Genomic DNA, 57671 nt, shown 5'->3' with positions numbered 1-57671 from the left:
CCCCCCTTCGCAGTAACACCGAGTACAGGAATATTAACCTGTTTCCCATCGACTACGCTTTTCAGCCTCGCCTTAGGGGTCGACTCACCCTGCCCCGATTAACGTTGGACAGGAACCCTTGGTCTTCCGGCGTGCGGGTTTTTCACCCGCATTATCGTTACTTATGTCAGCATTCGCACTTCTGATACCTCCAGCAACCCTCACAGGCCACCTTCAACGGCTTACAGAACGCTCCCCTACCCAACAACACCTAAGTGTCGCTGCCGCAGCTTCGGTGCATGGTTTAGCCCCGTTACATCTTCCGCGCAGGCCGACTCGACCAGTGAGCTATTACGCTTTCTTTAAATGATGGCTGCTTCTAAGCCAACATCCTGGCTGTCTGTGCCTTCCCACATCGTTTCCCACTTAACCATGACTTTGGGACCTTAGCTGGCGGTCTGGGTTGTTTCCCTCTTCACGACGAACGTTAGCACCCGCCGTGTGTCTCCCGTGATAACATTCTTCGGTATTCGTAGTTTGCATCGGGTTGGTAAGTCGGGATGACCCCCTAGCCGAAACAGTGCTCTACCCCCGAAGATGAGTTCACGAGGCGCTACCTAAATAGCTTTCGGGGAGAACCAGCTATCTCCCGGTTTGATTGGCCTTTCACCCCCAGCCACAAGTCATCCGCTAATTTTTCAACATTAGTCGGTTCGGTCCTCCAGTTAGTGTTACCCAACCTTCAACCTGCCCATGGCTAGATCACCGGGTTTCGGGTCTATACCCTGCAACTTAACGCCCAGTTAAGACTCGGTTTCCCTGCGGCTCCCCTATACGGTTAACCTTGCTACAGAATATAAGTCGCTGACCCATTATACAAAAGGTACGCAGTCACCCAACTAGTAGGCTCCCACTGCTTGTACGTACACGGTTTCAGGTTCTATTTCACTCCCCTCGCCGGGGTTCTTTTCGCCTTTCCCTCACGGTACTGGTTCACTATCGGTCAGTCAGGAGTATTTAGCCTTGGAGGATGGTCCCCCCATATTCAGACAGGATGTCACGTGTCCCGCCCTACTCATCGAACTCACAACTTGTGCATTTTTGTGTACGGGACTATCACCCTTTACTGTGCGACTTTCCAGACGCTTCCACTAACACACAAACTGATTCAGGTTCTGGGCTCCTCCCCGTTCGCTCGCCGCTACTAGGGGAATCTCGGTTGATTTCTTTTCCTCGGGGTACTGAGATGTTTCAGTTCCCCCGGTTCGCCTCATGACACTATGTATTCATGTCATGATAATGTGTCGAAACACATTGGGTTTCCCCATTCGGGTATCGTCGGGTATAACGCTTCATATCAGCTTACCGACGCTTATCGCAGATTAGCACGCCCTTCATCGCCTCTGACTGCCTAGGCATCCACCGTGTACGCTTAGTCGCTTAACCTCACAACCCGAAGATGTTTCTTTCGATTCATCATCGCGCTGCGATTATTTGAGAGACTCATTGACAGACTGACTCATCACGACCTACCCGAAGGCAGTCCTGTATGTTCAGCTGTCATGTTTCAATTTTCAGCTTGTTCCAGATTGTTAAAGAGCAATATCGTAAACATGACTCCAAAGAATCATCTTTAAGATATTTGGTGATAATGTCTTTCACTCATTATCGGATTGGCGTCCCCAAGGGGATTCGAACCCCTGTTACAGCCGTGAAAGGGCAGTGTCCTAGGCCTCTAGACGATGGGGACACGAAAAATCCGTACCGAATTAAAAATCCGGCACTATCGCGTCAGCATGAGTCTACACTCATGACATCAACAGGTGCGCTTGCTCAGTATTTTCATCAGACAATCTGTGTGAGCACTTCACGTAACACACATCTTTTTTTGGTAAGGAGGTGATCCAACCGCAGGTTCCCCTACGGTTACCTTGTTACGACTTCACCCCAGTCATGAATCACAAAGTGGTAAGCGCCCTCCCGAAGGTTAAGCTACCTACTTCTTTTGCAACCCACTCCCATGGTGTGACGGGCGGTGTGTACAAGGCCCGGGAACGTATTCACCGTAGCATTCTGATCTACGATTACTAGCGATTCCGACTTCATGGAGTCGAGTTGCAGACTCCAATCCGGACTACGACGTACTTTATGAGGTCCGCTTGCTCTCGCGAGGTCGCTTCTCTTTGTATACGCCATTGTAGCACGTGTGTAGCCCTACTCGTAAGGGCCATGATGACTTGACGTCATCCCCACCTTCCTCCGGTTTATCACCGGCAGTCTCCTTTGAGTTCCCGCCATTACGCGCTGGCAACAAAGGATAAGGGTTGCGCTCGTTGCGGGACTTAACCCAACATTTCACAACACGAGCTGACGACAGCCATGCAGCACCTGTCTCAGAGTTCCCGAAGGCACTAAGCTATCTCTAGCAAATTCTCTGGATGTCAAGAGTAGGTAAGGTTCTTCGCGTTGCATCGAATTAAACCACATGCTCCACCGCTTGTGCGGGCCCCCGTCAATTCATTTGAGTTTTAACCTTGCGGCCGTACTCCCCAGGCGGTCGACTTAACGCGTTAGCTCCGGAAGCCACGCCTCAAGGGCACAACCTCCAAGTCGACATCGTTTACAGCGTGGACTACCAGGGTATCTAATCCTGTTTGCTCCCCACGCTTTCGCACCTGAGCGTCAGTCTTTGTCCAGGGGGCCGCCTTCGCCACCGGTATTCCTCCAGATCTCTACGCATTTCACCGCTACACCTGGAATTCTACCCCCCTCTACAAGACTCTAGCCTGTCAGTTTTGAATGCAGTTCCCAGGTTAAGCCCGGGGATTTCACATCCAACTTAACAGACCGCCTGCGTGCGCTTTACGCCCAGTCATTCCGATTAACGCTTGCACCCTCCGTATTACCGCGGCTGCTGGCACGGAGTTAGCCGGTGCTTCTTCTGCGGGTAACGTCAATCAGCAAGGTTATTAACCTTACTGCCTTCCTCCCCGCTGAAAGTGCTTTACAACCCGAAGGCCTTCTTCACACACGCGGCATGGCTGCATCAGGCTTGCGCCCATTGTGCAATATTCCCCACTGCTGCCTCCCGTAGGAGTCTGGACCGTGTCTCAGTTCCAGTGTGGCTGGTCATCCTCTCAGACCAGCTAGGGATCGTCGCCTAGGTGGGCCATTACCCCGCCTACTAGCTAATCCCATCTGGGCACATCTGATGGCAAGAGGCCCGAAGGTCCCCCTCTTTGGTCCGAAGACGTTATGCGGTATTAGCTACCGTTTCCAGTAGTTATCCCCCTCCATCAGGCAGTTTCCCAGACATTACTCACCCGTCCGCCGCTCGTCACCCGAAGAGCAAGCTCTTCTGTGCTACCGCTCGACTTGCATGTGTTAGGCCTGCCGCCAGCGTTCAATCTGAGCCATGATCAAACTCTTCAATTTAAGATTTGTTTGATTTGCTGAACTCGTCAGCGATGCTCAAAGAATTAAAACTGTTTATTCGTAATGAATTTCACTGTTGTTCACTCTTCAAGACTTTTTATATCGTTAAGATACGGTCTTGTGAGTGCCCACACAGATTGTCTGATTATATTGTTAAAGAGCAGTGCGTTGCGGTCTTATCCGCTTCGCGAGGTGACGCATGTTACGCTTATCACCTTCAGAGTCAACGTTTATTTTAAAGCGTTTTCTCTTTCTTTATCAACCCGGTTGTGTGTTCACATCGCCGTGTTGATGGAGGCGCATTATAGGGAGCCGATTCAGAAGCGCAAGCAAATCTAGTAAACTTTTTTCCGTTTGCGCATCTTTCATTCGTTCCGCTTGTTAACTGCGCATTTTTATCCATTTTGGCAGCTCTGCGAGGCTTTCCAGCACATCATCAGCCAATGCTTCGCCCTGCTCGGTCACGAGTTTACCAGTGCGAACCAGTAATTTATTTCCCACACCAGCGCCAATTGCAGCCTGCATATCCTCTAACTTATCTCCCACCATATAAGAAGCCGCCATATCAATGTGCAACTCGCTCTGTGCGGAAAGCAGCATACCAGGCTCAGGCTTACGACAATCACAAGTCTGGCGGTATTCATCTTCACCAGCTTCAGGATGATGTGGACAAAAGTAGATGCCATCCAGATCAACACCGCGATCTGCCAGCGACCAGTCCATCCATTCCGTCAGTTGCATAAACTGATCTTCTGTAAATTTACCGCGGGCGATGCCGGACTGATTAGTCACAACAACCAGCGCGAACCCCATGCCCTTCAACTCTCGCATGGCGTCGATGACACCATCAATAAATTGAAAGTTGTCAATCTCATGAACATAACCGTGATCAACATTAATCGTGCCGTCACGATCAAGAAAAATTGCTGGAATGCTTTGTGCCACTGACTTTGCTCCTGAATGGCGTAAATTACGCGGCAGTATCGCATGTTTTCGCCCACGGAGAGAATGCAGGACAGTGACAATCCCGATTGACTTAGACGTCTAGACGCCCTAACATCCATTTCATCTTCTGTTAATACAGAAACTGATTTATCCAGCCATAGGCACTTACGATAAAAACATATGATTGAACTTTCTAATATTACTAAGGTTTTCCAGCAGAACGGGCGGAGCATTACCGCACTTGCTGATGTCAACCTTCATGTTCCTGCCGGGCAAATCTATGGCGTTATCGGCGCATCGGGCGCAGGTAAAAGTACATTGATCCGCTGCGTCAATTTATTGGAACGCCCAACAGAAGGGAAAGTGCTGGTTGGTGGACAAGAGCTAACTCAACTGTCAGATAGCCAACTGACGCGCGCACGCCGGCAAATCGGCATGATTTTCCAACATTTCAACCTGCTCTCTTCGCGCACCGTTTTTGGCAACATTTCGCTTCCGCTGGAATTGGATAACACACCAAAAGCTGACATTACCAAGCGCGTAAACGAATTATTGGAGTTGGTTGGGCTAGCAGATAAACACGATGTCTACCCAGCCAACTTGTCCGGCGGACAAAAACAGCGTGTCGCCATTGCGCGTGCGTTGGCGAGCAATCCTAAAGTGCTGCTGTGTGATGAGGCAACCAGCGCGTTAGATCCCGCAACGACTCGCTCGATTCTTGAATTACTGAAAGACATTAATCGCCGTCTTGGCCTAACCATTCTTCTTATTACACATGAAATGGATGTGGTGAAACGCATTTGCGATCAGGTTGCGGTTATCAGTGACGGACGACTCATCGAGAAAGACACAGTAAGTGAAGTCTTCTCGCATCCGAAAACACCGCTGGCGCAGAAATTCATTCAATCAACATTACACCTGGATATTCCAGACGATTACCTCACCCGTCTGTCCCCTGACAATCGCCCAGATACCACACCGTTATTACGCATGGAATTTACGGGCAAATCGGTGGATGCTCCGCTGCTGTCCGAGGTAGCTCGACGCTTTAACGTCAACAACAATATTATTAGCGCCCAGATGGATTATGCCGGTGGTGTCAAATTCGGCATCATGCTGGCAGAAATGCATGGCAACGATGTGGATATCAAAGCCGCAATCCAATTCCTGCAGGAAAGTCACGTTACTATTGAGGTTCTGGGTTATGTCTGAAGCAATGATGTGGTTAATGGCTAAGGGAGTATGGGAAACCGTCGCGATGACGTTTGTTTCTGGCTTCTTTGGTTTTGTGCTTGGCTTACCCGTGGGCGTTTTATTGTATACCACGCGTCCGGGACAAATTATCGCCAATCCGAAGATCTACAGGACCGTTTCTGCACTGGTAAACATTTTCCGCTCGATTCCGTTCATTATTTTGCTGGTATGGATGATTCCTTTTACCCGCATCATTGTCGGAACCTCTATTGGCCTGCAAGCGGCCATCGTTCCTCTCACCGTCGGTGCGGCACCGTTTATTGCCCGTATGGTGGAAAACGCGCTGCTTGAAATTCCGACTGGCCTGATCGAAGCCGCCCGTGCGATGGGTGCGACGCCAATGCAGATCGTCAAAAAAATATTACTGCCAGAAGCGTTACCGGGGCTAATTAATGCCGCAACCATCACGTTAATCACGCTCGTAGGCTATTCTGCTATGGGTGGAGCCGTGGGCGCAGGCGGCTTAGGTCAAATTGGTTATCAGTATGGTTATATTGGTTATAACGCGACGGTCATGAATACGGTATTAATATTACTCGTTGTTTTGGTTTACCTGATTCAATTCTGCGGCGACAGGGCAGTAAAAGCTGTCACACACAAGTAGTCTCATCACAATACGCATTTGCCTAAAGGCATCTGCCAAGAAAATAGATAATTAGGGGTAAGGATATGGCGATTAAACTGAAATCTATTGCGACCATTGGCGCACTCATTGGTGCTCTGGCGCTAGCGGGATGTGGTCAGGAAGAGAAGAATCCTAATCATATTAAAGTCGGCGTTATTGTTGGCGCAGAACAACAGGTTGCAGAAATTGCACAGAAAGTGGCAAAAGACAAATACGGTCTGGACGTTGAGTTAGTCACATTTAACGACTACGTGTTGCCAAATGAAGCCCTGAGCAAAGGTGACATCGATCTGAACGCCTTCCAGCACAAACCTTATCTGGATCAGCAGATCAAGGATCGTGGTTATAAACTGGTTTCTGTCGGCAACAGTTTTGTTTACCCGATTGCGGGTTACTCCAAAAAAATCAAATCGCTGAATGAGCTGCAAGATGGCGCTCAAGTTGCGCTGCCAAACGACCCAACCAATCTGGGTCGTTCTCTGCTGCTGCTGCAGAAAGTCGGTTTGATTAAACTGAAAGACAACGTTGGTCTGCTGCCAACCGTACTGGATGTGACCGAAAACCCGAAAAATATCAAACTGGTTGAACTGGAAGCGCCACAACTGCCACGTTCTTTAGATGATGCGCAAATTGCTCTGGCCGTCATCAACACCACTTACGCTAGCCAGATTAACCTGACGCCAACGAAAGATGGCCTGTTTGTTGAAGAAAAAGACTCTCCGTATGTAAACCTGCTGGTTTCACGCGAAGACAACAAAGACGCTGAAAACGTGAAAAAATTCGTTCAGGCTTACCAGTCTGATGAAGTGAACGATGCAGCAAATAAAATCTTTAATGGCGGCGCGGTGAAAGGCTGGTAATCCAATAATTATACGCTAAATAATTCAAGTTTCAGGAAGGCGGCAAGCGAGAGAGTCCCGATGAGCTTACTCAAGTAAGTGATTCGGGTGACTGACAAATCTGCCAAAGGCAGATTTGAACGCTGCTTGCAGCGGCCCCTACGGGGCGAGGCCCACACACGTTGGCCGAGTAGCGCCGCCAACGTACATGTAACTTGAAGTATGACGTGTATACACGTTTAATTAAAAGATATCTGCAAGACGGGCTACGGCCCGTCTTGTTATTTGTGCAATTGCTTGCTTCAATACTCGCTCTTTGAGAAAAAGCAGAGGAATCCTTAATGCGTGCTGTTCCCTTTATATTGTTGGCAATGTCGCTGACAGGCTGTTCTTTATTTCAGAAGCCACCGGCACCGGCTCCTCAACCCGTTATTGAAACTAAACCTGCAGAACCTGCGCCGAAACCGAAGCCTGCGGCTCGCCCAACGCCAGCGGTGTTGTATAAAAGTGCAGAAGAATTAGTCGGTAAACCTTTCCGTGATATGGGCGAAGTTTCCGGTTCTTCATGTCAGGTTAGCGCTCAGGATTCTCCCCCAAACGCGGCAAGTGCGCGTAAAAGAATGCAGAACCGCGCAACGGCAATGAAGGCGAATGCGGTTTTACTGCATGAATGCCAAACTGTCAGCGGTGTCGCGGGTTGCTACAGCCAGGTTGTTTGTCAGGGCACAGCGCTGAAAGTCTCTGCACAATGAGTCAATTTGTTTTCAATCAGATCGGGGTTATCCGCTCACCGTATAAAGAAAAATTTGCCATTCCGCGGCAGCCGGGTCTGATTGAAGATGGAGGCGGAGAGCTTCAGCTATTACCGCCGTATAATCAGGCGGAGTGTGTCCGCAGGCTGGAGGATTTCAGCCATATTTGGATATTGTTCATTTTTCATCAAACGATGGAAGGCGGCTGGCGTCCGACTGTGCGGCCACCGCGCCTGGGAGGAAACACACGCACGGGCGTTTTCGCGACGCGTTCTACCTTCCGTCCCAACCCTATTGGCATGTCATTGGTTGAATTAAAAGGGATCCGAGCAAAAGGCGATGCGATTACACTTGAATTAGGCAGCCTTGATCTGGTCGACGGCACACCGATAGTCGATATAAAACCTTATCTACCCTTTGCAGAAAGTCATCCTCAGGCGCGAGCGGGTTTTGCCCAAATGGCACCCGATGCCGCGATGCCAGTACTTTTTTCTCCGCTTGCGGAAAACCAGATCGCAGAACATCAAAAGAAATATCCCCAGCTAAAACGCTTTATCTCACAGGTATTGGCACAGGATCCGCGCCCTGCCTACCGCAAAGGAGAAAGTACCACACGGGAATACGCCGTTTTGCTACTGGAATTCAATGTGCGCTGGCGCGTATGCGGGGAACAAACTGAAGTGTTAAGCCTCGACCCGTCTCACACGAGTTAATACGCGAACCACAGCAATATATTCTAAAATTGTCCCTGCTCTCTTTTGACACGCCGCCCACGCTGGTAAACTAAGCCACTTTTTATGTGCCTTCGGCTGCGCGGCAGCCCTATGCTATTTCTCGTTCTAACGGAACTAAAACCCCATGCGTACTAGCCAATACATGCTCTCCACTCTCAAGGAGACACCAGCCGATGCCGAAGTCATCAGCCATCAGTTGATGCTCCGAGCAGGAATGATTCGTAAACTGGCCTCCGGCCTTTACACCTGGTTGCCGACCGGTTTACGTGTTTTGAGAAAAGTTGAAAATATCGTACGCGAAGAGATGAACAACGCGGGCGCTATTGAAGTATCCATGCCGGTTGTTCAGCCTGCCGATTTATGGGTGGAAAGTGGCCGTTGGGATCAGTATGGCCCTGAACTACTGCGCTTTGTCGATCGTGGTGAACGCCCATTCGTACTCGGCCCAACACACGAAGAAGTCATTACTGACCTGATTCGTAATGAAGTCAGCTCTTATAAGCAGCTGCCGCTGAATTTCTTCCAGATTCAAACCAAATTCCGCGATGAAGTTCGCCCACGTTTTGGCGTAATGCGCTCACGTGAATTCCTGATGAAAGACGCCTATTCTTTCCACACTTCACAGGAATCGCTGCAGGTTACCTACGACGCCATGTACGCTGCTTACAGCAAGATTTTCAGCCGCATGGATCTGGATTTCAGAGCCGTTCAGGCAGATACCGGTTCTATCGGTGGTAATGCGTCCCACGAGTTCCAGGTACTGGCGAGTAGCGGTGAAGACGATATCGTTTTCTCAACGGAATCCGACTACGCAGCAAATATTGAACTGGCAGAAGCTGTCGCGCCGAAGTTAGGCCGTGCGGAAGCGAAGGAAGAGATGCGTTTGATTGATACGCCAAACGCCAAGACCATCGCCGACCTGGTTGAGCAGTTTACGCTGCCAGTAGAAAAAACGGTGAAAACGCTGCTGGTTAAAGCAACGGAAGAAAGCGGCCATAAACTGGTTGCGTTGCTGGTTCGTGGCGATCATGAACTGAACGAAATCAAAGCAGAGAAAATTGCTCAGGTAGCTAGCCCACTGACTTTCGCAACGGAAGACGAGATCCGCGAAATCATCGGCGCAGGTCCTGGTTCACTCGGCCCAGTCAAGTTGTCGATTCCTGTCGTTGTTGACCGCACCGTTGCGGCTATGAGCGACTTCAGCGCTGGCGCGAATATTGATGGCAAACACTATTTTGGCATCAACTGGGAGCGTGACGTCGCACTGCCACAGGTTGCGGATATCCGTAATGTAATTGAAGGCGACATCAGTCCAGACGGTAAAGGCACACTGCAAATTAAACGCGGTATCGAAGTGGGTCATATTTTCCAACTGGGCAGCAAGTATTCTGAAGCACTGAAAGCGACCGTTCAAGGTGAAGACGGACGCAACCAGACGCTGACGATGGGCTGTTACGGTATTGGTGTGACGCGCGTTGTCGCGGCAGCGATTGAGCAAAACCATGACGAACGCGGCATCATCTGGCCAGACGCGATTGCGCCTTTCCACGTTGCCATTCTGCCAATGAATATGCACAAATCTTTCCGCGTGAAAGAAGTGGCCGAGGATATCTACCAGCAACTTCGCGCTAAAGGCATTGAAGTGCTGCTCGATGATCGTAAAGAGCGCCCGGGCGTGATGTTCGCCGATATGGAATTGATTGGCGTACCGCACACCATCGTTATTGGCGATCGCAATCTGGATAGCGAAGAGATTGAATACAAGAATCGCCGCGTCGGTGAAAAGCAGATGATTAAAACCAGCGAAATCATCGATTTCCTGCTGGCGAATATCGTACGCTAATCGCCGTCAAACCGCTTTTTCATACGAAAAGGCAAACGCGAGCATAAAAAAATGGTGGGTTTCCCCACCATTTTTTATTTCAAGATATCAGTAACCCGTCACGAATTATTCACGAAACAGTTCTTCAATGCTTAAACCCTGAACCTGCAAAATTTCACGCAGGCGGCGTAAGCCTTCAACCTGAATCTGACGAACACGTTCACGCGTTAAGCCGATTTCACGACCCACATCTTCCAGCGTAGCCGCTTCATACCCTAACAGGCCGAAACGACGCGCCAACACCTCACGCTGTTTGGCGTTAAGCTCAAACAGCCATTTAACGATATTCTGTTTCATATCGTTATCCTGCGTGGTGTCTTCAGGTCCGTTGTCTTTTTCGTCTGCCAGAATATCCAGCAGCGCTTTTTCCGAATCACCACCCAGCGGGGTATCGACGGAAGTAATACGCTCATTCAGGCGCAGCATGCGGTTGACGTCATCAACTGGCTTATCAAGCTGTTCGGCAATTTCTTCCGCACTCGGCTCGTGGTCCAGTTTATGAGACAACTCGCGCGCGGTGCGCAAGTAAACGTTGAGTTCTTTGACAATGTGAATAGGCAAACGGATGGTGCGGGTTTGATTCATGATCGCCCGCTCTATCGTCTGTCGAATCCACCAGGTAGCGTAGGTTGAAAAACGGAATCCTCTTTCAGGATCGAATTTTTCAACCGCACGGATCAGGCCGAGGTTCCCCTCTTCAATCAGGTCTAGCAGCGCCAGACCGCGATTGTTGTAACGGCGGGCGATTTTCACCACCAGCCGCAGGTTACTCTCGATCATCCGGCGGCGCGATGGGATATCGCCACGCAACGCGCGTCGGGCAAAATAGACTTCTTCTTCTGCGGTTAAAAGCGGCGAATAGCCGATCTCTCCCAAATAGAGCTGTGTTGCGTCTAGGACACGCTGTGGGACCCCTTGTGATAATAGCTCGTCTTCCGCCGAGTCATTATCATTGGTATCTTCCTCTGCCAGCGCTTTATCGTCAAAAACGTCAAGTCCATTTTCTTCGAAATCGGTATCTTCATGTAACTCGTTAACTTTCAGCGTACTTTGGCTCATAAGTGGCTCCTACCCGTGATCCCTTGGCAGAATACCGAAATACTCTGCCCGATTTATCGCTGCGGCAGAAAACGCAGCGGGTTTACGGATTTCCCCTTGTAACGAATTTCAAAGTGCAAGCGAACTGAGCTTGTGCCCGTACTGCCCATCGTAGCGATTTTTTGTCCTGCCGTGACGTCTTGCTGCTCACGGACTAGCATCGTATCGTTATGGGCATAAGCACTGAGGTAGTCATCATTATGTTTGATGATTATCAGATTTCCGTAACCACGTAGCGCATTACCCGCATACACCACGCGCCCACTGGCGGTTGCGGTGATCGGTTGCCCACGTGAGCCGGCGATATCAATCCCTTTATTTCCCCCCTCAGAAGCGGAGAAACTATCTATGACTTTCCCATCGGTAGGCCAACGCCAACTGCCGACAGCAGCCGTATTGCTGCTGGCAACAGCCGCTGGAGCGGAAACAGGAGCGGTTGTTGTTGCCCCTGCCGTAGGTAACATCTTACCTACATTCTGTTTACCCTGATTACCAGAATACGCATTAGTTGACTGAGAATCAACCGATGTAGATTGTATTTGAGCACTTGATGGCGGCGTCGGGACTCCACCTCGGGTGGCATCCGTTGTTGCCAACATTCCACCACCGCTCATCATGCCGCCGCCAGAAGCGTTGTTGCCAGAGCCACTACCTAAGCTCAGTGATTGCCCGACATTCAGGCTATACGGCTCAGGGATATTATTGCGCTGCGCCAGATCCCGGTAATCATTGCCAGTAATCCAGGCGATATAAAACAGGGTATCTCCCCGTTTAACGGTATAGTCATTGCCGCCGCTGTAACTGCCTTTCGGAATATTACCGTAGCTGCGATTGTAAACAATTCGGCCTTCGGACGTTGCTGCCACACTTTCACCCGCCGTTGAAATGCGTGATGGTGGCGCAGATAACATTCCCCCTCGGCTGCCCGTATTTCCGTCAACGCTGCTGATCGGTGCGGATTTTGAATTATTATTGGTGCATCCAGCCAACCCTAAGACAATCACCGTACACGCAGCAATGTGACGCAAATTCATCATTCGGCTTCCCATGCGCCTTACTCCCCTATACCTATAGCGTTCAAAAAAATAACTATACCCATCATACTTCAAGCCGCATGTACGTTGGCTTTCCTTAGTCATCCCAATCACATACTCATGTAAACTCCTGGGGACTCCTGCGGTTACCGCCTGCCTGCAACTCGAATTATTTAGGGTATATAACATTCAAAAAACAGTCGTACCCAGAACTCAATTCGGACATGTGTGCCTCGCATCCGCTGCCGCTTCACTAATCGTAGCCTAACTGACCGTAGCGTAAATGATTGTAGCGTAAACGATATCCGGCGTTTTATTCGTTAGTTGGAACGAGAAAGATCGCTACTTCACCATCGCTGGCGCATAAGCAAAACGGGAGAGGCACCACGATGGTTAGATGCTAACAATATCAACAAGTTCGCACCATAAAACAGTTGTATTGAAATTTTAAAGACTTAACAACACATGCATATCGTCGCCAACGGTATCAGGCTAATTCCCCTTTGACCAGCGGAACAAACCGAACTGCTTCAACCGTTTTAATAATAAATTCACCAGCATGGCGCTGAACAACCTGCAATATTTGCGACTGTTCCCCGACGGGCAACACCATCACACCACCTTCATCAAGCTGTTCCAGCAGCGCTCGAGGAATTTCCGGCGGTGCCGCGGTAACGATAATGGCATCAAACGGTCCGCGTGACGCCCAGCCCTGCCACCCATCGCCATGGCGAGTAGATACGTTGTGCAAATCAAGCTGCTTTAAGCGACGTTTAGCCTGCCATTGCAGCCCTTTGATGCGCTCAACCGAACAAACATGCTGAACCAAATGCGCTAAAATCGCCGTTTGATAACCTGAACCGGTGCCAATTTCCAGCACACGGGATACGGGCGTCAGGTTAAGCAGCTCCGTCATCTTCGCGACCATATAAGGCTGCGAAATAGTCTGGCCGGAACCGATAGGCAGAGCGGTATTTTCATACGCTTTATGTTCGAAAGCTTCGTCAACAAAACGTTCTCTGGGTACGGCTTCTATCGCCATCAGCAGACGTTCGTCCTCAATGCCCTGTTGGCGCAACTGCGCCAACAACGTTTCTATACGTTTGTTTACCATTCCCCGCCGACCTCAGCTCTGGTTAACCTCATCGCCAATACAGCAATATTCCCGCACAGGGGTAAGCCAGCCGCCGCAATTGCACGATTACCGACCTTGATTCTCTTCAACTATTTTCGGCAAAAAAGCGTTGCCGCACATCAGGCACCGATATCGGTATCCTGTTGAGAATGCAACACTTCACGCACCACGCTGGTCGCAAAACTGCCAGCAGGTAGCCAGAATTTCACGGCTACGGTCACGTCATCTTGCCATTCCCATTGCATCTGCTGCGGATACAGCAGCACAGCACGCCGGGCAGGTTCAACCCGCTCACGCTTGACCAAAGACCATAGCGTTTCTTGCCCGGTCAATGCCTGTTCTTCAAATGCCAGTGCATCATCCTGCGTGCCCAGTTCACCGTCTCCAGGCAGCGGCGCAGTAATCTGAAGTTCACCAGCATCAAGGCGCACCTGCAAGGTTTCCAGTTCATCCGCTTTAGCCACAAACCAACTGCCGCGCCCCGTTAGCTGCAATGCATCACCACACAAAACGGTTTTCGCTTGCGGTCCCGCCAGTCGTGCGCTGGCCACCTGATTAAACATCGCACTACGGCTAGCAGAAAGATAAAAGCTACGCTTACTGCGTTCTTTTACCCGAATATCGTTATTGGCCCAAAGACGCGCCTGCTCAAGATTATTTCCGTTTCGTCCGAAACGCTGGCTACCAAAATAATTAGGAACGCCGCTCGCAGCGATCTGCGCTAAACGGGCGTCAACCTCGTTCCGATCACTCACCTGACGCAGTACCAGAGCAAAATGGTTACCCCGCAGTGTACCGATCCGCAGTTTGCGACGGTGGCGGATAACCTCAAGCACGTCACAGCCTTCCAGTTCCAGCAAAGAAAAATCTGGCGTCTCTTTTCCCGGCATATGCAGGCAAAACCACTGTTCGGTGACAGCATGGCGATCTTTCAGACCCGCATAGCTGACGGCACGTAGCGGTAGACGAGCAAATTTCGCCAGCATCTCGGCCACAAATTGCGTATTGCAGCCGCGTTTACGTACGCGAACCAAGACCTGTTCACCATCACCATCTGGTTGAAACCCCAGATCTTCCACCACCAGAAAGTCTTCCGCAGTGGATTTCAATGAGCCGGTAGCCTGTGGTTCACCGTGCAGCCAGACGAGTTGTTCGCTATTTTCCATCGTTATCCTACAAGGTACATGACCCGATGACACACGGTCATGACATTGTTTCTTATACTGTTAATTTCTATTATTGATAAGGTATTGTTGATAAGACATTACTTATAAAAAGCGGCTTACCACGCGACAATTTCGCCCGTTTCTTTTTTTACAAGCAGGGCAACCGCTTCGCAGGCAATGCCTTCGCCACGACCGGTAAAGCCCAACTGTTCTGTCGTGGTCGCTTTCACATTGACGTCGTCCATATGGCACTGCAAATCCTCCGCCAGATTCACACGCATTTGCGGGATATGCGGTGCCATTTTCGGCGCCTGAGCAATAATCGTGACGTCCAGATTACCTAGCTGATAGCCTTTGTCATTGATACGGCGCCAGGCTTCACGCAACAGGCCACGGCTGTCCGCACCTTTAAAGGCCGGATCGGTATCAGGGAACAGCTTGCCAATATCACCCAACGCAGCGGCCCCCAACAGAGCATCGGTCACCGCATGCAGCACCACATCCCCATCGGAATGCGCCAGCAGACCTTGAGTATAAGGAATTCGCACGCCACCAATCACCAGTGGACCTTCTCCACCGAACTTATGGACATCAAAACCGTGACCGATACGCATCGCGCGTTCTCCTTATGTATTTAGCAAATAAATTTAGCGAGCAAATTTAGCGAATAAAATGAGGTTACTGCAAACTGGTTAAATAGAATTCAGCTAATGCCAAATCCTCTGGACGCGTGACTTTTATATTATCCGAACGTCCGCTGATAATTTGCGGACGATAGCCACAATATTCCAGTGCGGAGGCTTCATCTGTGACGGCAACGCCATCCTGAAGTGCACGTTGCAGACACTGTTTCAGCAGTGCCGCTGGAAAAAGCTGCGGCGTCAGCGCATGCCACAAATCGTTACGCTCTACTGTGCGATCGATAAACCCGTTTGTGCTGCGCTTCATAGTATCACGAACCGGCGCGGCCAAAATTCCACCGACATCACTCTGCTCGACAATCGCCAGCAAGCGCGTCAGATCGTCCTGATGCAGGCACGGGCGCGCCGCATCATGCACCAGCGCCCACGCGTTATCATCAACGGCAGCGAGCCCAGCTAGCACGGAATCCGCACGCTGTAGCCCACCCGTTACAGCACAAATACGGGGATCGTTGGCAATCGCCAGAGTATGAAAGAATGCGTCATCTGGGCTGATAACGACGACGACACGCTGTATTTGTGAATGGCGTAACAGCGCATCGAGGGTATGTTCAAGAATGGTTTTATGGCCGGTAGCATCATTGCCGATCATCAGATACTGCTTAGGACGATCGTTTTGCATCCGGCTGCCGTTACCCGCGGCGGGTAAAACGGCAACAATTTCAGGCGGGGAAAGGCTCGATATCTGCATGCGTCAACGTTGTGTATTGTTGGATGAAGTATTAGTAGATGAAGGCGTATTCGCGTTGCGATGGTTAGATTCTGGCACCAAACGATAGAAACTTTCACCGGGTTTAATCATGCCCAGTTCATTGCGTGCGCGCTCTTCAATCGCTTCCTGTCCGCCATTGAGGTCGTCAATTTCGGCAAACAGTTGTTCATTACGGTCTTTTAATTTGGCATTGTTTCCCTGCTGGACAACAACATCATCCTTCACCCGAACATAATCATGAATGCCATTCTTGCCCAGCCACAGTGAGTACTGAAGCCAGCCAAGCAATATCAATAATAACAGCGTAAGCTTTCCCATCCCGCCCCCTGAAAAACCGCCTAATCATCCCATAACTTTTGTTTCGACTCCACTGTGTCCGGCAGTGGGAGGCAATATTCACCCTAACGCGTGCCCAAATGAGGATATTTCGGGCAGAAAATCACGCCAAACGCACTCCCAAGCAGCGCTCGTGTCATCTATTCATCCCTTTTGCTTTCTACAACTTCCGCCGTTCCAAGAGGACGTAAGCGTGCTAGAGCCCGCCGGGTAAAACCGCCATAGGAAAAACGTCAGTTGAACCATTAATGCTATCTGTGTATTTTTATGCATACAAAGTGCATAAAAAAAGAAAATTTTACATTTAAACCAGGAGAAAACCATGTTCAAAAAACTGTTATTCGTAGGTGCAATCTTCGCAACCGCGCTATCCACTAGCGCTTTCGCCGCTGAACCCACTTACGTTGTCGGCTCTGGCGGGACCTATCGTCCGTTTGAGTTTGAAAATGCACAGAAACAGTTGGAAGGCTTTGATATTGATATTATTAAAGCGATCGCCAAGGCGGAAAATTTTAATATCAAGCTGATCAATACACCATGGGAAGGCATCTTCGCGACCCTGAACTCCGGTGACCGCGACATTATTATCTCGGGTATCACGATTACCGACAAACGTAAGCAAATGGTTGATTTCTCCACGCCTTACTTCCCTGCCGAACAGTCCATCGTTGTTCCTAAAGGGTCGACGATCGACTCAATCGCTGCGCTGAAAGATCACAAAGTGGGTGTTGTGAACTCCAGTACAGCCGATATCGTGGTTTCCGACGTATTAGGCAAAAACAGTACATCGATTAAGCGCTTTGATAACACCCCGTTAATGTTACAAGAGCTGTATGAAGATGGTGTGGGTGCCGCGGTTGGCGATGTGGGCGTGGTGAAGTTTTACATTAAGACGCACCCTGAAAAACAGTTCAACCTGGTTTCTGATGCCAAATTCGAACGTCAGTATTTCGGGATCGCCGTCGCGAAAGGCAACGATAAACTGCGCGAGAAGATTAACGCCGGACTGAAAAAAATCGTTGCTGACGGTACCTATGCCAAGATTTATCAAACCTGGTTTGATAACAACGTGCCGACCTTACCCGCAGAGTAATGCCAGCACGTCTTCTGGCCTCAATCGCCTCATGTAAGGCATCGCACCAACCGGACAGCTAGCCTGTCCGGTTTATTTTAGAATAATCATTACGTTAGCCTATTCAAAAAAGGAAACGATCTTGACGGGATTTCGTTGGGAGATCATTCAGGAGTATGCCCCGCTATTTATGGAAGGCACCTGGATGACCATCAAATGCACCATTATTTGTGTCATTCTTGGCACCTGCTGGGGATTAACGCTCGGATTAGGCCGCTTAGCACAGGCGCCGCACGGGCCGTGGAAATATATATTGCACTACGGCGTTCAATGGCCGGTGCGGATCTATATCAGCGCCTTCCGGGGTACACCGCTGTTTGTGCAAATCATGGTGGTGCACTTCGCTCTGGTGCCGCTGTTCATCAACCCGCGCGACGGGCTGCTGGTGACCAGCAATATTATGTCGGTCGATTTTGCCCGTACGTTACGCTCAGATTACGGCGCGTTCCTCTCTTGCGTCGTGGCGATTACGCTGAATGCGGGAGCCTATGTCTCCGAGATATTCCGCGCTGGTATTCAATCTATCGATCGCGGCCAGATGGAGGCTTCACGCTCTCTCGGCATGAGCTATGGTCGCACCATGCGGAAAGTGATCCTACCACAGGCTTTTCGCCGTATGCTGCCGCCGCTGGGTAATAACGCCATCGCCATTGTGAAAGATTCCTCGCTGGCTTCGGCAATCGGTTTGGCGGATCTCGCCTATGCCGCGCGCACGGTATCAGGGGCTTACGCCACCTACTGGGAACCCTACCTGGCGATCTCTATCGTCTATTGGGTTATTACTTTCCTGCTCTCGCTGCTGGTGCGGCACATGGAAATGAGGTTTGGCAAAAGTGATTCACGTTAATAACCTGCAAAAACAGTTTGGCGATACCCATGTTCTGCGTGGTATTTCCTGTGATATCGCGCCTCAGGAAGTACTCTGTCTGATTGGTCCATCTGGCTCAGGAAAAAGTACCTTTCTGCGCTGCATCAATGCACTGGAGACGCTGTCGGCGGGCGAGATTACGGTCAACGGTTTTGCCATTCACGATCAGAAAACCGATATCAATCGTATGCGTGAAAGTGTCGGTATGGTATTTCAGCGCTTTAATCTGTTCCCACACATGACGGTGTTGGAAAATGTGATTATGGCACCGATGGGGGTGAAGAAATTACCCCGTGCACAGGCCGTTGAACGCGCTAAAGCGTTGCTCAGTAAGGTCGGGTTGCTGGATAAAATCGATGCCTGGCCGAACAGCCTGTCCGGTGGTCAGCAGCAGCGTGTTGCCATTGCCCGCGCGTTAGCGATGGAACCGGCGATCATGCTGTTTGATGAACCCACATCTGCGCTAGATCCAGAACTGGTTGGCGAAGTACTGGCCGTCATGAAAACGCTGGCGAACGAAGGCATGACGATGGTCATCGTGACCCATGAAATGGCATTTGCCAGAGAAGTGGCTGATAGAGTGATCTTTATCGATCAGGGAATTATTCAGGAACAGGGAACGCCAGAGGCGATCTTCTCTCATCCGAGTAACCCGCGCACGCAGGCTTTCTTGAGCAAGATCTTGTAAATACGTTGAATGCTGTAAAATAACAGGCTGTCAGCGTCCACGCTGGCAGCCTTCTCCCTTACCACCTTTCTTTTACCACCCGGTCAGAAAAGAAAAGACCAGCCAGAACAGACAGACCACCGTCAATCCCGTCGCAAAAAGCGTATAAAAAAGATAGCCTCTCAGCAGAAAGCTAAACCCGACACCAACCAGCACCGAAAACGGCATCAGCGCCAGAAAGAACGGCCAGGTGTAAAGCATGAAGAAAAACGTGGTATTAGAGCCGTATACCAGAAAGGGGATGCTAAAGGCCAACCAATAAAAGGAGAACCCCGTTACCGCCCCCATAAACAGGTAGGAAACGCCGTCATCCTCTTCTTGCGCTGGCCGAGTCTTGCTAATCGTTAACTGCGTGGCATTTTGCATAATCTTTCCCATTCTTCCCCTGCATCACCCAACAGCGCGGTGAAAAAAGCGGGGACATCAGAGCTTGATAATAGCTCGCTTGCCAAGCAGATCTAACAATTGGTCGGTCAAATTTGTTACGAATTGTTCGCCATCCAGATGACTATCCGGTGCTTCCGGCGCTTCATACACCGAGTCGATTCCCGTGAAATTACGCAGTTCCCCCGCACGGGCTTTCTTGTACAACCCTTTAGGGTCGCGCGCTTCACAGGTGGCTAACGGCGTATCCACGAAGACCTCGATGAACTGCCCTTCGCCCAGTAAATCCTGCACCATTTTACGCTCGGCGCGATGCGGCGAGATAAACGCCGTCAGAACCACCAGACCCGCATCGACCATCAGTTTAGCGACTTCACCCACGCGGCGGATGTTCTCGCGCCGATCGCCGTCGGTGAAGCCCAAGTCCCGGCACAGCCCGTGCCGGACATTGTCGCCATCCAGCAGGTAGGTGCTAACACCACGCTGGTGCAGCGCTTGCTCCAGCGCCCCCGCCAGAGTGGATTTACCGGACCCAGACAGCCCGGTAAACCAGATAACTACGCCCTGATGACCATGCAGTTTCTCGCGAGACTCACGGGTAACATTGTGCGCATGCCAGACGACGTTATCGTCAGTTGGCGAGTGGCGTAAAGACACGTTATTTGCCCCCCAGCAGATCGCGCGCACCCCAATGCGGGAAGTGGCGACGTACCAGTGCATTCAGCTCTAGCTCAAACGCGCCATATGCGCCGGGCTCTTGATACACCTGTTCGATAGGTTCCCGCACCAGACCCGCACCGACCGTAACGTTGCTCAGACGATCGATAAAGATCATCCCGCCCGTCACCGCATTATGCTGGTAATTGTCTAGCACCAGCGGCTCATCAAACACCAGCTCAATCGAACCGATGCCATTCAGCGGTAGGTTTTCCGCTACGCGCTGCGTCAGCGTATTGATCTCAACCTGATACTGAATATTCTCGACCCGAGCGCGCGTTTTCTTACCGCCAATCTTGATGTCGTAGCTTTGTCCCGGCACCAGTGGCTGCTCCGCCATCCAGACGACATCCACCAGCGCATGTTGAACCGCTTTCAGCGATTCACCGCTGTCGACCAGCAGATCGCCGCGACTGATATCAACCTCGTCCGCCAGCACCAGCGTAATCGCTTCACCCGCCTGCGCCTGCAGTAAATCACCGTCAAAGGTCACAATACGGCTGATGGTAGATTCGACGCCGGACGGCAGCACTTTAACCCGCTGTCCGACGCGGATAATGCCAGAGGCCAGCGTACCCGCGTAGCCACGGAAATCCAGATTTGGACGGTTGACGTATTGCACAGGGAAGCGCATCGGTTGTTCCAGCGTGCGCTGCGCCACATTGACCGTTTCCAGCACATCCAGCAACGTTGGTCCGGTATACCAGCCCATCGTCGTGCTTGGCGTCGCGACATTATCGCCATCCAATGCGGAAATCGGCACAAAGGTAATATTCAGGTCAGCAGGCAGTTGCTGGGCAAAATCCAGATAATCCTGCTTAAACTGTTCAAATACCGTTTGCTGATAATCCACTAAATCCATTTTGTTCACCGCCACCACCAGATCGCGAATACCCAGCAGGGTCGCGATAAAGCTGTGACGACGGGTTTGATCCAATACGCCTTTGCGCGCATCAATCAGCAGGATCGCCAGCTCGCAGGTCGATGCACCGGTTGCCATGTTGCGGGTGTATTGCTCGTGTCCCGGCGTATCGGCGATGATAAATTTGCGCTTTTCCGTCGAAAAGTAGCGGTAAGCGACGTCAATCGTGATGCCCTGCTCACGTTCGGCCTGAAGCCCATCGACCAGCAGCGCCAGATCCAGTTTTTCGCCCTGCGTCCCGATGCGCTTGCTGTCATTGTGCAGCGTACTGAGCTGATCTTCATAAATCTGGCGCGTATCGTGTAGCAAACGACCAATCAGTGTACTTTTTCCGTCGTCGACGCTGCCACAGGTCAGGAAGCGCAGCAGCGTTTTATCCTGCTGTGCGTGTAAATACGCTTCTACACCGCCTTGCTCGGCGATCTGTCGTGCAATCGCATCGTTGATGACGACGGCATCTTTCTCAGCCGCATTCTCTGCCGCTGTGTCTTTTAAAGAAATTTGGCTCATTCGACGATTCCTCAGAAATACCCTTGACGCTTTTTCAGCTCCATTGAACCGGCCTGATCGCGGTCAATTACCCTTCCCTGACGCTCACTGGTCGTGGAAACCAGCATCTCTTCGATGATTTCCGGTAGCGTCTGCGCATGCGATGCCACCGCACCAGTCAGCGGCCAACAGCCTAGCGTACGGAAGCGCACCATACGTTGTTCGATCACTTCGCCCGGTTGCAGATCGATGCGATCGTCATCCACCATCAGCAGCATGCCATCACGCTCCACAACCGGACGCGGGGCGGCCAGATACAGCGGGACAATATCGATGTTTTCCAGGTAGATATATTGCCAGATGTCCAGTTCGGTCCAGTTGGAGAGCGGGAAAACGCGAATGCTCTCGCCTTTGTTAATCTGACCGTTGTAGTTGTGCCACAGTTCCGGGCGTTGATTCTTTGGATCCCAACGATGGAAACGGTCACGGAAGGAGTAAATTCGCTCTTTGGCACGCGATTTCTCTTCATCACGACGCGCTCCGCCAAACGCAGCATCAAAACCGTATTTATCTAGCGCTTGCTTCAGCCCTTCGGTTTTCATGATGTCGGTATGCTTGGCGCTGCCGTGCACGAAGGGATTAATCCCCAACGCTTCACCCTGCGGGTTACGATGCACCAGCAGTTCACAGCCGTAGGCTTTCGCCGTACGGTCGCGGAATTCGTACATTTCACGAAATTTCCAGCCGGTATCAACATGCAGCAGCGGGAAAGGCAGCGATCCTGGATAGAACGCCTTGCGCGCCAGATGCAGCATCACCGAAGAGTCTTTACCGATGGAATACATCATCACCGGATTACCGAACTCGGCCGCCACTTCGCGGATGATGTGAATGCTTTCGGCTTCAAGCTGCCGTAAATGCGTGAGTCGTTTCTCGTCCATACCCTTTCCTTAAGCCAAGTTTACTACCGCTGGGCGGCTGTCTTGCGGCACCGTCGGCGTTGTCTGACCAAACCAGGCAATCTGATGATGCAAATCCACCACCTCGCCAATCACCAGCAGCGCCGGTGTCGGCGCTTGCCGTGCCAAATGTTCTAACTCTTGCAGCGTACCAATTTGTACCAGCTGATCGTGTCGAGTACCGCGACTGATCACCGCGACAGGCGTCTGCGATGATCGGCCATGTGCGATAAGCTGCTGTGAAATCTCCGCAGCCTTCATCGTTCCCATATAAATCGCCAGCGTCTGACGCCCACGCGCCAGCGTTGACCAGTCCAGCGCATCGCCATCGGGGCGACAGTGTCCGGTAATAAAAATCACGCTCTGTGCATAGTCACGGTGCGTCAACGGAATCCCCGCATACGCCGTGACGCCCGCTGCGGCCGTCACGCCGGGCACCACCTGAAATGTGATTCCTGCCTGCGCTACCGCTTGCAGTTCTTCGCCGCCGCGGCCAAAGATGAAGGGATCGCCGCCTTTCAGACGCACGACCCGCTTGCCTTCCTGCGCCAGCTTCACCAGTAGCTGATTAATTTCATCCTGCGGCAGCGAGTGCGTGCTGGCGCGTTTCCCAACGCAAATGCGCTCCGCATCACGGCGCACCAAATCCAGCACGTCGGCGCTGACCAGATGGTCATACAGCACCACATCCGCCTGCTGCATCACTTGCAATCCACGCAGCGTAAGCAACCCAGCATCACCGGGACCCGCACCAACCAGAGCCACTTCACCTCGTGCTGAGGCGGGCAGTTGCTGCTCGTCTTGCTGATGAACCAACTGCTGTTGTAGTTCGTCTTCGGCCTGCTCCAACTGTCCGGCAGAAACCAGCGACGCAAAGCGCCCGACAAACAGCCGCTCCCAAAAGCGACGGCGTGCGGGCATCGAATGCAATCGGGTTTTAATCCTGTCGCGCCAGCTTCCGGCGATTTCCGCCATCGTCCCCAAGCTGGCAGGCAGTAATGATTCCAGTTTTTCACGCAGCAACCGCGCCAGTACCGGTGCCTGTCCCCCTGAGGAAACCGCCACTACCAGCGGAGAGCGATCCACAATCGAGGGGAAAATAAACGTGCACTTCGGCTGATCGTCCACCACGTTGACTAGCAAATGGCGCTGATTCGCCGCCTCAAACACCGCCGCATTCAGCTCGGCGTCATCCGTTGCGGCAATCACCAGAAAAACTCCAGATAACAGTTCCGGCGTAAAAGATTTCGCCAGCCATTCAACCTGCCCGGCCTGATGCTGTGCAGCCAACGGTTCCGCCAGCGCTAACGCGACAATTTTCACCTCCGCACCCGCGCGTTGCAGCAGATCGATTTTGCGCGTAGCAACTTCCCCACCGCCAACAACCAGTACCGGGCGCTGACGAAGATCGGCAAATATAGGGAGATAGTTCACAATCGCCTTAACTAAGCAAAAAAGTAGATAATGCGACTATACGGTGTGGACAGAACACTTATGAAATGCCGAATTGGAATGACAAGTTCCGTAATGGAATAACACCACGTTTACAAATGCGATTGGGGCGATGACTGCGGTAAAAATGACGGTGATAAAAGGCAAGACAACTCCCTAATTCAGAGTGATGGCAAGCCTATTTACGGGACGAGAACGGTGATAATGGGATAGAAGAGTAAAGCGTCCGCGCCAAGGACAAAAGCGTCAGGAACGCTTTTGAACGTCGCTTGCGACGGCCCTGAAAGGGTGAATCTCATGGATGAGATTCATATCCGCGCGGCTCGAGCTTACAGGGAGGTACTTGCAGCGTCTTTACGATCTACCCATTATCATCGCTCAACACACTTTGTGTATTATGGTTTTCTCTTTTACCCTTCGTGCAACCCGCACTCGCGCTTTAAGCCGAAGAAGCGGGTTTCTTCTTCGCTCATGCCCGGTTCCCATTTGCGGGTGGTATGCGTATCGCCGACGGACAAATAGCCCTGATCCCACAGCGGATGGTAGCTCAGGCCGTTTTCTTTCAGATATTGATACACCGTCCGGTTATCCCAATCGATAATCGGCAGGAATTTAAAGACGCCGCGCTGAATCGCCAACACGGGCAATTCGCCCCGACTGCCAGACTGCTCACGGCGCAGGCCAGCAAACCAGGTTCCCACGTTTAACTCGCTCAGCGCCCGGTTCATCGGCTCAACTTTATTCAGCAGGTTGTAGCGCTCAATACCTTCCACACCCTGCTCCCACAGCTTACCGTAGCGCGCCTCTTGCCATGCTGGAGACTCTGCGGCGCGATACACGTGCAGATTCAGATTCAGCTGTTTCGTCAGTGCATCAATAAACTGATAGGTTTCAGGAAACAGATAGCCGGTATCCGTAAGGATGACCGGAATATCTGGCCGCTGTTGCGTCACCAGATGCAGCGATATCGCAGCCTGAATGCCGAAACTGGACGACAAAACAAAGTCGCCCGGCAGATTCTCCAGCGCCCAGCTCACTCTTTCCTGCGCAGACAGCTGTTCAAGCTGACCATTCACCGCAGACAGCGCAGCCACCTGTTCCTCTTTCGGTAACGCGTTGAGCGCCTCGAGGTTAAATTCGGCCATCAGGATCTCCTGTTAGTCATAAAAATCGCGAGCGGGATCTAGCACCGGTCTAATGATGTTGGTACGAATAACGAAATCGCCGAAGCCTTCATTCTGCTGACGATCTTGCGCCCACAGCCCGACAAGTCTGTCGATTTCGGCAAGGATCTCGGTTTCATTAATGTTTTCGCGATACATACGAGGAATGCGTGTTCCCTCGCGATTCCCACCAAGGTGCACGTTATAGCGTCCCATCGCTTTGCCCACCAGACCGATTTCCGCCAGCATCGCACGGCCACAGCCGTTCGGGCAGCCCGTAACACGTAGAACGATGTGCTCATCGCCCACGCCGTGCTGCTGCATAATGCCTTCTACTTTCGTGACAAATTCCGGCAGGAAACGCTCGGCCTCTGCCATCGCCAACGGACAGGTCGGGAACGACACGCAGGCCATCGAGTTCTTGCGCTGCTCGCTAACACTGTCATCAATCAGACCATGTTCACGCGCCAGCGCATCGATCTTCGCTTTGCTACGCGTCGGAACGCCCGCAACGATCAAATTCTGATTCGCCGTTAAGCGGAAATCCCCTTTATGGATCTTGGCGATTTCCGCCAGACCGGTTTTCAGCGGACGACCCGGATAATCCAGAATACGACCGTTTTCGATAAACAGCGTCAGGTGCCATTTATTGTCGATGCCTTTTACCCAGCCGATGCGATCGCCACGTTCAGTGAATTCATACGGACGCACTGCTTCAAATTTAACACCGGAACGCGCTTCCACTTCTTGCTTGAAGTTGTCTACACCCACACGTTCTAGCGTGTATTTGGTTTTGGCATTTTTACGGTTGGTACGGTTGCCCCAATCGCGCTGCGTAGTCACTACCGCTTCCGCGATGGCAAGCGTATGCTCAATGGAAATATAGCCCAGCTCACTGGCAGTACGTGGGTAGGTTTCTTTGTCACCGTGCGCAATAGAAAGCCCACCGCCCACCAGCACGTTAAAGCCGACAAGACGGCCATTATCGGCAATCGCAATAAAATTGAGATCGTTCGCATGCAGATCCACATCATTCTGCGGCGGAACCACGACGGTGGTTTTGAACTTACGTGGCAGATACGTTGAACCCAGAATCGGCTCTTCATCCGTCGTCGCCACTTTTTCCTGATCCATCCAGATCTCGGCATAAGCACGCGTGCGCGGCAGCAGATGCTCAGAGATCGTCTTCGCCCACTCATACGCCTGCTGATGCAGTTCGGACTCTATTGGGTTAGACGTACACAGCACGTTACGGTTCATGTCGTTCGCCGTCGCCAGCGCATCCAGCCCGATGCTATTCAGCATCTGGTGTACCGGTTTCACGTTCGATTTGAGAATACCGTGATACTGGAATGTCTGACGGTTGGTGATGCGAATGCTGCCATAAATGGTGTTTTCGCCCGCAAACTTGTCGATCTGTAACCACTGCTCCGGCGTCATCACGCCACCGGGCAAACGGCAGCGCAGCAACATCGCATGGCGCGGTTCCAGCTTCTGCTCGGCACGCTCGGCGCGAATATCGCGGTCATCCTGCTGATACATGCCGTGGAAACGGATCAGCAGAAAGTTATCGCCCTTAAAGCCGCCAGTCAGACCATCGTTCAGGTCTTCAGCAATTGTGCCGCGCAGAAAGTTACTTTCTGTCTTCATGCGCTCTGCATCAGTGAGTTTCCCTTCTACCACCAAGGGGCCAGGGTGTTTTTCACTGAAAACGTATTTTTCGCTCATTAGTACACATCTCGCTGATAACGGCGCTCAAGGCGCAGATCGCTTAAAAACTCATCGGCTTGTTCACTGTCCATGCCGCCATGCTCAACTATCACATCCAGCAGTGCCTTTTCGACGTCTTTCGCCATACGGTTAGCATCGCCACACACGTACAGGTGCGCACCGTCCTGGATCCAGCGCCACACTTCCGCACCTTTCTCCCTCAGTTTGTCCTGTACATAGATTTTGTGTGCTTGATCGCGCGACCACGCGAGATCGATGTGCGTCAACAGCCCTTCTTTCACATAGCGCTGCCATTCAACCTGATACAGAAAATCTTCCGTAAAGTGTGGGTTACCAAAGAATAGCCAGTTTTTCCCTTCTGCCCCATCGGCATCACGCTGTTGCATAAAAGCGCGGAATGGCGCAATTCCGGTTCCGGGCCCAATCATAATGACCGGAGTTTCCGAATTAGCAGGTAGGCGGAAGTTATCGTTATGCTCGATAAAGACGCGGATTTCATCGTCTTCACTCAGCCTGTCAGCCAGATAGCTGGAAGCACCGCCTGCACGCTCGCGGCCTTCATATTCGTAGCGCACCACGCCAACGGTGATATGCACTTCGCTTTCGGCTTCCGCCTGCGAGGAAGCGATAGAATAAAGACGCGGCGTCAGCGGACGCAGCAGGCCAAGCAGCTGTTCCGCCGTCAGTTCTGCTGGCGCTTGTCGTACCATATCAACCAGCGGCGTCCGCTGCGCAAACTGCTGAAGCGCAGGCTTATCGGCCAGCAGCGACAACAGCGTCTCATTACGCGACAACGCCGCATATTTCTCGACGATCGGCGCAGTATTTTGCGTCAGCTCAAAGTGACTTTTCAGCGCTTGCGACAATGGCAGCGTATTGCCGTCAACGCTGACGGACTCATCGCCTTTCAGCCAGAGCAGTTCCAGCAACTCCTGCACCAGAGCAGGATCGTTATCAAACCAGACACCCAGTGCATCACCCGGCTGATAACGTAAGCCGGAATCCCCCAGATCGATCTCGATATGGCGCACGTCTTTTTCTGAACCACGTCCGGTTACTTTCTGATTCACCGCAAACGTGGCCTGCAGCGGCGAGGATTTGCCGTACGGGCTGCTGGTAATTTCATCCAGTGCCCCCTGAGCGGCAAGCTGGGCCACCGCATTGCCCTGAACCGGCACTCGCGCCAGCAAAATATCAACCAACTGACGCCGCCATTGTTCGGCAAGCGCTTTATAATCCACATCAGCATCGACGCGTTCCAGCAAGCGTTCCGCGCCTAACTCCGCCAGACGGCCATCGAAATCCTTACCCGCCTTGCTAAAGAATTCATAAGAAGTATCACCCAAGCCAAACACGGCAAACGCGGTGTCTTTCAGTTCCGGCGCTTTTTTGGAAAGCAGGAACTTATGCAGCGCAACCGCCTCTTCCGGCGGCTCCCCTTCACCCTGTGTGGACGCCACGATCAGCAGCAGCTTTTCCTGCCCGATTTGCTTGAACTTGTAATCACCCGCATTGACCAAATTGACGGACAGCTTGGCCGCCAACAGGTCGTCACGTAATTGTTCCGCGACCCGACGCGCGTTGCCAGTCTGCGAGGCAGAGATCAGCGTGATGGTTTGTACCGGCACCGTTACTGCAGAAGCAGTGGCCGCGGCGATCGTTGCACCAGGCTGCACGTTTCCAGGCTGTTGTACCAGCCCCCAGAAATAGCCGGATAGCCAGGCCAGCTGCGTCGATGAAAAATCACCGGTTGCCGCCTGTAAACGCGTTAATTGCTCCGCGCTCAGCGGAAGCAACGAAGTGGGGGAAACCGGAGTAGTCATTGTGATTTCTGTTTCCTTGTGCCTGTGCAGTTAGCCAACGGCGCTAATACAAAAACATGCAATAAAAAGATGGATGGAGGATAAGGGTAACGATCTGCATCTTAACAATTAAAGAAATGATGGAAATATTAAATAACCAAAATGACTAAATGGTTTTTCTGATAGTCCTTACTGCTTAAAGTGTTATAGCCGATGGGGTGCGCGTTTCATGGCGATATGGGCAGGAAATCATGAGGAAAGAGGGGCTGCCGCGCAGCCCCATACAAACAGGATGTGGGCTAAATTTTTAGGACTTTCATGCCGAAATCGTCAGGATGAACGATATTTTCGAGCTTACCGACCTGTAATAAGTCGCCATTAGAAACGACACTGCTGATATTGGTATCAGGAAAGCGGAGATTCTTGATGAGATGCACCACGATAGGCTTACCCTTTTTATCAATATCCATCACCCACCCAAGAAAGCCTCCCGAGTATTTCGCCAGACTCCCTATTGGGTAAAGGCCGTAAATTTGCACGTACCTGACCAGAATAGCCTTATCATAGGCACCGTTCGCCTCATAGATTTTACGGTAAGCAGCCAATGGCGTACGGGGAGAAATGCCATTGCGCGTATGCCTTAGCTTATTAATCGCTTTAATTACAGAGACTAATCGGACTAACTCCGATAGTTGATCCACCTGTTTACCGTGCGGATAGCCGCTGCCGTCCAAACGCTCGTTAGCATTCTCAATCACATCCCGACACGTGGGAGTTATCACCCAGCCTAGCTCACGTAATTTCGCGCATAGCACGCCGACATGGCCGCTAAGGATCGCTTTCTGCGCCGGATTCATATTCACTTTCAGCGACGGAAGATGGGCGTTTACCAGTAGAGGCTTGCCCATCGTGTGGAGTAACGCGCCTAACACCGCCTCACGCACCTGAGGATTATGCGGATCGGAAATTAACAGCATGTCGGCCAGCTTCCCCGCGACCTGAACAGCATGCCTGACCCAATCTGCTTCATCGCGCAGGAAAGACAGCGCATACAGAAAGGCTTTTCTCTCTTTTTTGACCATATAGAGCAGGGTGTCGACGCAGTCGTAAAAGATATCAATAGGCAGTTGATTGCGAGTTTTCATGTACATCAGCCCAATCTGAAGCCGGTGAGCAACCTCCATCACTCCTCGTTCCATCGGCGTCTGGCGAGTACGTTTCTCTCGCTCCTGACTTTCTCGCAGCAACAGACTTTTCTCCTTGGTGCCCGGAATGAATAGCGGGGACGAATACACCATGCTGCCAGTAACGCCAGTTCGATATGCCGCTTCTCTTTCCGACTCATTCGTGTAGTGAAGCAAGGCTTCCGACTGGGATGAAGACAAATTGATAAATTGGATACCGACGGCGGCATAGCCATTATTCCCAAATGGCCGTATATGGCGAATTTTCCCCTCGGCATAAAAACTTTCTCCGTTAGGGAATTCAAGCGTGATTCCGGGAATATCTTGACCGACTTCAATCGCAATACTCTCAACCAGATCGATTTCGACCAGACATCCACCGGTTGATAAATTACGCAGCGTTCCGGGTACGTTAAGTGTATGCATATACACTTCAATACGAGCACGGGCCTGCATGCCAAGAATAAAAGGAATACGAATCGCACCTCTGTTTTCCATGACGAAAACAGACTCAGGCAAACGGCACTCCAGCCGATAAAACATACTGTCCATCTTGAATAATTGTGTAGGAATATTACAAAGACTGTAGGTTTCGCGTTCGATGCTCTCCGTACCTTTGAGTGCTTCCAGATCAAAATTCAAACCACCATCGGCAAGATATCTGTCGATATCCGAGCCAGAATATTCCACATCCAACACGATTCGGCTTTTATCCAGATTCAGTTCCGCAACGTCTGCCTTCAATGCATATAGCATATCTTTAGCATAGATAGACATAACATAGGTATGTTGCAGCAATGTGCTAATCACTTTAGCGGGAGGGGGAGAAAATTTTTCCACTATAAGATCCACCTATTAATGCGATGGTGATATATCAAAAATCCCAAAAAGGACTTCTCTCTTTTTAATAAAAACAAATTCTTTCGTGGGATTTAATGATTTAGAAAAATGCCGACCTTTACTGGGTAAACGTCAAGCAGGCTCAATTTCTTATTTTTTCTCATCCCAATATCATTACGAAACGACGATCTCATCGTTGTTTATCATCCTAACAAGGATGCCTAGAAGGCACAACGACCACACACCCTCGCAAAATAGACTTAAATTTAAACAAAAAGAAGATTAATTCTAAAAAAACAAAAATAATAAACATTAAAAACCACAAAAATATCAATTTAAGATACAAAAAACCAATACATACATAGATTTAAACGATCATTATTTTTTAATCAATAGCCAATGACTATCAAATGAGAATTATTGATCATTTAAAACAATTTCCAAACATTCCAAATTACTGTGTAGAATCCAGACGAGCAATGTTATGGAATTGCTATTTCTATGGAGAGGGTGAGTAATCAGTAAAATGAATACAACAACATTGAATATCGATGGGAAAATTTTTAGGCTGACAGCAGAGTTTCAGCCTATTATCCATCTCCCTCAAAATAAAATATTTCGCTATGAAGCCCTTGCCAGGTTTTATAACTCAGAAGGCGTGTTGGCATCGACCCAGCAGACAATAGATCAAATTGAGAAATGTCGAGCCATCGATGAAGTGACAGATTTTATGTTTGATGTTGTCTGTCAGGTAATAAAAAATAAAAGTAGCATGACAATATCATTCAATTTGTCACACTTACTTTTTAATAATATGCCCTATTTGGAAAGATTGTATCAAAAATGCGTAATACATAAGGTCAGTCCACAAAATATAGAAATAGAGATCAGTGAAAAAACGACCCGACAACAGTTAATTGATGGAATTCCGTTTTTAAACCAAGCAAAGAAATATGGTTTTATGATTTCATTAGATGATTTTGGTGCAGGAAACCTACAGATAGACAGCTTAAGTTTGTTTAACTTTGATACAATAAAAATCGATCGTTCCATTATAGATGGTATAGGTAAAGAAGAGACAAAATCACAAAAACTAAAAGTCTTATTGAATAAACTTATCCCTCTTGGCGTAAATATTATCTGTGAAGGCGTTGAAAAAGCCACCGATTTGAATCGGTTAAATAAATACCATCCGATTGGTATTCAAGGATACATTTTCTATCGCCCATTAACGTTCAGCCAATTAAGGCTGCTGGAAGGTTTTTAGCTGGCATCGCAACGTCTGCCGCCCCGTTCTCCACAGGTTAGCGCGTCATAAGCAGTCAGCAAAAGTCATTCCCACGGTAAATTCCCCACCAACAGTGCCTTAGACGATCGACATTAGCGAACAGGCTCACATTTCTGGCGTTCACCCCAGGAATTTATCCTTTGCGATAGCACATCAATGCGATACTCACGCCAGTAGCAACGGGAGAAGAATGATGTGGCAACGACGCGCACTGGAACTCAATACGCAGGATATTTGGCACTGGCAACAGGTCATTTCGGTCGTCGATTATGCCCGTGAACACGGCTTCAATACGCTGGTTCTGGGTGCGGCAGATTTACTGGATAAACTGGTAACCCCGGAAGCCTACAACAACGCGCGCTTTGACGATCGCATCAGCAGCCAGCAGCGTTCCCGCTGCGTTTATCTGAATCAGGTTGCAGCACACTGCCGTGAACAGGGTCTGGCGCTGTATCTGCAATGTAAAGAGCTGTCGTTTCCCACGGATCTACTGCTTCATCACCCAGAATTACTCGACGACAAACAGAGCCTTCGCATGGATACCGATTTTTGGTGCGACTATCTTGCCGCCAAAGTCGAGCTACTGATGCAGCAAATCCCACGGCTGAGCGGCCTGCTGCTGGCGATATCCAACAGCGACAGTCTGCTGCGCTTTTCTGCCCCTTCTGGCGATGAGATTAACGGTGTCCTTCCCGTCACCACACACTGGCCAACTCACGCCGACAGCGAGCAGATCTACCACCGTTTATTCTCCGCCGTCGCCCGTGTGATGCATTATCACCAGCGCCATCTGGTGTTGCGCGCGTTTCCCGCCAGCCATCAGGATATCGGTAATGTTCTGAACGCTATTCGCACGCTATCGGAATCCGTCTCCGTCGCCATCAAAGTCACGCCAGAGCGTTTCTGGCCTGAATTTCCCAATAATCCGGCACTGCTGGACATTAACGGGCGTGAAGTCTGGGTCGAGCTGGATCTGGCTGGCGAAGAGGTCGGCTGGGGCAATCTGCCCTTCCTGCGCTACACCGAGGTACAAGGGCGGTTGCTGTGGTGTCGGGAGAAAAACCCCGCGATTGTCAGCGCGCTGTGCCGTATCAGTTGGGAAGGCGTAGATAACCACAGCGTGATCGGCACGCTAAGCGAGTTCACGCTGTTCGCCTGCTCCCGGTTACTCACGAACCAGACTGCATCGACAAACGAAAGTACGCTGTTTGCACAGTGGTTAATGGCACGCTATCAGTGGCAACCGGACGATAGCGTACTGCACACGATGCAGGCCTTGCTTGATCAGGCGCATCAGGCCATTTCTCTGTCGCTCTATACGCGTCACCACGTTTTTCATCGCCACAGCCTGCTGCCGACTAGCTTTGGTCAGGCAATCTGGAGTCTGTACGGTCAGCTCAACCGTAACCACTGGTTGCCGGGTTCCGGTCAGGATATTACATTCGACCCGCAGCATGCAGAGCTAGCGTCACAGAACCTCTATCACATCGCTAAAGAGAAAGATGCCGCATGGCAGTTGGCGGAACAGTGCCAGCAGGCAGCACTGCAATTCTCCCGTGAACACACAATGCCGGAAGCGCTCAGACAGCGCTGGCAACAGGAATGGCGTGGTCTAACCCTGTATTGCCGCGCGTTTGTTCATGCGCAGAAAGCCTTCTTTACGTTGCACTACTGCAAACAGGTGGAGAACAACTGGACGCTGCGTGAAATCGCCAAAACCAATATTCAGGCGTTATACGGCATTGGGCATGAGATGGAGGATTTCTGTTTGCAACACCGGGATTACCCGGTGAGCCTGCATGTGATGTTTGATGCCGGGCGTCCGCGCGCGTTAGCCGATAGCCTGCAACAGCAGTTGGCTGAACTCACGTAACGCACCGGCAGTCCCTACCCATCAATAACTATCTTAATCACTAACAGCCCTAGCGAATCACCCGTTTCAGAATGCGCTCCCCAGAATTGCTGAAGTTTTTCGCCGACTCTTCGACGCTCTTTTTACTATAATCGAGCTGCTCGATGGTTTGCAGGATCAGGCTGGCAAGTTGAGGATCTTCAAGATAGGAAGAGACGGGCGTTTGCATCGGCTTTTGCAGCGCCAGCGATAATCCGGCAACCGACAGATCGTTGGTGTCCAGCTTCTGCTTTTCTTCCAGCGTATGTCTGGCAATGCGGCTGAGCGGAATACCGCGCTCGGTCCCCATCAGCAGCGCGCCTTCAGGATCGTTCATCAGGAAATTCAACAACAGCGCCGCTTCTTTCGGGTGTTTGGTGTTTTTGCTGATGGCAAACAGCATCGACGGCTTGAAGAACTGCCCTGAATTCTCCGAACCTGGCGTCATGATATACGGTCCTAATTCAAGCTTACCGGGTGCTGCCAACGGATCGGCGTATTTCTTCACAACCGAAATCCACAGATGCGCCCCACCGTATTCGCCGTTAATCCAGGGGCGCGTTTCATACATGCCCACTTTGCCAAACGCGTTGTAATACTTTGAAGACGGCATTACATGTTCGTCGATCAAACGCTTGTAGAAGCGGAATGCCTCGATCCATTGCGCCTCACTGTAGTTAAAGCGTTTGTTCTTCTCATCGATCATGCCGATCTGATATTTCTGCGTCATGTAATAGTTGATCAATTCCAACACGCCTTCACCACTGTCCTGCGCAGGCGAAGCAATTGGGAAATAGTTATCACCCAGTTTTTCTTTAAATACCTTGCCCGCGTGGAACAGCTCATCCCAACTGGTGGGATACGGCAGCCCGGCTTTCTTCCAGGTTTCCGTGTTGTAGTACATCACCAACGCATTCAGCGAGGTGGAAATCGCGTTCACCTTACCGTCGATGGTTGCTGGCTTCAGCGCATCTTCGGGGAAATCCTGCAATTTCAGTGTATCGGTCAGCTTATTCAGGTCATAAAACCCAGTGCCAGTCTTGGAAAAAATCGGCAGCCAATTCCAGTTCACCTGGAGTACATCCGGCTCCTCACCGCTGGCAATTTGCGTCGTCAGACGAGATAAGTGCCCGTCCCAACCGGTATATTCAGGTTTTACACTGATATGCGGATAGTGTTTCTGAAAAGCTTCCAGCGCGCTCAACGTCGCCTGATGACGGCTGTTTCCTCCCCACCAGGAGAGGCGTAATTCCACTGGTTCAGCAGCCTGCGCGAGCGAACAGAGCGCAGAGAAGGCGATGACAATCAGTCCAAGTAATCTCATTTTTCCCCCAACGACATTATTATTGTGGTGTGTCTGGTGTGGCGTATAGATGAGAACAGGTAGGGTACATGGCTACATTTCTCGACCCTGACAAGATAGGCAGAACCTTTTTTATCGCGCCAGTCACCGCGGCGGGAAAACGCGTGATTTGCGGGACGGATGGAAGAAATGTTGATGACAGCGTCGCGTTGGCAGGCATTTCAACCACGCAGCATGAGTCCTATCTGACGCGGTAGGGAGGCGCCTCACATCATTAACCGACGCACCACACCAAAAAGAGATTTAATTCACAAATAAGAAACACAAAAACAACAAAATCACTCCACGTACCCGGCAAAAGAGAGAAAGCAGCCTAAAAGCGTGATGAAACACACACTGCATGAAGCACCGTGTCGCCCTCTTCGTTATGCCTTTCACATTCTCTTAAGCGGTATGCCCTGCGCTGTGAAGCCAGTTCCAAGCTCCGCAGATTTCATCGTGGCAGACCTGCCGAACACCCCAAAACATGCTGCAATGCGATCATGAAGGACAAAATTGGATCTCATCATGAAACACTCTATTCAGTCATACTCCCCCGCCGCTGATGGCGTCACACCGGATACCGCCATTTTTCAGCAAGCTATCGATCAGATTGCGGCGCAAGGCGGCGGCACGCTGACGGTGGAACCGGGACGTTATCTGTTAGGGGGATTACTGCTGCCTTCCAATTTTTGTCTGCAACTGGAGGCCGGAGCTGAACTCATCGTCAGCGGTGATTATGAACAGTTTGCGCAGGCTGCGACAATCAGCATGGCCGAACTGTCGCACCGTGCGTTTCTTTATGCCTATCAACAGCGCAATATCACGATCTGCGGTCAGGGTAAGATCATGGGGAATGCCGATGCGTATTTTTCTGCGGAGCCTGACGATCAAGGCTACCGTCTGCCAGCACAACATCGCCCACGTATTGTAGTCTTCGAGGATTGCGAACACGTTCGTTTGTGTGATTTTACGATTGAACACGCCCCAATGTGGACCGTGCATCTGGTCAGCTGTCGCCAGATCATCGTCGAACGTTTGACGATTGATAACGATCTGAGCATGGCGAATACCGATGCGTTGGATCTCGACAGCTGTCAGCAGGTGCAAATCAGTAACTGTTCATTGAGCGCTGCCGACGATGCGCTGTGCATCAAAACCACCCATAAGCCTCCCCATCTGCAACGTAAGGTGCAGCAGGTTGTCATCAGCAACTGTCTGCTGCGTTCCAAGAGCTGCGCGCTAAAAATCGGCACCGAAACCTTTGCCGATATCGAAGATATCTCCGTCAGCAACTGCGCTATTTACGATACCAACCGCGCAATCGGCCTGATCTCTCGTGATGGTGGCGCATTCCGACGCCTGCAATTCAGCAACATCACGTTCCAGTGCGTTGCCGCACATCCGTGCCACTGGGGCAAAGCCGATCCGATCTTTATCTCCGTGCGCTATCGCGATCCCGCCATCGAGCCGGGTCGGATCGAAGCGGTACAATTTTCTCAGATCGCTGGGATCAGCGAGGGGGCAATTAACCTGCACAGCACACCCGCAGGCTACATTCGCGATATCCACTTCCACGCGGTGCATCTCGAACAGCGGCAGAGCGATTCACCGGAACAGGGCATGTACGATGTGCGCCCACCCTGCAACCCAGAACGCCCAACAGGAATGGGGCTGGACAATGCATATCGGGTCGATCCTGCGACAGGTCGTGCCTTCGGCGTCGAGCATTATCCAGACGGCATGCCTGCACTCTTTGCCCGTGGCGTCCTAAACCTGACCACCAGCCACATGACGATCCACCGCCCCGATCCGCTGCCATCCGGCTGGCATCACACTGCGATCGTGCAGTTGGAAGAATAAGCACTTTCGGGTAGTATGCGACGGCTTTTTGCATACTATGTTCTGGAAGCCCCTTTTTCAGAACGAAACCGGGAACATCGCTATGGTCACTACACTATTTAAAGATTTTCAGTTTGAAGCCGCACATCATTTGCCTCACGTGCCGGAAGGCCACAAATGCGGGAGACTGCATGGGCACTCTTTCATGGTGAGACTGGAAATTACCGGTGAAGTAGATCCGTATACCGGCTGGGTGATGGATTTCTCTGAACTGAAAGCCGCGTTCAAGGCGACATGGGAACGGTTGGATCATCACTATCTGAATGAGATCCCCGGTCTGGAAAACCCAACCAGCGAAGTGCTGGCACACTGGATCTGGCAACAGCTGAAGCCGACACTACCGCTGCTCAGCGCCGTGATGGTGAAAGAAACCTGCACCGCAGGCTGCGTCTATAAAGGCGAGTAACGAGGAAGTAGCGTGTAGTCTGGCGTGAGGATCCTTTTCTCACGCCTCCTGATATCAGGCGATATTCAGGTACTTATGCGTCTGCATGGAAAGCCGCCAATTGCGGGCAATACAGGTCGCGATGCACAGTTTGGTCGCGTCGTCTTTCTGACTGATCGGCTGTAACGCTACGATGCGCGGCTTATCATCATCAAGCCGCGCCAACAGTGCATCCAACGCTTCGATATCACGTTCACGCGCCACCGGGTGTTTGATTTCATCTGCCCGTTGCAGCGCCTGATCGAGCACCTTCATGCCACCACGCATGTTCACCTTTGGCGATACCGTCACCCAGGTTTTGGGCGAACAGCGCACGTCGTGCGTGCCGCTGGTTTCGATCTGGCAGCTGAAGCCCTGCTTTTCCAGTTGTAGCGTCAGCGGTGCCAAATCATGAATGCAGGGCTCGCCACCGGTGATCACAATGTGGCGTGCGGTGTAACCTTGCTGCGCCATCAGTGCCAGAATATCGTCCGCACTCGCCGCGCCCCAGGCGTCGCTTTCTTCCGTTTTTACCAGCACCTGATCCAATGAGGTTTCCCGCTCTACCAGTTTGTCCCAGGTATGTTTGGTATCGCACCAGCTACAGCCTACCGGGCAACCTTGCAGGCGCACAAACACCGCCGGAACACCGGTAAAATAGCCTTCGCCCTGTAACGTCTGGAACATTTCATTAATCGGGTACTGCATGTTTTTCACTGTCTCGCTGACTTAAAAAACACATTATACCCTAAATCATTCGCGTTGCAGGGCGGCAGCTGCTCAGCAACCTATTCGTCAGCAACACGCCAAGCCGAGGACAGTTGAGTAATTCGACGAGTGCGTCAATAATCAATCTGTTGTTACGATTTCGCCTGCTTTCATGTTTCATTATTAACAAGGACAAAAATAAATGAAGTTATTGAAACCATTAGCCCTATTACTCGCCTCTTGTGCATTTGTGCCTGCGTTTACGCAGGCACAGGATATCGCCCAGGTTAAAACGCAGCCAGGCTATTACCGCATGATGCTCGGACAGTTTGAAATCACCGCCCTGTCTGACGGCACCAACACCATGTCCATGGACAAACTGTTGCAGCGCACCCCTCCGGAAAAAATCACCGAACTGTTGGCAGAAAAATCGCTAACGCCACAGGTGGAAACATCGATCAACGCCTATTTGGTCAATACCGGGAAACACCTGATTCTGATCGATACCGGCAACGGTAAACAAAGTAACCCTACGGTAGGGAAAGTGCTGCCGAATCTGATTGCGGCGGGTTATAAGCCTGAACAGGTCGATACCGTATTGATGACCCACCTACACGGTGACCACTTTGGCGGTTTGGTGCAGGACAATAAGCTGAACTACCCGAATGCCACCGTGTATGTCAGTCAACCAGAAACCGACTTCTGGCTCATCCCAGAAAATCTGAAGAATGCGCCAGAAGGTAGAAAGGCGGCGTTCCAACGCGTGCAGAACATCTTTGATGCCATTAAGAAAGATAACAAGCTGAAAACCTTCCCAGCCCCGCAGACGGTACTTCTGCCCGGAATCACCGCGATTCCAAGCCCAGGGCATACGCCGGGACACACCTCGTTTATGGTTGAAAGCGAGGGGAAAAAGTTGCTGGTATGGGGAGACATCGTTCATGCGGAAGCAGTACAGATGAGCTTACCAGCCACCACCATCAGCTTTGACTCAAATATGGATCAGGCGACGGAATCTCGTAATAAAGCACTGGCCGACGCCGCTAGTCAGGGTTATTGGGTCGCGGGTGCTCACCTGCCCTTCCCCGGCATCGGCCACGTAGGTACACGCCTGGAACGCAACGGCACCACCAACGGTTACCGCTGGCTTCCGGCGAATTACAGCATAGCTGGGCTGTCACAGTAATCCCCTCGCCGTCACTCAAGCAGGGGGCGAATTCGCCTCCTGCTCCTCCACCACCTCCGCAATTTGCTCATACAGCCACTTGATTGCCGGATTACTGTCCTGCCTTGCATGCCAGAGCGCCGAGAGCGTATACCTCGGTAAATCAAGCGGAACCGGGCTGTCGACCAGGCCGTAATGCTGACACCACAGCGTCGCCAGCTTTTCCGGTACGGTAGCGACTGACGGCGTTTGCTGCAATATTCCCGGCAGAGCGGAGAAATGCGGCGTGGTGTAATGAATCGTCCGCGTCATTTCCTGTTTTTCCAGCATGTCGTCCACGACACCACGTGCACGTTCACGGTAAGTCACCAGTAAATGGCGCTGCTGGCTGTATAGAGCCAAAGGAAGAGGACATGGCAACGTGAGCTGCTGCGGATGCCAAAGCGCTCGGAACCCTGACGATAGCAGCGCGCGCTGCTTCAACCAGTTGGCCTGCGAGCTGGTAACGGAGATCACCAGATCGACGCTGTCATTTTCCAGCCGATCCACATCCAAAAATGGATCGGTGGCAACAAGGTTGATGCGCAAATTAGGCGCAGTCGCGTTGAGCCGTTTCAGCAACAACGGCATCAGCCATATTTCTACCCAATCGGTCATTCCCAGCGTGATCACACGTGAATCTGTCCGCGGATCAAATCTCTCGGGATCGCCCAAAACCGACTGCAACTGTTCAAAAGTAGGTGACAGTTGGGTCGCCAGATAATCCGCGCGCGCCGTTGGGCGCATCACCTGCCCCGTGCGGATAAACAGCGGATCGTCAAACAGTGTACGCAAACGCGCCAGCGCACCACTTACGGCGGGCTGCCCCAAATGCAGCTTATCCGCCGCAGCGGAGACGCTTTTCTCGCGATACAACACCAGAAATGTCACCAGCAGATTTAAATCTACGCCTCGAAAATCATTTTCCATGATAGTCAGTATCAAGTTAATCAATTTGAACAATAGTAGCGTCAGCAGAATAATCGTTCCAGTCCCTGACGAGCAGGGTCACCTTCCAGGAATACATAATGAAAATGAATCTTCTGAAACAGACATTATTACCCGTGGTTTTGCTGACGGGAACGCCCCTTATCGCCGAAGCAGAATCGGTGCCTCAACTGAGAACGCAGGCGCCGGGTTATTACCGGATGATGCTAGGCCAGTTTGAAATTACTGCCCTTTCTGACGGTACGGTCACTATCCCACTGGATAAGCTGCTCACCCACATTCCCCACGAGGACATGCTGCACCTGCTGGCGCAAAAGAATCTCCAGCCGCAGGTTGAAACCTCAATTAACGCGTATCTCATTAATACGGGTAAACAGCTGATACTGGTAGACACAGGGGCTGGGCCGCTATTCGGAAAACAGGGAGGGAAATTACCCGACAACCTGCGCGCCGCTGGCTATCCACCTGAGAAGATTGATACCGTTTTGCTGACCCATATTCATGCCGATCACTCTGGCGGCGTCTCGCGTGACGGCAAGCTAGTTTTCCCTAACGCCACCGTTTACGTTAATCAGAAAGATGTGGATTTCTGGCTCAATCCGTCTAACAGCAACCATGTTCGGGATAGCGAGAAACACACGTTCGGGCAGTCGGAGGATTCATTGCAGCCCGTCGTTGCGGCCAAACGGCTGAAAACCTTCTCCGGCAAGCAGCCGCTTTTTCCGGGCATTACCGCTGTTCCAGCGCCGGGGCATACGCCAGGTCATAGTCTTTATCAGATCGAAAGTGACGGTCAAAAACTGACGCTATGGGGCGATACGATCCATGCCGAAGCGGTACAATTTCCTCGTCCGATGACCACGATCGATTTCGATCGCAATATGGATGAAGCCGCAGAAGCGCGTTTACAGATTCTGGCAGAGGCGGCGCAGAATAATGAATGGATTGGTGCGGCACACATTTCCTTCCCCGGTTTAGGTCAGGTCAAAGCCGTGTATGATTCAAGCGGTAAACCAAACGGCTATCGCTGGATCCCTGCGAATTACAGTATGGCGGGGCTAAAAAACTAAGGGGCAGAATGGAATTCATTACGTTAATTACTGGCGGTTCGCGCGGCATCGGTCGCGCAACCGCACGCTATCTGGCAGGAAAAGGCCACAAGATTTGTATCGGCTACCGCACCCAGCAGGATAGTGCGAATAGCGTCCTCGAAGAGATACGCGCGAGCGGCGGAACGGCCATCGCCGTTCAGGTCGATATCGCCGATGAAGAGCAGGTCATCGAACTCTTTAAGCAAACCGATAAAATGCTTGGGCATCTGACAGGCCTAGTGAATAACGCCGCGATACTCAAACCTCAGGCCACTATTGAACAACTTGATGCCATACGGCTTAACGATATTTTTGCCACCAACACGGTGGGCAGTTTTCTCTGTGCTCGGGAAGCGGTCAAACGCATGGCATTACGGCATGGCGGAAAAGGCGGAGCTATCGTCAACGTGTCATCCGCAGCCGCTCGGCTGGGTTCGCCACACGAATATATCGACTATGCGGCCTCAAAGGGCGCGCTCGATACCTTAACTATTGGTTTATCTCTGGAAGTCGCCGATCAGGGCATTCGGGTTAACGCCGTGCGGCCCGGTTTTATTTATACCGATATGCACGCTGACGGTGGAGAACCGGCAAGGGTCGATCGCGTCAAACATTCGCTGCCTATGAAACGGGGTGGTCACCCGATGGAAGTCGCGCAGGCGATAGGCTGGCTCTTATCGGACGAGGCCTCTTACGTCACTGGGAATTTTATCGACTTGGCGGGCGGGAAATGAAACATTCCGCTTACCTTCACGAGTTTCTTATACACAGATGCTGCGAATTATTATGGGTTTTGCCGTTATCCGGCGTAAAAATTATGCAGCGGTGAGCTTGACCGCCGAGTGAGCGACAGGACGTCGCGAAAGCCAGTGCCGCGTCGGGAGCGCGTCACTGGCGGCTCGACTAGCGGTCAGGTACACCGATGGAACCGCGCAGCGGCATAATTTAGCCGGAAGCCTGGGTTCGCAGGGCGGCGGCGACTGAGCGCCCTGCGTCGGGCGCGTGTAGAGTATCGCATATGAATAGCGGCGGTGTGGCGCACGAAACTCCCCCCTTAGCCAGCATAACAAATATGACTAAGAGGCAGCGCTCACGTTAACCCTTTACAAATAGACCCGCAGGTATTCCGCCAGACACAGGATTGCCATCGCCTGACCGTAAGGCATGGAGGTCAGCGCTATGTTGCGGTAGAAATCCAGATCGGTACCCATCGCGGTGCCGAATGACACCTGCGTCAGTTCACCGTCCTTATTGACGTGATTAATCACGCCGCGAATCGCTTTCTCCGCAACCTCAGCGTAGCTCGGGTCGACATAGCGCTTGCGCACCGCTTTCAAAATACCGTAGGCAAAACCGGCAGTTGCCGAGCTTTCAAGGTATGAGTTTGGATCGTCGATCAGCGTGTGCCATAGGCCGCTGTCATCCTGATATTTTGCCAATGCTTCAATCTGGCTTTCCAACACCTGCAACAGGAAACGGCGCGTTGCGTTGTGCTCCGGCAGATCCAACAGTTCGATAAATTCAGGAATGACAATGGTCAGCCAGCTATTACCACGCGCCCAGCGTGCTTTGGCGTAGTTGTGCTGCCCTTCAAACGTCCAACCGTGGAACCACAGGCCGCTTTCACGATCCATCAGGTATTGCACGTGCAGCATGAACTGATATGTCGCTTCTTCTACAAACTCCGGTCGGTTTAACAGCTTGCCGATTTTCGCCAGCGGCAGCACGCTCATCATCAGCGTGTCGTCCCACAGTTGCTGATGGTTTTCGTTGTTATAAACAATGTGCTGCAAGCCCTGCTTGTCCGTGCGCGGCATTTCATACATCACCCACTCCGCCCAGCGCTCCAGATACGGCAGCCAGCGGGCATCGCCCGTTTCTTCATAGCGATAAGCCAGCGTCAGGAACGGGCACACGGTGTTCACGTTCTTCGTCGGTGTGCCTTCCGCCAGACGTTCAGTAAACCAGTCGTCAATGATGGCGCGCATCTGCTCGTCACCCGTCTGCTGATAATACTGATAAATCCCGTACAGCCCGATGCCGTGCGTCCACTCCCACCCTGCCCAGCCTTTGGTATCAATCACCCGACCATCGTCCAGCCGTAACAAGAACTCACCGGTTTTATCCTCAATATTCACCAGATTGTCGGTGATACGGCAAATCAGCGCCTTCAGATCCTCACGGGAGATGAAGCGTTCCGGCTGACGTAAAAGCGGGCTATGTTTTACACTGAATACGGTCATAGTCATTCATCCAATTGAGTTATCAGTTAACAGTTCAATACAGTTACGGCTGTGTCACATGCGTTACCGGCTTGTCGCCGTTATGACGGTTCAGATAGCCAATATTGTTGTTGCCCCACAGCGATTCATACGGCATACCAGCCAGCATTTCGACCGTCGCCCGCGCCTGCGGCGTAATCTTCTCCGGCACTGGGCGCCCGGCTTCACGCATTTTCAACGTCTCTTCCCTCAGCACGCTGTGCGTTTGCAGGTTGAGCTTAAAGCGTAGAGAAACCAGGAAGCCCAGCGCCAGCACACACACAGTGCCGAAGCTTAAAATCATCAGAATCGTGTGGCTGACGCTCGGCGCTTGTACGCTCTGCCCGGATACAAAACCGGATAGTTGCAACACAATCCCCACCAGCATCACCGCACCGGCCTGAGAGGCTTTACGAGTCAGCGTCATAATCCCAGCGAAGATGCCTTCACGACGCTGCGCGGTGATCACTTCATCCACATCGGCGATGTAAGTGTAGGTGTTCCACGGTACGTAGTTGATCCCGCCGCGTCCGATACCCGCCAGCGCAGAGATCAGCAGCAACAGAGAGAAGGTGTCATGCAGGCCGCTGTACCACAGGACGGCGTAGGAGAGCGCACTCAGGCCAAACAGGCACACAACAAAACGATAAGAGGGGGCTGGCCCAAAGCGGATACACAGCGGAATCATGCCTATCACCGCAATAAATTGCAGAATCGCCATCGTTCCCATCAGGTTAGAGGCCATCGTCGGGCTTTGCATCAGCACAAAGACTACATAGTAGGTAAACACGGCGTTGAACACATCCTGCGCGATATAACCGCCCAGATACATACCGAGATGCTGGCGGAAAATGCGAATACGCAGCGTAGAAACCAGTTCAACGTTCAGCCGTTTCAAGCTTTGGCTCAGCGTCAGGGACTGACGCTCTTTTTCCGCCCGCAGCGATGCTTCTGACATCTGATCGCGTGGCCGCTCCCAGGTAAAGAAATAGACTAGCGTCAGCACCAGGGCGCAGATAATCGAGAACACCAGACTCGAATAGAAGAAGGACACGGCATTGTCTTTACCGAAGTAGCCCAGCAGAATGCCCGGCAAGAAAGCAGCTAAAATCGCGGAAAGCTGCGCCAGCGCGATACGTGCGCCAGAGAACTTGGTTTTCTGTTTGAAATCGTCAGTCATTTCCGGCACCAGCGTTTCATACGGCACCAGCACCATCGTATAGACGATATCGAACAGCAGGTACGTCAGCAGATAGTACCAATAGCCCATATCCCCGACCCACATGAAGCTGTAGCTGAATACGCAGGGAATACCGAGCAGAATAAAGAACTTACGACGGCCGAAGCGCTTGCCCAGCCAGGTTGAGCCGAAGTTATCGGTCAGGAAGCCCATCAGCGGGCTGACGACAGCATCGAGCACGCGTGCCATCGCAAAAATAAAAGTTGCTTCAATCGGCGTTAAGCCGCAGAACGTGGTGTAAAAATAGAGTAACCAAGCGGCCGTCAGCGCGGTTGTACCCGCACCAAGAAAGTCCCCTGAACCGTAGGCTAAATAGTTAGCCAAACCGATCTTACGTGTTTTCATCGCCATCCTTCCCCGAGCATTTCTAGTTATGAGGGTGTCACGCTGTTACGTTAGCGCTCGGCGATCGTGAAAACCTTTGCGCTTTTGCCATCACGTCCCCTACGCTGGCAGCACAGGGAAGATTGGTGCGATCCGCTTCAAAGATTTTATAAAAAGCCATTTTAACTGAACAAAACTCGCAGTTCGTTTATGGCGATCACAGGATGGAAAGTGAGGAGCAAGCAAAAAGGAAGGCGGAGCTGGCAGCAGGCTACGCCTCATTATGTCTTGAAAAACGGCATTTTTTTAATCGAGGACGAGATTATTCCGCGTGCTGTAAGCGCCACAGAAAAGTTTGCCGCGCATGGGCTAAACGTGGTTGGCGCAGCGCGCCCGGCACCCAGACCAGATAGTAATCAAGCTGCGTGGTGCCGACAGGCGGCGGGATAATGACAAGTTCCCCCGAATCCAACAGATCCTGACATAAATATATCGGCATTACCGTCCAGCCAAACCCGCTGGTCAGCACGCGGCGTAGCGCACGCAGATCCTGACTCACCACGGCGGGCACCAGTCCCTTATCCTGTATGCGGTTCTTCTTCAGCCAGTGATCAATCAGAGGAAGTTCCAGGTCATACGCCAGCATTGGCTCCTGTGCCAGCGCCTGCGGCAGATCGTCGGCCTGTATCAACCGTTCGACAATCGCGGGCGCCGCCACGGCCTGTAGCGTCGCACTCTTTAACAGATCGCTTTTCAGCCGCTTATCCGTCACGGGATGCGCCGTTATGCCCAGATCGCAATGTCCTTCCAGCAGCATCTGTTTAATCAAGTCGCCGTCACCGGTATGCATATGCACCCGAACGCCCGCCTCAAGCAGCGGAAACAGCTGTTCTGACACCACTTCAGCCATGAAATCCGCATGACCAATGATATGCAGCGTCCCCGCGACATCCATTGACCTCGCACGAGCGGAAGCCAACGCCGCTTCGGCTTCATCCAGTTTATCCCCGAGATCCGCCGCTAAGTCATCTGCTGCCGACGTTGGGGTCACACCGTTCGCCTGACGCTCAAAGAGACGACGCCCCACCGCGACCTCCAGCCCGGCAATGTGCTGCGACACCGCAGGCTGGGTCAGATTGAGCGCGCGCGCCGCCCCGCTAATTGAGCGCTGTCGATAGACTTCCACAAACGTACGTAGACGAAGGAGTGACATGAGATACCTATAGAGCCTGAGATATAAAATTATTTATACCCCTAGAATAATAATCTTGTTGGCGGACGGATCAACCCCTGCCGTATCCTTTATCCCATCTTGAGTGACCCGGAAACCCCGGCTAACTTTCTGTTTTCTCTGGTACTCGACGACTAAAAGGGGACAAAACATGTCGACACAACAATCCAAAAAGGATTTACAAGCCATCCTGAATACGATGAAGCGTGCTCACATTGCATCTGGCCCAGCCGATGCCGCGCTGCGTCAAGATCGCTTACAGCGCAGCATCAATCTGCTCCGTGAAAACCATGCAGCGCTCGCGCAGGCCATGAGTGATGATTTCGGCCATCGCAGCCTGTATCACTCGTTCGCTGCCGACATCGGCATCACGCTAAAGATGCTACAGAACGCCATCGATAACGTTGAACATTGGATGCAGCCAGAATCGGTTGATGAACCCGCTCCCAGTATGCAGGCATGGATTCAACATCAGCCTCTGGGTGTGATCGGCGTGATCAGCCCGTGGAACTTCCCGGTAAACCTGTCATTCGGCCCGCTGGCTGACATTTTTGCCGCAGGTAATACCGCGATTCTGAAACCGTCAGAACTGACGCCACACACGTCTGAACTGCTGGCGGAATTGATTGCCCACTATTTTGACCCGCTGGAATTGGCCGTCGTGTTGGGCGATGCGGAAATCGGTCAGGCATTCAGCGAACTGCCGTTCGATCATTTGGTCTTCACCGGCAGCACCGCCGTGGGGAAACATGTGATGCGTGCGGCAGCAGAGAATCTGGTGCCGGTCACGCTGGAACTGGGTGGCAAATCACCCGTCGTCATTGATAGCAGTGCAGATATCACAGAAGCCGCTGAACGCACGCTGACGGTGAAAACTTTCAACGCGGGGCAAATCTGCCTGTCGCCGGACTATGTGCTGCTGCCCGAAGGTCAGGAGCAAGCCTTCCGCGATGCCGCAAAAACCTTTATGCAGAAAAGCTTCCCGACACTACAGGCGAACCCGGATTACACGTCTATCATTGCTGATAGGCATTACGATCGCCTGATTCGTATTCTGAAAGAAGCCGAGCAACAAGGCGCGACCGTCGTCAGCCTGGCACCGGAAGGTGAAGCGCCCTACGATGCCAAAAGCCGCAAAATTGCACCGCATCTGGTGTTCGGCGTACGTGATGATATGGCGATCATGCAGGAAGAAATTTTCGGCCCGCTGCTGCCCGTCAAAACGTACCAAACGGCAGAGGAACCGATTAACTACATCAATGCGCATCCACGTCCGCTGGCGGCTTATCTGTTCAGCAATGATGAAGCCATGCAGCAACGTTTCGCCGACAGAACAACGTCAGGCGCGTTAGTTATCAATGATGTGATGACGCACGTCTCTATCGACACACTCCCGTTTGGCGGCGTTGGCGCATCCGGCATCGGCGCGTACCACGGCATCCACGGATTCCGCCGTTTCAGCCACGCCAAACCGATTGTCATACAAAGTGAAGATGGCGCGTCTAACCTGACGCTGCGAGCGCCTTACCATGAGAAACAAGACGCGATTGTCGCCGTTCTCAAAGGTTAACAAGCCTCTATTCACCCGATCATCCTGCAACCATAGAGAGAAAAATGATGAAAATTTTAATGGTCCTGACTTCTCACGACAAACTGGGCAACACAGGTAATAAAACTGGCTTCTGGCTGGAAGAGTTTGCGGCACCTTATTACACCTTTAAAGATGCGGGTGCCGAGATCGTTCTCGCCTCCCCTGCTGGCGGCCAGCCGCCTCTCGACCCGAAAAGTGATCTGGCTGATTTTCAAACTGAACTGACACATCGTTTTAAAGCTGACCCTACTGCGCAGCAGGAACTGGCAAATACGGTAAAACTGGATACCGTCATCGAACAGGATTTCGATGCGGTCTTCTATCCCGGCGGCCACGGCCCGCTCTGGGATCTGGCGGAATCACCGGTCTCTATCGCCCTCATCGAGGCCTTTGTACGCGCCAACAAACCAACCGGTTTTGTTTGCCACGCACCGGGCGTACTGATTCACGTGAAAGCAGAAAACGGCGATGCCTTGATTAAAGGCCGCAAAGTGACAGGCTTCACCAACGGTGAAGAAGAGGCGGTTCAGTTGACGGACGTGGTGCCTTTCCTGATTGAAGATGAATTCAAGAAACTCGGCGGCCTGTATGAAAAAGGCCCAGACTGGGCACCGTACCTCGTTGAAGACGGTAAGCTGATCACCGGTCAGAACCCAGCAAGCTCAGAAGTGGTCGCCAAAGCGATTCTCAAACAGCTGGCTTAATCCGCGCGATACCTCATTTTTCTGTGTCTAAAAACAGGGCCGCATCGCAATGCTGATGCGGCTCTGTCATCAAGTGAAGTCCCCTATATTTCAGGGGGGAGACAAAATTGAATCGACCTGCTGCGCGGTTAAATCGATGCCGTAGAAACGCTGATAAAAATCATGCGTCTCTTTTGCCATATCGATGTGCTGCATCTGCTGCGGATACAGCGTTTTTGCCAGCCAAAGAAATTGCAGCGCCTGCTCCGACGTTTCTCGACACCACCAGAACATGCCCAGCGGATTGGCATAAACACGCCCCTGTTTTACCGCCCGTAGCTGCTGCCACTGCGCATCCTGACGAATCGCTTTCGCATCCGCAGCCCGCATCGTAATAATCACATCAGGGTCTGCCTGGAAAATCTGCTCAAGCGATACAGGTGCGGTTGTCACCCCAGAACGGCTAAACCACGGTTCTGCCACATTGATCGCACCGCCCAGATCCATCCAGTCTTGATTCAGTGAAGGACGTCCCGATGTGGTTAACGGATCGCCAACCGCATGGTAGACCTTCACTCTCTGCTGTGACGGAATGTTCTGGATCACTTCCGTCACGCGTCTGACATTGTCCTGATAATAAGCGGCAAAATCCTGTGCGCGACGCGACGCTTCCGGCCCCAGAATCTCACCGGTAATCAGCGTGCGTTCCACCATCGCCGCCAGCGAGTTGTAGCGTAGCGGTACGATGGCAATCCCGGCCTTATTCAGCGCTTCGGCTTCAGCAACTGGCACACTGTCCGACACGAAAAAAACCTGAGCACGGCGCGCAATCAATGCTTCGGTATTAATTCCCATATTTCCGCTCTGGGAAACCAGCGCAGCCTGCGTAATGGACGGCACAAACTGGCGGAACAGCGGCATGTCGCGCACGAGCTTCGTCGTCCCAACAATACGATCGCCATAGCCCAACATAGCCAGTATCGAGTTTTGTGCATTCCATGAGGTGGCAACTCGCTCAACCGTCGCAGGCACCGTCACAGTACGATCGCCGTAATAGTGAATTGTTCGCGGCGCGGACTCAGACGTTTCCGCCTGAACCAGATGCACACCAGAGAAACTCACCGCCGACAGCACGAGCACATTAAGCAGAAGCTTGTGATACCGCGTGGCAAGATAACGTTTCAGCATCGTACTCACCAGTCAACGGTCAGAGAAGCGCGGATTTCACGTGGATCGCCGACAAACGCGCTGGAACCTCTATTTTCTCCGTTCTGCCGATAGGGGAAGAGCGAGCTCCAGTAGTGCTCATTGGTGACGTTATTGAGCGCGACACGAAATGCCGCAGGTTTATCATAAATTTTAAAGCCGTAGCGTGTGCCGAGATCCAGCGTCATATAGCTATCGACCCAAGCCGTGTTGGTGTTATTGGCCACGCGTTTACCGGTGTAGTGGAGGTTCGCCATATAGACCATATTAGGGTAAGACGGGTGGCTATATTCCGTCAGAAGATTGGCCTGAAACTTCGGTACCCCAACTACCCGTTTATTTGTCGTTGCTGCGATCCCCGTATCGGTCAGCTTAGGGTCTAGCAGCGTAGTACTGCCATAGATATGCAAACCGGAAAGCACTTCACCATCTGCCGTCAACTCTAACCCGGTATTAACCTGTTTACCCTGCTCTTTGAACACGCGATCGGTAGGATCAACATAGGCGAAAGGCCGCTCCAGACGGAATACAGCAGCGTTCAGATTCACTCCTCCCCATTGGGACTTCACGCCCGCTTCATACTGGGTACTGCGGTAAGGTTTCAACGTCTGCTCTTTGTTGACTGCGCTGTTAGGCGCAGTATCCCCTTGCTCCAGCGAATCGGCATAGGCGACATAGGTCATCACGTTTGCCAAGGGTTTGTACATTAACGACACCGTCGGGCTGGTGCCCGTCGCACGTTGCACGCTACCATTAGTGAAGCTGCGTGAGGTCAACCAGCTTTGGCTCACCACGCCCATCGCAGACCAGCGATCGTTGAAGGTGATCGTATCGCCTGCGGTAATAGCCTGCTGGCTGGTACGGCTGGACTTATAGTGGCCAGAACCAGCATAAAAACGCCCATCACTAGGATCGTTATAGCGCTGCGGCGTATTGATGGGGGTGGTCCCTAGCGTATAATTATTAGGACTGCCGGGAGAAGAAAACATCGTCCATTGATACCCGGTGGTACTGAATACCACATCGTGTGAAGGCCCGTCCGTATCAATATGGCCGTTCAGTTGCAGTGTATTGCTCAGAACCCGGAAACGTCCGGATGAATATTGCTGCTCCAGAGTGGTTTCCACCTCTCCTGATGGCAAAATATTATGCGATAGCGAACGCATACCGCGATCGGCAGTTTGATAGCCCACACCGCCCGAGGCGTACCAGTCATTATTGAAGTAGTGTTTCAGGCGCGTGCTGACCGTTTTGGTTATCAGATCGAGTCCCGCAAAGCTCTGCCCGTATCCCTGTTTCGTAATATCCGGTGCTTTCGGTAGCTGAGTCGTTGGATCATAGGCAAAATCACCCGCATATCCCATTTTTCTGAAGCGGTACTCGCTGGCGTTGACTTCCAACACCGTATCGGGGGAAAGATTCCAGTCAAACGCCACGCTGGCTAATTGCCGTCTCAACGTGCTGTTGCTGATGCTTCCTTCACCTTCATCCTGTAGCAGGTTGATTCGATAACCGAACTGGTTTTCGTCACCTAGATGGCCACCTAGATCAGCGTGCCCCATCGCCGCACCTTTACCAGAATAGCCTACGGTAAAGCGGTTCAACGTCTGAGCCGTCGGTCTTTTCTGCGTGAAATTAAACTGTCCGGCTGGACTGGCAGGCCCATACAGTGCGCCAGTCAGGCTGTTAATCACGTCCAGCCGCTCCAGCATTTCCACCGGAAAAGCGGTGGTGGAAATAATATTTAGCCCATCCAGTCGGCTGTTCGCCAGCACGCTTCCTTGTATACCGCGGCTTTGCGGGCGACCGACGTCAATACCACCGCGCGCCTGCATCTGGCTGGAGGCGTTATATTTCAGGAGATCGTTAACGTTCTTCGCCTGCTGGTTGGCAATCATGGCTTCCGTCACGGTCGTGGTCGAATACGGCGTATCCAGCCTTGCGCGTTTGCCTAATGGCCCGATCTCCACATCATCGGTCGTCATACCTGCGCCAGCCAGATTCGCATTCGCCTCACTGCGCTCCGCCTTGACGACCATGACGTCCGCCGCTTTTACCTTTTCGCTGTCCTTGATCATTGCCGGTTCGGCGCTCAATACGGGTGGAACAACCACCATTAATACTGGCAATAACCACTGTGCTTTTTTTCTATTATTTTTTCGGGCTTTCATCCGCGATATCCCTGTTGGTCAATATTGTGTCAATTATCGATATGTAATTTTTTATATATCGCTACGTACTATACAGACATGACAGGAAGAAAATAAGGAGAGCGATAGAGGAATTTATTTTATAAAACCTTGAATTTTAAAAATTAAAATATAAAAACAAGGTGTATAAAATGTACTGCATTATGGGTATGAAGCATTTCAAAACGAGGAGAATAGAGCGGTAAGAATGTGGCGTGATAACGGCCAGACAGGATCGCGGATTCCGCCATAAAAAAACGTCAGGAACGTTTTTCAACGTTGCGTAGCAACGGTCCGAAAGGTGATGGACAGGGATGTCCGCCATAAAAAAATCCAGAAACGCTTTCACGCTTCTGGATTTTTGTGGTTAATCACGTTGGTGTATATCAGGCCGTTTTCTTAATGACCTGATGACACCAGAAACGCAATTACTGGCCTTTAACTTCTTTCAGACCGTGGAACGGTGCAGCATCACCCAGCGCTTCTTCAATACGAATCAGCTGGTTGTATTTAGCAACACGGTCAGAACGGCTCATAGAACCGGTTTTGATCTGGCCTGCTGCAGTACCGACAGCCAGGTCAGCGATGGTTGCATCTTCAGTTTCACCTGAACGGTGAGAGATAACAGCCGTGTAGCCTGCATCTTTCGCCATTTTAATCGCAGCCAGCGTTTCGGTCAGAGAACCGATCTGGTTGAATTTGATCAGGATAGAGTTAGCGATGCCTTTATCGATACCTTCTTTCAGGATCTTGGTGTTGGTTACGAACAGATCGTCACCAACCAGCTGGATTTTGTCGCCCAGAACTTTAGTCTGGTAAGCGAAGCCAGCCCAATCAGATTCGTCCAGACCGTCTTCGATAGACACGATCGGGTACTGTTTGGTCAGATCTTCCAGGAAGTGAGTGAATTCTTCAGAGGTGAAGGCTTTGTTGCCTTCGCCAGCCAGAACGTATTTACCGTCTTTGTAGAATTCAGACGCTGCACAGTCCATCGCCAGAGTGATGTCTTTGCCCAGCTCGTAGCCTGCTGCTTTTACCGCTTCTGCGATAACAGCCAGTGCTTCGGCGTTGGAACCCAGGTTTGGCGCATAGCCACCTTCGTCACCAACAGCAGTACCCATACCTTTGGATTTCAGAACTTTAGCCAGGGTGTGGAACACTTCAGAACCCATACGGATGGCTTCTTTCAGCGTTTTCGCGCCAACAGGCTGAATCATGAACTCTTGGATATCAACGTTGTTATCCGCGTGCTCGCCGCCGTTGATGATGTTCATCATTGGCAGTGGCATAGAATATTTACCTGGGGTGCCGTTCAGCTCAGCGATGTGAGCATACAGTGGCAGGCCTTTTGACGCTGCTGCTGCTTTAGCGGCAGCCAGAGATACGGCCAGAATAGCGTTAGCACCGAACTGAGATTTGTTTTCAGTGCCATCCAGGTCGATCATGATCTTATCGATGTTCGCCTGATCTTTCGCGTCTTTACCCAGTACAGCCTGAGCAATTGGGCCGTTAACGGCAGCAACAGCTTTCGTTACGCCTTTGCCCAGGAAACGGGATTTGTCACCGTCACGCAGTTCCAGCGCTTCGCGAGAGCCAGTAGAAGCTCCTGATGGCGCAGCAGCCAGACCTACAAAACCACCTTCCAGATGAACTTCAGCTTCAACAGTTGGGTTTCCGCGTGAGTCGATGATTTCACGGCCGATGACTTTAACAATTTTGGACATTAGATTTTCCTCAGTACAAGTTAAACTAAAACTTTAGATAGAACTAAAACCCTAGACGAACAACGCGCGATAGCGATCGCGCGTTGCTGATATAACTCTTACTTCACCTGACGCTTCTGATACGCGCCAGCGGCTTTGACAAAGCCGGCAAACAAGGGGTGTCCATCTCGCGGCGTTGATGTGAATTCCGGGTGGAATTGACAGGCAACGAACCAAGGATGATCGGGTAACTCGACAATCTCCACCAGTTTGCGATCGGCGGAAAGACCAGCAACCCGTAATCCCGCCGCTTCAATCTGTTTCAACAGCATGTTGTTAACTTCATAACGATGACGGTGACGTTCGATAATCGTCTGCTCACCGTACATCTGACGCACCAGACTGCCTTCGGTCAGGTGGCATTGCTGCCCGCCAACGCGCATGGTACCGCCCAGATCGCTTGCTTCATCACGAACTTCAACATTGCCGTTCTCATCACGCCATTCTGTGATCAGCGCAACCACCGGGTACTTACAGTCTGGCACAAACTCCGTTGAGTTTGCCCCTTCCATCCCGACAACGTTACGGGCAAATTCCATTAATGCGACCTGCATCCCCAGGCAAATGCCCAGATAAGGGATATTGTTCTCACGGGCATAGTTCGCCGACATGATTTTCCCTTCGACGCCACGATAGCCAAAACCGCCTGGAATCAGAATAGCGTCTAAATCTTTCAATACTTCGACACCACGGGTTTCAACATCCTGTGAGTCGATCAGCTTGATATTTACCGTCAGGCGGTTCTTCAACCCACCGTGCTTAAGCGCTTCAATAACGGATTTGTAGGCATCCGGCAGCGCAACATATTTGCCGACCATGCCGATAGTCACTTCGCCGCCCGGATTGGCTTCTTCGTACACAACCTGTTCCCATTCTGACAGGTTTGCTTCGGGGCAGTCCAAGCTGAATCGTTTACAAATATAATCGTCCAACCCCTGCGATTTCAATAGCGCCGGGATTTTATAAATCGAATCAATGTCTTTAAGGGATATTACTGCTTTTTCCGGCACATTACAGAATAAAGCAATTTTTGCACGCTCATTGGCAGGCACAGTGCGATCGGAACGACAAATCAGCACGTCAGGCTGAATACCGATGGAAAGCAGTTCTTTAACGGAGTGTTGCGTCGGCTTGGTTTTTACTTCGCCCGCTGCCGCCAGATAAGGTACCAGCGTCAGGTGCATAAACAGCGTGTGCTCACGGCCCACCTGTACCGCCATCTGCCGAATCGCTTCAAGGAACGGCAAAGATTCGATATCACCGACGGTACCGCCGATTTCGACCAGAACAACATCGTGGCCTTCGCCACCTTCAATGATGCGCTCTTTAATCGCGTTGGTGATATGTGGGATCACCTGAATGGTCGCGCCCAGATAGTCGCCACGGCGCTCTTTGCGCAGGACATCAGAGTAGATACGGCCAGTGGTGAAGTTGTTGCGGCGCGACATTTTAGTGCGGATGAAACGCTCGTAGTGACCCAAGTCCAGATCGGTTTCGGCGCCGTCTTCGGTGACAAACACTTCACCGTGCTGCGTCGGGCTCATCGTGCCCGGATCCACGTTGATATACGGGTCCAGTTTCATGATGGTAACGTTGAGGCCACGGGCTTCAAGAATAGCCGCCAGAGAGGCTGCGGCAATGCCTTTACCCAGAGAGGAAACGACCCCGCCGGTCACAAAAATATAATTAGTTGTCATGCTGAACCTGAGAGTTTAGGTTTAAAGACGATGGAGGTACCAAGACGGGAAAGTAGTATACCTGAACCTGATGAGCGCCACAAATGTTCGTTTTACACAATGTGGCGATTCCAACACACGTGAAGATGAGGTAAAACCGCGTTTACCACCACCTTCAATTACCTTTAAAAACAATGAAATAAAATCATTAAGACAGAAAAAAAACCGGCTTACGGTTAGAAACTGATTAATGGCTTATTTCTTGTTTTTTTACCTGCTGCCACGCGGCTTCCATTTCATCCAACGTTGCCTGTTCCAGCGTTTTCCCCGATGCCGTAACGATTTGTTCTACCTCACGAAAACGGCGGGTGAACTTACGATTAGCCGCTTGTAATGCGCTCTCTGCCTTGTGCCCTAGGTGACGAGAGAGATTGACTGTGGCGAACAATAAATCACCAATCTCTTCACCTAATTTTTCTTCATCGACAACGGCTTGTCGCGCCTCAAACATTACCTCATCGATCTCTTCATACACTTTGTCGAGCACTGGGCCCAGGCTGTCCCAATCGAAGCCAACAGACGAACAACGCTGCTGAATTTTTTGCGCTTTCATCAAGGCAGGTAGCGCATCAGGAATGTCATCCAACGGCGAGTGACGATCTTTTTCCGCACGTTCCTGCGCTTTTGTCTGCTCCCAGTTTGCCAGTACCGCATCGCTGTCCGTCAGCGTCAGTTCACCGAAAATATGCGGATGACGGCGTTCCAACTTGTCGCTGATGGCGTTACACACGTCGGAGAAATCGAACAATCCCTTTTCCTGCGCCATTTGTGCGTAAAACACCACCTGAAACAGCAAATCCCCCAACTCACCGCGCAGCTCGTCGTAATCTTTACGGCTGATGGCATCCAGCACTTCGTAGGTTTCTTCCAGCGTATAAGGCGCGATGGTGTCAAAAGTCTGCTTCTTGTCCCACGGACAGCCATTTTCGGGATCGCGGAGGGTTTTCATGATGGCGAGCAGGCGCTCGACGGAGGATAAGTTCGTCAAAGATACAGTCATAATATTCCTGAAAAAATTTGTGTAAAAATAGCAAAATACGGCAGCTAACTTGTGCTAAAAAGCGCAAAGACATCACTATTTTCAGATCAACGGCGTAAAAAATTGTGCTGAGATGCACATGGCCGCCGAGTGAGCCGCATGGATGCGGCGAAAGCCTGTGCCGCGTAGGGAACGCGTCACAGGTGGCTCGACAGCGGACATGTACATCGAAGGAACCGCAACGCGGCACAATTCTCGCAAAAAGCCAGGGTTCTGAGGGATGCGGCACCTGAGCATCCCTCAGTCGGGCGTGGCAATGGTGCCACAAAGAACAATATTGCTAACCACGCACGAAACTTTTCATCACACCCGCACTAGGTTTTCAACTGGCTGATGGTGAAACCATTATTTACGCCCCCTGCTGGCGCCGCGCATCAATCACATCCGGCAGTTGGTTGAGCTTCGCCAGAATGCGGCCCAACACTTGCAGGTTGTAGATTTCGATATCCATATCAATCGTTGCCAGTTGCTGCTTAGTGTCGCTACGGCTGGCGACGCCCAGTACATTGACCTTCTCATTCGCCAGAATCGTGGTGATATCTCGCAGCAGGCCGCTACGATCGTTGGCGATCACTCTCACCACCAGCGAGTAGCCGCTGGAGTAGCTTTCACC

The 57671-nt window shown here is 51.5% G+C and carries 48 protein-coding genes, 1 tRNA gene and 2 rRNA genes (2 of these 51 running past the window's edge); 19 read left to right on the top strand and 32 right to left on the bottom strand.

Annotated elements, in window-relative coordinates; genetic code table 11:
* The 4 genes from DUT67_RS04620 to gmhB all read right to left on the bottom strand — a co-directional run.
* A 23S ribosomal RNA gene (locus DUT67_RS04620) occupies nt 1-1425 on the bottom strand; it reaches 1481 nt to the left of the window's first position.
* A gap of 228 nt (nt 1426-1653) precedes the next feature.
* Nucleotides 1654-1729: transfer RNA gene (locus DUT67_RS04615), tRNA-Glu, on the bottom strand.
* Between the two features lie 142 nt (nt 1730-1871).
* Nucleotides 1872-3414: ribosomal RNA gene (locus DUT67_RS04610) — 16S ribosomal RNA — on the bottom strand.
* The 16S and 23S rRNA genes sit together here with 1 tRNA gene alongside, the layout of an rRNA operon.
* Nucleotides 3415-3795: 381 nt before the next feature.
* On the bottom strand, nt 3796-4359 hold the full coding sequence (gene gmhB, locus DUT67_RS04605) for a D-glycero-beta-D-manno-heptose 1,7-bisphosphate 7-phosphatase (RefSeq protein WP_113626764.1): 564 nt from the start codon (nt 4357-4359) through the stop codon (nt 3796-3798).
* Between the two features lie 180 nt (nt 4360-4539).
* Here gmhB and metN point away from each other — a divergent pair, with 180 nt between their 5' ends.
* The 6 genes from metN (at nt 4540) to proS (ending at nt 10406) form a co-directional block, all read left to right on the top strand.
* On the top strand, nt 4540-5571 hold the full coding sequence (gene metN / locus DUT67_RS04600; protein ID WP_113626763.1) for a methionine ABC transporter ATP-binding protein MetN: 1032 nt from the start codon (nt 4540-4542) through the stop codon (nt 5569-5571).
* Nucleotides 5564-6217 (top strand): methionine ABC transporter permease MetI, encoded by a 654-nt coding sequence (locus DUT67_RS04595; protein WP_011095030.1) that lies wholly within the window; start codon nt 5564-5566, stop codon nt 6215-6217. The genes metN and DUT67_RS04595 overlap by 8 nt, the downstream gene beginning before the upstream one ends.
* Nucleotides 6218-6282: 65 nt before the next feature.
* A complete protein-coding gene (locus tag DUT67_RS04590) occupies nt 6283-7098 on the top strand; it encodes a MetQ/NlpA family lipoprotein (RefSeq protein ID WP_039272834.1) in 816 nt (271 codons plus the stop codon).
* A gap of 320 nt (nt 7099-7418) precedes the next feature.
* Entirely contained in the window at nt 7419-7829 is a 411-nt protein-coding gene (gene rcsF / locus DUT67_RS04585; RefSeq protein WP_113626762.1) for an Rcs stress response system protein RcsF, read from the top strand.
* Nucleotides 7826-8542 carry a tRNA (N6-threonylcarbamoyladenosine(37)-N6)-methyltransferase TrmO gene (gene tsaA / locus DUT67_RS04580; protein ID WP_113626761.1) on the top strand — a complete coding sequence of 239 codons (717 nt, stop codon included), beginning with the start codon at nt 7826-7828 and terminating at the stop codon, nt 8540-8542. Before rcsF ends, tsaA begins: the two co-directional genes overlap by 4 nt.
* A 145-nt stretch (nt 8543-8687) precedes the next feature.
* Nucleotides 8688-10406: a proline--tRNA ligase gene (gene proS, locus DUT67_RS04575; protein WP_113626760.1), complete on the top strand. Its 1719-nt coding sequence runs from the start codon at nt 8688-8690 to the stop codon at nt 10404-10406.
* 105 nt (nt 10407-10511) lie between these two features.
* Here proS and rpoS read toward each other — a convergent pair whose 3' ends face one another.
* The 7 genes from rpoS to ftsB form a co-directional block, all read right to left on the bottom strand.
* Nucleotides 10512-11504, bottom strand: a complete 993-nt coding sequence (gene rpoS / locus DUT67_RS04570; RefSeq protein WP_048261970.1) for an RNA polymerase sigma factor RpoS — start codon at nt 11502-11504, stop codon at nt 10512-10514.
* Between the two features lie 53 nt (nt 11505-11557).
* Complete coding sequence (gene nlpD / locus DUT67_RS04565) at nt 11558-12580, bottom strand: murein hydrolase activator NlpD (protein WP_048261972.1); 1023 nt, start codon at nt 12578-12580, stop codon at nt 11558-11560.
* A gap of 484 nt (nt 12581-13064) precedes the next feature.
* Nucleotides 13065-13691, bottom strand: a complete 627-nt coding sequence (locus DUT67_RS04560) for a protein-L-isoaspartate(D-aspartate) O-methyltransferase (protein WP_113632838.1) — start codon at nt 13689-13691, stop codon at nt 13065-13067.
* A gap of 140 nt (nt 13692-13831) precedes the next feature.
* On the bottom strand, nt 13832-14878 hold the full coding sequence (gene truD, locus DUT67_RS04555) for a tRNA pseudouridine(13) synthase TruD (RefSeq protein ID WP_113632837.1): 1047 nt from the start codon (nt 14876-14878) through the stop codon (nt 13832-13834).
* Between the two features lie 116 nt (nt 14879-14994).
* On the bottom strand, nt 14995-15492 hold the full coding sequence (gene ispF, locus DUT67_RS04550) for a 2-C-methyl-D-erythritol 2,4-cyclodiphosphate synthase (protein WP_010299845.1): 498 nt from the start codon (nt 15490-15492) through the stop codon (nt 14995-14997).
* Between the two features lie 64 nt (nt 15493-15556).
* Nucleotides 15557-16270, bottom strand: a complete 714-nt coding sequence (ispD, locus tag DUT67_RS04545) for a 2-C-methyl-D-erythritol 4-phosphate cytidylyltransferase (RefSeq protein WP_113632836.1) — start codon at nt 16268-16270, stop codon at nt 15557-15559.
* 3 nt (nt 16271-16273) lie between these two features.
* Nucleotides 16274-16609, bottom strand: coding sequence for a cell division protein FtsB (gene ftsB, locus DUT67_RS04540; protein ID WP_011095039.1), 336 nt, complete (start codon nt 16607-16609; stop codon nt 16274-16276).
* Nucleotides 16610-16949: 340 nt separating this feature from the next.
* On the opposite strand from ftsB, the gene DUT67_RS04535 reads away from it, so the two are divergent.
* From DUT67_RS04535 to DUT67_RS04525, 3 genes are all read left to right on the top strand, one after another.
* Nucleotides 16950-17720 carry a basic amino acid ABC transporter substrate-binding protein gene (locus DUT67_RS04535; RefSeq protein WP_048261980.1) on the top strand — a complete coding sequence of 257 codons (771 nt, stop codon included), beginning with the start codon at nt 16950-16952 and terminating at the stop codon, nt 17718-17720.
* A gap of 121 nt (nt 17721-17841) precedes the next feature.
* A complete protein-coding gene (locus tag DUT67_RS04530) occupies nt 17842-18606 on the top strand; it encodes an amino acid ABC transporter permease (protein WP_005973498.1) in 765 nt (254 codons plus the stop codon).
* Entirely contained in the window at nt 18593-19315 is a 723-nt protein-coding gene (locus tag DUT67_RS04525; RefSeq protein ID WP_048261982.1) for an amino acid ABC transporter ATP-binding protein, read from the top strand. The genes DUT67_RS04530 and DUT67_RS04525 overlap by 14 nt, the downstream gene beginning before the upstream one ends.
* 72 nt (nt 19316-19387) lie before the next feature.
* On the opposite strand, the gene DUT67_RS04520 is transcribed toward DUT67_RS04525, so the two are convergent.
* From DUT67_RS04520 to DUT67_RS04480, 9 genes are all read right to left on the bottom strand, one after another.
* Nucleotides 19388-19720, bottom strand: a complete 333-nt coding sequence (locus DUT67_RS04520) for a DUF3561 family protein (protein ID WP_048262121.1) — start codon at nt 19718-19720, stop codon at nt 19388-19390.
* Between the two features lie 57 nt (nt 19721-19777).
* Nucleotides 19778-20458 (bottom strand): adenylyl-sulfate kinase, encoded by a 681-nt coding sequence (cysC, locus tag DUT67_RS04515; RefSeq protein ID WP_223254643.1) that lies wholly within the window; start codon nt 20456-20458, stop codon nt 19778-19780.
* Nucleotides 20397-21824 carry a sulfate adenylyltransferase subunit CysN gene (gene cysN / locus DUT67_RS04510; RefSeq protein WP_113632853.1) on the bottom strand — a complete coding sequence of 476 codons (1428 nt, stop codon included), beginning with the start codon at nt 21822-21824 and terminating at the stop codon, nt 20397-20399. The genes cysC and cysN overlap by 62 nt, the downstream gene beginning before the upstream one ends.
* 74 nt (nt 21825-21898) lie before the next feature.
* Nucleotides 21899-22807 (bottom strand): sulfate adenylyltransferase subunit CysD, encoded by a 909-nt coding sequence (gene cysD, locus DUT67_RS04505; RefSeq protein WP_113632834.1) that lies wholly within the window; start codon nt 22805-22807, stop codon nt 21899-21901.
* Between the two features lie 9 nt (nt 22808-22816).
* A complete protein-coding gene (gene cysG / locus DUT67_RS04500; protein ID WP_113632833.1) occupies nt 22817-24259 on the bottom strand; it encodes a siroheme synthase CysG in 1443 nt (480 codons plus the stop codon).
* 428 nt (nt 24260-24687) lie between these two features.
* Entirely contained in the window at nt 24688-25422 is a 735-nt protein-coding gene (locus DUT67_RS04495; RefSeq protein WP_113632832.1) for a phosphoadenylyl-sulfate reductase, read from the bottom strand.
* Between the two features lie 12 nt (nt 25423-25434).
* Nucleotides 25435-27168 carry an assimilatory sulfite reductase (NADPH) hemoprotein subunit gene (gene cysI / locus DUT67_RS04490; RefSeq protein WP_113632831.1) on the bottom strand — a complete coding sequence of 578 codons (1734 nt, stop codon included), beginning with the start codon at nt 27166-27168 and terminating at the stop codon, nt 25435-25437.
* A complete protein-coding gene (cysJ, locus tag DUT67_RS04485) occupies nt 27168-28994 on the bottom strand; it encodes an NADPH-dependent assimilatory sulfite reductase flavoprotein subunit (protein ID WP_113632830.1) in 1827 nt (608 codons plus the stop codon). Before cysJ ends, cysI begins: the two co-directional genes overlap by 1 nt.
* 278 nt (nt 28995-29272) lie before the next feature.
* Entirely contained in the window at nt 29273-30997 is a 1725-nt protein-coding gene (locus DUT67_RS04480; protein ID WP_113632829.1) for a PilZ domain-containing protein, read from the bottom strand.
* A 526-nt stretch (nt 30998-31523) separates the two neighbouring features.
* Between DUT67_RS04480 and DUT67_RS04475 the strand changes: the two genes are divergently transcribed.
* Both DUT67_RS04475 and DUT67_RS04470 read left to right on the top strand, forming a co-directional pair.
* A complete protein-coding gene (locus DUT67_RS04475) occupies nt 31524-32264 on the top strand; it encodes an EAL domain-containing protein (protein WP_048261994.1) in 741 nt (246 codons plus the stop codon).
* A gap of 214 nt (nt 32265-32478) precedes the next feature.
* Nucleotides 32479-34158: a hypothetical protein gene (locus DUT67_RS04470; RefSeq protein WP_113632828.1), complete on the top strand. Its 1680-nt coding sequence runs from the start codon at nt 32479-32481 to the stop codon at nt 34156-34158.
* A 49-nt stretch (nt 34159-34207) separates the two neighbouring features.
* Here DUT67_RS04470 and DUT67_RS04465 read toward each other — a convergent pair whose 3' ends face one another.
* Entirely contained in the window at nt 34208-35500 is a 1293-nt protein-coding gene (locus tag DUT67_RS04465) for an ABC transporter substrate-binding protein (RefSeq protein ID WP_048261997.1), read from the bottom strand.
* Between the two features lie 68 nt (nt 35501-35568).
* Here DUT67_RS04465 and DUT67_RS04460 point away from each other — a divergent pair, with 68 nt between their 5' ends.
* From DUT67_RS04460 to queD, 3 genes are all read left to right on the top strand, one after another.
* A complete protein-coding gene (locus DUT67_RS04460) occupies nt 35569-35736 on the top strand; it encodes a hypothetical protein (protein ID WP_157860054.1) in 168 nt (55 codons plus the stop codon).
* A 310-nt stretch (nt 35737-36046) separates the two neighbouring features.
* Nucleotides 36047-37381: a glycoside hydrolase family 28 protein gene (locus DUT67_RS04455; protein WP_113632827.1), complete on the top strand. Its 1335-nt coding sequence runs from the start codon at nt 36047-36049 to the stop codon at nt 37379-37381.
* 82 nt (nt 37382-37463) lie between these two features.
* A complete protein-coding gene (gene queD, locus DUT67_RS04450) occupies nt 37464-37826 on the top strand; it encodes a 6-carboxytetrahydropterin synthase QueD (RefSeq protein WP_039293382.1) in 363 nt (120 codons plus the stop codon).
* Nucleotides 37827-37880: 54 nt separating this feature from the next.
* Here queD and queE read toward each other — a convergent pair whose 3' ends face one another.
* Entirely contained in the window at nt 37881-38552 is a 672-nt protein-coding gene (gene queE / locus DUT67_RS04445) for a 7-carboxy-7-deazaguanine synthase QueE (protein ID WP_113632826.1), read from the bottom strand.
* A gap of 202 nt (nt 38553-38754) precedes the next feature.
* Between queE and DUT67_RS04440 the strand changes: the two genes are divergently transcribed.
* On the top strand, nt 38755-39738 hold the full coding sequence (locus DUT67_RS04440; RefSeq protein ID WP_113632825.1) for an MBL fold metallo-hydrolase: 984 nt from the start codon (nt 38755-38757) through the stop codon (nt 39736-39738).
* Between the two features lie 15 nt (nt 39739-39753).
* Here the strand turns inward: DUT67_RS04440 and DUT67_RS04435 are convergent, their stop codons facing one another.
* Nucleotides 39754-40686, bottom strand: a complete 933-nt coding sequence (locus DUT67_RS04435) for a LysR substrate-binding domain-containing protein (RefSeq protein ID WP_113632824.1) — start codon at nt 40684-40686, stop codon at nt 39754-39756.
* Nucleotides 40687-40784: 98 nt separating this feature from the next.
* Here DUT67_RS04435 and DUT67_RS04430 point away from each other — a divergent pair, with 98 nt between their 5' ends.
* Together DUT67_RS04430 and DUT67_RS04425 are read left to right on the top strand one after the other, a co-directional pair.
* Nucleotides 40785-41774: an MBL fold metallo-hydrolase gene (locus DUT67_RS04430; protein WP_113632823.1), complete on the top strand. Its 990-nt coding sequence runs from the start codon at nt 40785-40787 to the stop codon at nt 41772-41774.
* Nucleotides 41775-41782: 8 nt separating this feature from the next.
* Nucleotides 41783-42529 carry an SDR family oxidoreductase gene (locus DUT67_RS04425; protein WP_113632822.1) on the top strand — a complete coding sequence of 249 codons (747 nt, stop codon included), beginning with the start codon at nt 41783-41785 and terminating at the stop codon, nt 42527-42529.
* A gap of 369 nt (nt 42530-42898) precedes the next feature.
* On the opposite strand, the gene DUT67_RS04420 is transcribed toward DUT67_RS04425, so the two are convergent.
* From DUT67_RS04420 to DUT67_RS04410, 3 genes are all read right to left on the bottom strand, one after another.
* The gene (locus DUT67_RS04420) at nt 42899-44038 is read right to left on the bottom strand and encodes a glycoside hydrolase family 105 protein (protein WP_039293390.1); all 1140 of its coding nucleotides are present in this window, start codon (nt 44036-44038) and stop codon (nt 42899-42901) included.
* Nucleotides 44039-44081: 43 nt separating this feature from the next.
* Entirely contained in the window at nt 44082-45641 is a 1560-nt protein-coding gene (locus tag DUT67_RS04415) for an MFS transporter (protein WP_113626768.1), read from the bottom strand.
* 301 nt (nt 45642-45942) lie between these two features.
* The gene (locus tag DUT67_RS04410; protein WP_113626742.1) at nt 45943-46833 is read right to left on the bottom strand and encodes a LysR family transcriptional regulator; all 891 of its coding nucleotides are present in this window, start codon (nt 46831-46833) and stop codon (nt 45943-45945) included.
* 169 nt (nt 46834-47002) lie between these two features.
* Between DUT67_RS04410 and DUT67_RS04405 the strand changes: the two genes are divergently transcribed.
* On the top strand, nt 47003-48421 hold the full coding sequence (locus DUT67_RS04405) for a coniferyl aldehyde dehydrogenase (RefSeq protein WP_113626741.1): 1419 nt from the start codon (nt 47003-47005) through the stop codon (nt 48419-48421).
* A 47-nt stretch (nt 48422-48468) separates the two neighbouring features.
* On the top strand, nt 48469-49146 hold the full coding sequence (locus DUT67_RS04400; RefSeq protein ID WP_113626767.1) for a type 1 glutamine amidotransferase domain-containing protein: 678 nt from the start codon (nt 48469-48471) through the stop codon (nt 49144-49146).
* Between the two features lie 90 nt (nt 49147-49236).
* Here the strand turns inward: DUT67_RS04400 and DUT67_RS04395 are convergent, their stop codons facing one another.
* The 6 genes from DUT67_RS04395 to relA form a co-directional block, all read right to left on the bottom strand.
* Nucleotides 49237-50313 carry an ABC transporter substrate-binding protein gene (locus DUT67_RS04395; RefSeq protein WP_113626740.1) on the bottom strand — a complete coding sequence of 359 codons (1077 nt, stop codon included), beginning with the start codon at nt 50311-50313 and terminating at the stop codon, nt 49237-49239.
* A 5-nt stretch (nt 50314-50318) separates the two neighbouring features.
* Nucleotides 50319-52502: a TonB-dependent siderophore receptor gene (locus tag DUT67_RS04390; RefSeq protein WP_113626739.1), complete on the bottom strand. Its 2184-nt coding sequence runs from the start codon at nt 52500-52502 to the stop codon at nt 50319-50321.
* A gap of 446 nt (nt 52503-52948) precedes the next feature.
* Complete coding sequence (gene eno, locus DUT67_RS04385; protein ID WP_113626738.1) at nt 52949-54244, bottom strand: phosphopyruvate hydratase; 1296 nt, start codon at nt 54242-54244, stop codon at nt 52949-52951.
* Nucleotides 54245-54342: 98 nt separating this feature from the next.
* Nucleotides 54343-55980, bottom strand: coding sequence for a glutamine hydrolyzing CTP synthase (pyrG, locus tag DUT67_RS04380; protein ID WP_113626737.1), 1638 nt, complete (start codon nt 55978-55980; stop codon nt 54343-54345).
* Nucleotides 55981-56206: 226 nt separating this feature from the next.
* Nucleotides 56207-57019 (bottom strand): nucleoside triphosphate pyrophosphohydrolase, encoded by an 813-nt coding sequence (mazG, locus tag DUT67_RS04375; protein WP_113626736.1) that lies wholly within the window; start codon nt 57017-57019, stop codon nt 56207-56209.
* A gap of 388 nt (nt 57020-57407) precedes the next feature.
* On the bottom strand, nt 57408-57671 hold the final stretch of the coding sequence (gene relA, locus DUT67_RS04370) for a GTP diphosphokinase (RefSeq protein ID WP_113626735.1). It continues 1974 nt past the right edge of the window; only the last 264 of its 2238 coding nucleotides appear in the window; the start codon falls outside the window, past its right edge; the stop codon is at nt 57408-57410.

Origin of the sequence: Pectobacterium peruviense, assembly GCF_003312355.2 — a bacterium.
Taxonomy (GTDB): domain Bacteria; phylum Pseudomonadota; class Gammaproteobacteria; order Enterobacterales; family Enterobacteriaceae; genus Pectobacterium; species Pectobacterium peruviense.
This window is presented reverse-complemented; position numbering and strand designations above follow the sequence as displayed.

Coding starts and splice junctions, on each gene's coding strand:
- metN (WP_113626763.1), top strand. CDS start 4,540: ATGATTGAACTTTCTAATATTACTAAGGTTTTCCAGCAGAACGGGCGG.
- DUT67_RS04595 (WP_011095030.1), top strand. CDS start 5,564: ATGTCTGAAGCAATGATGTGGTTAATGGCTAAGGGAGTATGGGAAACC.
- DUT67_RS04590 (WP_039272834.1), top strand. CDS start 6,283: ATGGCGATTAAACTGAAATCTATTGCGACCATTGGCGCACTCATTGGT.
- rcsF (WP_113626762.1), top strand. CDS start 7,419: ATGCGTGCTGTTCCCTTTATATTGTTGGCAATGTCGCTGACAGGCTGT.
- tsaA (WP_113626761.1), top strand. CDS start 7,826: ATGAGTCAATTTGTTTTCAATCAGATCGGGGTTATCCGCTCACCGTAT.
- proS (WP_113626760.1), top strand. CDS start 8,688: ATGCGTACTAGCCAATACATGCTCTCCACTCTCAAGGAGACACCAGCC.
- rpoS (WP_048261970.1), bottom strand. CDS start 11,504: ATGAGCCAAAGTACGCTGAAAGTTAACGAGTTACATGAAGATACCGAT.
- nlpD (WP_048261972.1), bottom strand. CDS start 12,580: ATGATGAATTTGCGTCACATTGCTGCGTGTACGGTGATTGTCTTAGGG.
- DUT67_RS04560 (WP_113632838.1), bottom strand. CDS start 13,691: ATGGTAAACAAACGTATAGAAACGTTGTTGGCGCAGTTGCGCCAACAG.
- truD (WP_113632837.1), bottom strand. CDS start 14,878: ATGGAAAATAGCGAACAACTCGTCTGGCTGCACGGTGAACCACAGGCT.
- ispF (WP_010299845.1), bottom strand. CDS start 15,492: ATGCGTATCGGTCACGGTTTTGATGTCCATAAGTTCGGTGGAGAAGGT.
- ispD (WP_113632836.1), bottom strand. CDS start 16,270: ATGCAGATATCGAGCCTTTCCCCGCCTGAAATTGTTGCCGTTTTACCC.
- ftsB (WP_011095039.1), bottom strand. CDS start 16,609: ATGGGAAAGCTTACGCTGTTATTATTGATATTGCTTGGCTGGCTTCAG.
- DUT67_RS04535 (WP_048261980.1), top strand. CDS start 16,950: ATGTTCAAAAAACTGTTATTCGTAGGTGCAATCTTCGCAACCGCGCTA.
- DUT67_RS04520 (WP_048262121.1), bottom strand. CDS start 19,720: ATGCAAAATGCCACGCAGTTAACGATTAGCAAGACTCGGCCAGCGCAA.
- cysC (WP_223254643.1), bottom strand. CDS start 20,458: ATGCACTGGTACGTCGCCACTTCCCGCATTGGGGTGCGCGCGATCTGC.
- cysD (WP_113632834.1), bottom strand. CDS start 22,807: ATGGACGAGAAACGACTCACGCATTTACGGCAGCTTGAAGCCGAAAGC.
- DUT67_RS04495 (WP_113632832.1), bottom strand. CDS start 25,422: ATGGCCGAATTTAACCTCGAGGCGCTCAACGCGTTACCGAAAGAGGAA.
- cysI (WP_113632831.1), bottom strand. CDS start 27,168: ATGAGCGAAAAATACGTTTTCAGTGAAAAACACCCTGGCCCCTTGGTG.
- cysJ (WP_113632830.1), bottom strand. CDS start 28,994: ATGACTACTCCGGTTTCCCCCACTTCGTTGCTTCCGCTGAGCGCGGAG.
- DUT67_RS04475 (WP_048261994.1), top strand. CDS start 31,524: ATGAATACAACAACATTGAATATCGATGGGAAAATTTTTAGGCTGACA.
- DUT67_RS04470 (WP_113632828.1), top strand. CDS start 32,479: ATGTGGCAACGACGCGCACTGGAACTCAATACGCAGGATATTTGGCAC.
- DUT67_RS04465 (WP_048261997.1), bottom strand. CDS start 35,500: ATGAGATTACTTGGACTGATTGTCATCGCCTTCTCTGCGCTCTGTTCG.
- DUT67_RS04460 (WP_157860054.1), top strand. CDS start 35,569: ATGGCTACATTTCTCGACCCTGACAAGATAGGCAGAACCTTTTTTATC.
- DUT67_RS04455 (WP_113632827.1), top strand. CDS start 36,047: ATGAAACACTCTATTCAGTCATACTCCCCCGCCGCTGATGGCGTCACA.
- queD (WP_039293382.1), top strand. CDS start 37,464: ATGGTCACTACACTATTTAAAGATTTTCAGTTTGAAGCCGCACATCAT.
- queE (WP_113632826.1), bottom strand. CDS start 38,552: ATGCAGTACCCGATTAATGAAATGTTCCAGACGTTACAGGGCGAAGGC.
- DUT67_RS04440 (WP_113632825.1), top strand. CDS start 38,755: ATGAAGTTATTGAAACCATTAGCCCTATTACTCGCCTCTTGTGCATTT.
- DUT67_RS04435 (WP_113632824.1), bottom strand. CDS start 40,686: ATGGAAAATGATTTTCGAGGCGTAGATTTAAATCTGCTGGTGACATTT.
- DUT67_RS04430 (WP_113632823.1), top strand. CDS start 40,785: ATGAAAATGAATCTTCTGAAACAGACATTATTACCCGTGGTTTTGCTG.
- DUT67_RS04425 (WP_113632822.1), top strand. CDS start 41,783: ATGGAATTCATTACGTTAATTACTGGCGGTTCGCGCGGCATCGGTCGC.
- DUT67_RS04420 (WP_039293390.1), bottom strand. CDS start 44,038: ATGACCGTATTCAGTGTAAAACATAGCCCGCTTTTACGTCAGCCGGAA.
- DUT67_RS04415 (WP_113626768.1), bottom strand. CDS start 45,641: ATGAAAACACGTAAGATCGGTTTGGCTAACTATTTAGCCTACGGTTCA.
- DUT67_RS04410 (WP_113626742.1), bottom strand. CDS start 46,833: ATGTCACTCCTTCGTCTACGTACGTTTGTGGAAGTCTATCGACAGCGC.
- DUT67_RS04405 (WP_113626741.1), top strand. CDS start 47,003: ATGTCGACACAACAATCCAAAAAGGATTTACAAGCCATCCTGAATACG.
- DUT67_RS04400 (WP_113626767.1), top strand. CDS start 48,469: ATGAAAATTTTAATGGTCCTGACTTCTCACGACAAACTGGGCAACACA.
- DUT67_RS04395 (WP_113626740.1), bottom strand. CDS start 50,313: ATGCTGAAACGTTATCTTGCCACGCGGTATCACAAGCTTCTGCTTAAT.
- DUT67_RS04390 (WP_113626739.1), bottom strand. CDS start 52,502: ATGAAAGCCCGAAAAAATAATAGAAAAAAAGCACAGTGGTTATTGCCA.
- eno (WP_113626738.1), bottom strand. CDS start 54,244: ATGTCCAAAATTGTTAAAGTCATCGGCCGTGAAATCATCGACTCACGC.
- pyrG (WP_113626737.1), bottom strand. CDS start 55,980: ATGACAACTAATTATATTTTTGTGACCGGCGGGGTCGTTTCCTCTCTG.
- mazG (WP_113626736.1), bottom strand. CDS start 57,019: ATGACTGTATCTTTGACGAACTTATCCTCCGTCGAGCGCCTGCTCGCC.